Annotated in this window: 59 protein-coding genes, 1 pseudogene and 2 riboswitches (1 of these 62 only partly in view); of the genes and pseudogenes, 30 read left to right on the top strand and 30 right to left on the bottom strand. The window is 56.5% G+C overall.

What is annotated here, in order from left to right:
* The 4 genes from purB to GG681_RS16785 form a co-directional block, all read left to right on the top strand.
* Positions 1–62, top strand: partial view of an adenylosuccinate lyase gene (gene purB, locus GG681_RS16800; protein WP_153549197.1) — the 3' portion only. The gene continues 1,243 nt to the left of window position 1, outside the view; only the last 62 of its 1,305 coding nucleotides appear in the window; its start codon lies off the left edge, out of view; its stop codon occupies positions 60–62.
* 190 nt (positions 63–252) lie between these two features.
* The gene (locus tag GG681_RS16795; RefSeq protein ID WP_153549196.1) at positions 253–786 is read left to right on the top strand and encodes a tetratricopeptide repeat protein; all 534 of its coding nucleotides are present in this window, start codon (positions 253–255) and stop codon (positions 784–786) included.
* 79 nt (positions 787–865) lie between these two features.
* Positions 866–2,002, top strand: a complete 1,137-nt coding sequence (locus tag GG681_RS16790) for a flagellar motor switch protein FliG (RefSeq protein ID WP_235900048.1) — start codon at positions 866–868, stop codon at positions 2,000–2,002.
* Between the two features lie 115 nt (positions 2,003–2,117).
* Positions 2,118–3,014 carry a lysophospholipid acyltransferase family protein gene (locus tag GG681_RS16785; RefSeq protein ID WP_153549195.1) on the top strand — a complete coding sequence of 299 codons (897 nt, stop codon included), beginning with the start codon at positions 2,118–2,120 and terminating at the stop codon, positions 3,012–3,014.
* 14 nt (positions 3,015–3,028) lie between these two features.
* Here the strand turns inward: GG681_RS16785 and GG681_RS16780 are convergent, their stop codons facing one another.
* Positions 3,029–3,763, bottom strand: a complete 735-nt coding sequence (locus tag GG681_RS16780; RefSeq protein WP_153549194.1) for a DUF1223 domain-containing protein — start codon at positions 3,761–3,763, stop codon at positions 3,029–3,031.
* A gap of 378 nt (positions 3,764–4,141) precedes the next feature.
* Between GG681_RS16780 and GG681_RS16775 the strand changes: the two genes are divergently transcribed.
* Positions 4,142–4,426, top strand: a complete 285-nt coding sequence (locus GG681_RS16775; RefSeq protein ID WP_153549193.1) for a putative quinol monooxygenase — start codon at positions 4,142–4,144, stop codon at positions 4,424–4,426.
* Positions 4,427–4,446: 20 nt separating this feature from the next.
* Here GG681_RS16775 and GG681_RS16770 read toward each other — a convergent pair whose 3' ends face one another.
* The 10 genes from GG681_RS16770 to yajC form a co-directional block, all read right to left on the bottom strand.
* The gene (locus GG681_RS16770; RefSeq protein WP_153549192.1) at positions 4,447–4,983 is read right to left on the bottom strand and encodes a DsbE family thiol:disulfide interchange protein; all 537 of its coding nucleotides are present in this window, start codon (positions 4,981–4,983) and stop codon (positions 4,447–4,449) included.
* On the bottom strand, positions 4,976–5,131 hold the full coding sequence (ccmD, locus tag GG681_RS16765) for a heme exporter protein CcmD (RefSeq protein WP_153549191.1): 156 nt from the start codon (positions 5,129–5,131) through the stop codon (positions 4,976–4,978). Before ccmD ends, GG681_RS16770 begins: the two co-directional genes overlap by 8 nt.
* Positions 5,131–5,883, bottom strand: coding sequence for a heme ABC transporter permease CcmC (gene ccmC / locus GG681_RS16760; RefSeq protein ID WP_153549190.1), 753 nt, complete (start codon positions 5,881–5,883; stop codon positions 5,131–5,133). Before ccmC ends, ccmD begins: the two co-directional genes overlap by 1 nt.
* Positions 5,884–5,913: 30 nt before the next feature.
* Entirely contained in the window at positions 5,914–6,570 is a 657-nt protein-coding gene (gene ccmB / locus GG681_RS16755; protein ID WP_328593431.1) for a heme exporter protein CcmB, read from the bottom strand.
* Positions 6,567–7,181: a heme ABC exporter ATP-binding protein CcmA gene (gene ccmA, locus GG681_RS16750; RefSeq protein WP_153549189.1), complete on the bottom strand. Its 615-nt coding sequence runs from the start codon at positions 7,179–7,181 to the stop codon at positions 6,567–6,569. Before ccmA ends, ccmB begins: the two co-directional genes overlap by 4 nt.
* Positions 7,182–7,305: 124 nt before the next feature.
* The gene (locus tag GG681_RS16745; RefSeq protein WP_153549188.1) at positions 7,306–7,659 is read right to left on the bottom strand and encodes an Mth938-like domain-containing protein; all 354 of its coding nucleotides are present in this window, start codon (positions 7,657–7,659) and stop codon (positions 7,306–7,308) included.
* A gap of 23 nt (positions 7,660–7,682) precedes the next feature.
* Complete coding sequence (locus GG681_RS16740; RefSeq protein WP_235900046.1) at positions 7,683–8,384, bottom strand: sulfite exporter TauE/SafE family protein; 702 nt, start codon at positions 8,382–8,384, stop codon at positions 7,683–7,685.
* Positions 8,385–8,439: 55 nt separating this feature from the next.
* Positions 8,440–9,408 (bottom strand): protein translocase subunit SecF, encoded by a 969-nt coding sequence (gene secF, locus GG681_RS16735; RefSeq protein ID WP_153549187.1) that lies wholly within the window; start codon positions 9,406–9,408, stop codon positions 8,440–8,442.
* Between the two features lie 2 nt (positions 9,409–9,410).
* On the bottom strand, positions 9,411–11,072 hold the full coding sequence (gene secD, locus GG681_RS16730; RefSeq protein WP_153549186.1) for a protein translocase subunit SecD: 1,662 nt from the start codon (positions 11,070–11,072) through the stop codon (positions 9,411–9,413).
* Positions 11,073–11,108: 36 nt separating this feature from the next.
* The gene (gene yajC / locus GG681_RS16725; RefSeq protein ID WP_153549185.1) at positions 11,109–11,393 is read right to left on the bottom strand and encodes a preprotein translocase subunit YajC; all 285 of its coding nucleotides are present in this window, start codon (positions 11,391–11,393) and stop codon (positions 11,109–11,111) included.
* A 253-nt stretch (positions 11,394–11,646) separates the two neighbouring features.
* On the opposite strand from yajC, the gene serS reads away from it, so the two are divergent.
* The gene (serS, locus tag GG681_RS16720; protein WP_153549184.1) at positions 11,647–12,939 is read left to right on the top strand and encodes a serine--tRNA ligase; all 1,293 of its coding nucleotides are present in this window, start codon (positions 11,647–11,649) and stop codon (positions 12,937–12,939) included.
* A 44-nt stretch (positions 12,940–12,983) separates the two neighbouring features.
* On the opposite strand, the gene GG681_RS16715 is transcribed toward serS, so the two are convergent.
* From GG681_RS16715 to GG681_RS16695, 5 genes are all read right to left on the bottom strand, one after another.
* Complete coding sequence (locus GG681_RS16715) at positions 12,984–13,583, bottom strand: helix-hairpin-helix domain-containing protein (protein ID WP_153549183.1); 600 nt, start codon at positions 13,581–13,583, stop codon at positions 12,984–12,986.
* Positions 13,584–13,631: 48 nt separating this feature from the next.
* A complete protein-coding gene (locus tag GG681_RS16710; protein ID WP_153549182.1) occupies positions 13,632–14,603 on the bottom strand; it encodes a fatty acid desaturase in 972 nt (323 codons plus the stop codon).
* A gap of 186 nt (positions 14,604–14,789) precedes the next feature.
* On the bottom strand, positions 14,790–16,262 hold the full coding sequence (gene der, locus GG681_RS16705) for a ribosome biogenesis GTPase Der (protein ID WP_153549181.1): 1,473 nt from the start codon (positions 16,260–16,262) through the stop codon (positions 14,790–14,792).
* A gap of 49 nt (positions 16,263–16,311) precedes the next feature.
* Positions 16,312–17,634: a PQQ-like beta-propeller repeat protein gene (locus GG681_RS16700; RefSeq protein WP_153549180.1), complete on the bottom strand. Its 1,323-nt coding sequence runs from the start codon at positions 17,632–17,634 to the stop codon at positions 16,312–16,314.
* A gap of 57 nt (positions 17,635–17,691) precedes the next feature.
* On the bottom strand, positions 17,692–18,363 hold the full coding sequence (locus GG681_RS16695; RefSeq protein WP_153549179.1) for a hypothetical protein: 672 nt from the start codon (positions 18,361–18,363) through the stop codon (positions 17,692–17,694).
* Between the two features lie 311 nt (positions 18,364–18,674).
* On the opposite strand from GG681_RS16695, the gene GG681_RS16690 reads away from it, so the two are divergent.
* Both GG681_RS16690 and GG681_RS16685 read left to right on the top strand, forming a co-directional pair.
* The gene (locus GG681_RS16690; RefSeq protein WP_153549178.1) at positions 18,675–19,913 is read left to right on the top strand and encodes an efflux RND transporter periplasmic adaptor subunit; all 1,239 of its coding nucleotides are present in this window, start codon (positions 18,675–18,677) and stop codon (positions 19,911–19,913) included.
* A gap of 2 nt (positions 19,914–19,915) precedes the next feature.
* Entirely contained in the window at positions 19,916–23,656 is a 3,741-nt protein-coding gene (locus GG681_RS16685) for an efflux RND transporter permease subunit (RefSeq protein ID WP_153549177.1), read from the top strand.
* Between the two features lie 102 nt (positions 23,657–23,758).
* Here the strand turns inward: GG681_RS16685 and GG681_RS16680 are convergent, their stop codons facing one another.
* The 3 genes from GG681_RS16680 to GG681_RS16670 form a co-directional block, all read right to left on the bottom strand.
* Positions 23,759–24,316 (bottom strand): P-loop NTPase family protein, encoded by a 558-nt coding sequence (locus GG681_RS16680; protein ID WP_235900044.1) that lies wholly within the window; start codon positions 24,314–24,316, stop codon positions 23,759–23,761.
* Between the two features lie 204 nt (positions 24,317–24,520).
* Positions 24,521–26,326 carry a phosphomethylpyrimidine synthase ThiC gene (gene thiC / locus GG681_RS16675; protein ID WP_153549176.1) on the bottom strand — a complete coding sequence of 602 codons (1,806 nt, stop codon included), beginning with the start codon at positions 26,324–26,326 and terminating at the stop codon, positions 24,521–24,523.
* A 124-nt stretch (positions 26,327–26,450) separates the two neighbouring features.
* A riboswitch (TPP riboswitch) is annotated at positions 26,451–26,572 on the bottom strand.
* 203 nt (positions 26,573–26,775) lie between these two features.
* Entirely contained in the window at positions 26,776–28,464 is a 1,689-nt protein-coding gene (locus GG681_RS16670; protein WP_153549175.1) for a LysM peptidoglycan-binding domain-containing protein, read from the bottom strand.
* A 121-nt stretch (positions 28,465–28,585) separates the two neighbouring features.
* On the opposite strand from GG681_RS16670, the gene GG681_RS16665 reads away from it, so the two are divergent.
* Complete coding sequence (locus GG681_RS16665) at positions 28,586–29,128, top strand: LOG family protein (protein ID WP_153549174.1); 543 nt, start codon at positions 28,586–28,588, stop codon at positions 29,126–29,128.
* 78 nt (positions 29,129–29,206) lie between these two features.
* On the opposite strand, the gene GG681_RS16660 is transcribed toward GG681_RS16665, so the two are convergent.
* The 6 genes from GG681_RS16660 to GG681_RS16635 all read right to left on the bottom strand — a co-directional run bounded on the left by GG681_RS16660 (position 29,207) and on the right by GG681_RS16635 (position 35,938).
* The gene (locus GG681_RS16660) at positions 29,207–29,809 is read right to left on the bottom strand and encodes a superoxide dismutase (RefSeq protein ID WP_153549173.1); all 603 of its coding nucleotides are present in this window, start codon (positions 29,807–29,809) and stop codon (positions 29,207–29,209) included.
* A 299-nt stretch (positions 29,810–30,108) separates the two neighbouring features.
* Entirely contained in the window at positions 30,109–30,531 is a 423-nt protein-coding gene (locus tag GG681_RS16655; protein ID WP_194287218.1) for a hypothetical protein, read from the bottom strand.
* Between the two features lie 109 nt (positions 30,532–30,640).
* Positions 30,641–31,216 carry a sarcosine oxidase subunit gamma gene (locus tag GG681_RS16650; RefSeq protein ID WP_153549172.1) on the bottom strand — a complete coding sequence of 192 codons (576 nt, stop codon included), beginning with the start codon at positions 31,214–31,216 and terminating at the stop codon, positions 30,641–30,643.
* Positions 31,209–34,229, bottom strand: a complete 3,021-nt coding sequence (locus GG681_RS16645) for a sarcosine oxidase subunit alpha family protein (RefSeq protein ID WP_153549171.1) — start codon at positions 34,227–34,229, stop codon at positions 31,209–31,211. The genes GG681_RS16650 and GG681_RS16645 overlap by 8 nt, the downstream gene beginning before the upstream one ends.
* A gap of 70 nt (positions 34,230–34,299) precedes the next feature.
* A complete protein-coding gene (locus tag GG681_RS16640) occupies positions 34,300–34,653 on the bottom strand; it encodes a sarcosine oxidase subunit delta (RefSeq protein ID WP_153549170.1) in 354 nt (117 codons plus the stop codon).
* Positions 34,654–34,693: 40 nt separating this feature from the next.
* The gene (locus GG681_RS16635) at positions 34,694–35,938 is read right to left on the bottom strand and encodes a sarcosine oxidase subunit beta family protein (protein WP_153549169.1); all 1,245 of its coding nucleotides are present in this window, start codon (positions 35,936–35,938) and stop codon (positions 34,694–34,696) included.
* Positions 35,939–36,136: 198 nt separating this feature from the next.
* Here GG681_RS16635 and ccmI point away from each other — a divergent pair, with 198 nt between their 5' ends.
* From ccmI to GG681_RS16620, 3 genes are read left to right on the top strand one after another with little or no spacing between them, the layout of a single operon-like run.
* On the top strand, positions 36,137–37,369 hold the full coding sequence (gene ccmI / locus GG681_RS16630) for a c-type cytochrome biogenesis protein CcmI (RefSeq protein ID WP_153549168.1): 1,233 nt from the start codon (positions 36,137–36,139) through the stop codon (positions 37,367–37,369).
* The gene (gene ruvX / locus GG681_RS16625; protein WP_153549167.1) at positions 37,366–37,839 is read left to right on the top strand and encodes a Holliday junction resolvase RuvX; all 474 of its coding nucleotides are present in this window, start codon (positions 37,366–37,368) and stop codon (positions 37,837–37,839) included. The genes ccmI and ruvX overlap by 4 nt, the downstream gene beginning before the upstream one ends.
* Positions 37,840–37,847: 8 nt before the next feature.
* Positions 37,848–38,084, top strand: coding sequence for a DUF1289 domain-containing protein (locus tag GG681_RS16620; protein ID WP_153549166.1), 237 nt, complete (start codon positions 37,848–37,850; stop codon positions 38,082–38,084).
* 9 nt (positions 38,085–38,093) lie between these two features.
* Here the strand turns inward: GG681_RS16620 and GG681_RS16615 are convergent, their stop codons facing one another.
* Together GG681_RS16615 and dusA are read right to left on the bottom strand one after the other, a co-directional pair.
* Complete coding sequence (locus tag GG681_RS16615; RefSeq protein WP_153549165.1) at positions 38,094–38,918, bottom strand: sulfite exporter TauE/SafE family protein; 825 nt, start codon at positions 38,916–38,918, stop codon at positions 38,094–38,096.
* A 90-nt stretch (positions 38,919–39,008) separates the two neighbouring features.
* A complete protein-coding gene (gene dusA / locus GG681_RS16610) occupies positions 39,009–40,001 on the bottom strand; it encodes a tRNA dihydrouridine(20/20a) synthase DusA (RefSeq protein WP_153549164.1) in 993 nt (330 codons plus the stop codon).
* A 277-nt stretch (positions 40,002–40,278) separates the two neighbouring features.
* On the opposite strand from dusA, the gene GG681_RS16605 reads away from it, so the two are divergent.
* The 3 genes and pseudogenes from GG681_RS16605 to GG681_RS18105 all read left to right on the top strand — a co-directional run.
* The gene (locus GG681_RS16605) at positions 40,279–40,629 is read left to right on the top strand and encodes a hypothetical protein (protein WP_153549163.1); all 351 of its coding nucleotides are present in this window, start codon (positions 40,279–40,281) and stop codon (positions 40,627–40,629) included.
* Positions 40,630–40,649: 20 nt separating this feature from the next.
* Complete coding sequence (locus GG681_RS16600; RefSeq protein WP_328593429.1) at positions 40,650–41,495, top strand: tyrosine-type recombinase/integrase; 846 nt, start codon at positions 40,650–40,652, stop codon at positions 41,493–41,495.
* 154 nt (positions 41,496–41,649) lie between these two features.
* Positions 41,650–41,826: pseudogene (locus GG681_RS18105) on the top strand (pyocin activator PrtN family protein); the annotation flags it as partial.
* Here the strand turns inward: GG681_RS18105 and GG681_RS18100 are convergent.
* Positions 41,817–42,026 (bottom strand): AAA family ATPase, encoded by a 210-nt coding sequence (locus GG681_RS18100; RefSeq protein ID WP_194287217.1) that lies wholly within the window; start codon positions 42,024–42,026, stop codon positions 41,817–41,819. The pseudogene GG681_RS18105 and the gene GG681_RS18100 overlap by 10 nt on opposite strands.
* A gap of 133 nt (positions 42,027–42,159) precedes the next feature.
* Complete coding sequence (locus tag GG681_RS16590) at positions 42,160–42,588, bottom strand: Lrp/AsnC family transcriptional regulator (RefSeq protein ID WP_194287216.1); 429 nt, start codon at positions 42,586–42,588, stop codon at positions 42,160–42,162.
* Between the two features lie 104 nt (positions 42,589–42,692).
* On the opposite strand from GG681_RS16590, the gene GG681_RS16585 reads away from it, so the two are divergent.
* Positions 42,693–43,049 (top strand): hotdog family protein, encoded by a 357-nt coding sequence (locus GG681_RS16585; protein ID WP_153549161.1) that lies wholly within the window; start codon positions 42,693–42,695, stop codon positions 43,047–43,049.
* A gap of 44 nt (positions 43,050–43,093) precedes the next feature.
* Here GG681_RS16585 and GG681_RS16580 read toward each other — a convergent pair whose 3' ends face one another.
* Positions 43,094–44,014, bottom strand: a complete 921-nt coding sequence (locus tag GG681_RS16580) for a LysR family transcriptional regulator (protein WP_153549160.1) — start codon at positions 44,012–44,014, stop codon at positions 43,094–43,096.
* Between the two features lie 85 nt (positions 44,015–44,099).
* Here GG681_RS16580 and GG681_RS16575 point away from each other — a divergent pair, with 85 nt between their 5' ends.
* The 14 genes from GG681_RS16575 to GG681_RS16510 form a co-directional block, all read left to right on the top strand.
* Positions 44,100–45,287: a CaiB/BaiF CoA transferase family protein gene (locus GG681_RS16575; protein ID WP_153549159.1), complete on the top strand. Its 1,188-nt coding sequence runs from the start codon at positions 44,100–44,102 to the stop codon at positions 45,285–45,287.
* Positions 45,277–46,413 (top strand): acyl-CoA dehydrogenase family protein, encoded by a 1,137-nt coding sequence (locus GG681_RS16570; RefSeq protein ID WP_153549158.1) that lies wholly within the window; start codon positions 45,277–45,279, stop codon positions 46,411–46,413. The genes GG681_RS16575 and GG681_RS16570 overlap by 11 nt, the downstream gene beginning before the upstream one ends.
* 864 nt (positions 46,414–47,277) lie before the next feature.
* A riboswitch (TPP riboswitch) is annotated at positions 47,278–47,379 on the top strand.
* An 87-nt stretch (positions 47,380–47,466) separates the two neighbouring features.
* The gene (gene thiD, locus GG681_RS16565) at positions 47,467–48,294 is read left to right on the top strand and encodes a bifunctional hydroxymethylpyrimidine kinase/phosphomethylpyrimidine kinase (RefSeq protein ID WP_153549157.1); all 828 of its coding nucleotides are present in this window, start codon (positions 47,467–47,469) and stop codon (positions 48,292–48,294) included.
* A complete protein-coding gene (locus GG681_RS16560; RefSeq protein WP_328593428.1) occupies positions 48,291–49,277 on the top strand; it encodes an FAD-dependent oxidoreductase in 987 nt (328 codons plus the stop codon). Before thiD ends, GG681_RS16560 begins: the two co-directional genes overlap by 4 nt.
* Complete coding sequence (thiS, locus tag GG681_RS16555) at positions 49,255–49,452, top strand: sulfur carrier protein ThiS (RefSeq protein WP_153549155.1); 198 nt, start codon at positions 49,255–49,257, stop codon at positions 49,450–49,452. The genes GG681_RS16560 and thiS overlap by 23 nt, the downstream gene beginning before the upstream one ends.
* 28 nt (positions 49,453–49,480) lie before the next feature.
* Positions 49,481–50,251 (top strand): thiazole synthase, encoded by a 771-nt coding sequence (locus tag GG681_RS16550; RefSeq protein WP_153549154.1) that lies wholly within the window; start codon positions 49,481–49,483, stop codon positions 50,249–50,251.
* Positions 50,251–50,847: a thiamine phosphate synthase gene (locus tag GG681_RS16545; RefSeq protein ID WP_153549153.1), complete on the top strand. Its 597-nt coding sequence runs from the start codon at positions 50,251–50,253 to the stop codon at positions 50,845–50,847. The genes GG681_RS16550 and GG681_RS16545 overlap by 1 nt, the downstream gene beginning before the upstream one ends.
* Complete coding sequence (locus GG681_RS16540) at positions 50,844–51,830, top strand: HesA/MoeB/ThiF family protein (protein WP_153549152.1); 987 nt, start codon at positions 50,844–50,846, stop codon at positions 51,828–51,830. Before GG681_RS16545 ends, GG681_RS16540 begins: the two co-directional genes overlap by 4 nt.
* 2 nt (positions 51,831–51,832) lie before the next feature.
* On the top strand, positions 51,833–52,768 hold the full coding sequence (locus GG681_RS16535) for an ABC transporter substrate-binding protein (protein ID WP_153549151.1): 936 nt from the start codon (positions 51,833–51,835) through the stop codon (positions 52,766–52,768).
* Between the two features lie 2 nt (positions 52,769–52,770).
* Positions 52,771–53,445 carry a thiaminase II gene (gene tenA, locus GG681_RS16530; RefSeq protein WP_153549150.1) on the top strand — a complete coding sequence of 225 codons (675 nt, stop codon included), beginning with the start codon at positions 52,771–52,773 and terminating at the stop codon, positions 53,443–53,445.
* Positions 53,442–54,188 carry an ABC transporter ATP-binding protein gene (locus GG681_RS16525; protein ID WP_153549149.1) on the top strand — a complete coding sequence of 249 codons (747 nt, stop codon included), beginning with the start codon at positions 53,442–53,444 and terminating at the stop codon, positions 54,186–54,188. The genes tenA and GG681_RS16525 overlap by 4 nt, the downstream gene beginning before the upstream one ends.
* Entirely contained in the window at positions 54,167–54,826 is a 660-nt protein-coding gene (locus GG681_RS16520) for a TenA family protein (protein ID WP_153549148.1), read from the top strand. Before GG681_RS16525 ends, GG681_RS16520 begins: the two co-directional genes overlap by 22 nt.
* Positions 54,826–55,563, top strand: a complete 738-nt coding sequence (locus GG681_RS16515) for an ABC transporter permease (protein WP_153549147.1) — start codon at positions 54,826–54,828, stop codon at positions 55,561–55,563. The genes GG681_RS16520 and GG681_RS16515 overlap by 1 nt, the downstream gene beginning before the upstream one ends.
* A 175-nt stretch (positions 55,564–55,738) precedes the next feature.
* On the top strand, positions 55,739–55,914 hold a 176-nt coding region (locus tag GG681_RS16510), incomplete at its 3' end, for an acetyl-coenzyme A synthetase N-terminal domain-containing protein (protein ID WP_153549146.1).

The following is a 55,914-nucleotide window of genomic DNA, read 5'->3' as shown; positions in this document are numbered from 1 at the left end:
TCGACATGGAATATCACACCAAACACGTAGACACGATTTTCAAACGTGTCTTTGGTGACTGATCCCACGCCATGTAAACAAACGAAGCCCCGTTCATCCGGACGGGGCTTTTTTATTGCGCCCCTGTGCCACGCGCGCGCCCTGCATATTCTCCGCAAGATCACATATGCGCGAGTGCAGGGAATAATTGCCAAGATTGTTTCGTATCATATTTAATGTGCACCAACGGCAGCCCTGCCAAGGAGATTTAATATGCGCCCTCTTTTTGTTCTAGCAATGATGATTATTCCAGGTCTTGCCTTTGCGGCTGGCGGCGATGATTTCAACCCACCCAAACCCACCGACACGGTGAAAAAATGTTGGGGCAAGCGGGTTTATGACCCTGAGACCAAACGCTGCGTAAAACCCAAACAATCTTCGCTGAATGACGATCAGCTGTTTGATGACGCCCGCGCGCTGGCCTATGCCGGGCGCAATGCGGATGCACAGGCTGTGCTGTCGGCCATGCAAGATCAAAACGAAGGCCGGGTGTTGACCTATTGGGGTTTCACCCACCGCAAGCTTGGCAATGATGCGATTGCTCATGCGTATTATGAAAAAGCGCTAAAGCTTGATCCCAATAACCTTTTGGCCCGCTCCTACTATGGTCAGGCTCTGATAAAACAGGGGCGTCTGGGCGAAGCTTTTGCAGAATGGAAAGAAATTCGCGCCCGCGGTGGGGCGGAAACCTGGGCGGAAACTTCGTTGCGGCAGGCACTTGAGACAGGGCAGAGCTTTACCTATTGAAGCTAAGGCTTTTTTTACTGATCGTGGTCTATCTTGAGCCTGCAACCGAAGAAGAATCTTTTTGGTTTGAGGCTCAAGAATGGAACAAGACACAGCATTGGCGCTTCCTGCGATTGGGATGGGGGATGATTTTGGTGATTTCCCCGCCCTCGCCCCGGCAGCCGACCCTGCACCACTGGCATTTGATGCCCCCGCTGCCAGCCAAAGTATCGAGCTGAGCGGCAAGGCAAAAGCTGCCATCGTCGTGCGGTTATTGCTCAATGAGGGGGCTGACATCCCCATTGAAGACCTGCCGGAGGGCCTGCAGGCGGAACTAACCCAACAGATGGGGCGCATGCGCCTTGTGGATCGCGATACCTTAAACGCGGTTGCAGGTGAATTTGCCGATATGCTGGACAATGTGGGGCTTTCGTTCCCCAATGGTCTGGCTGGCGCGCTCAGCGCGATGGAGGGCAAAATCAGCCGTCACACCTACAGCCGCCTGCGCAAAGAGGCAGGGGTGCGCCAGTTTGGCAACCCGTGGGAGCGTTTGAAAACCCTGCCCGCCGAAGACCTCGCCGAGCTTGCACAGGCCGAAAGTATCGAAGTGGCCGCGGTCATGCTGTCAATGCTCGACACTGGCAAGGCGGCTGAAATGCTCGCCTGCCTGCCTGGCCCGCTTGCACGGCGGATCACCTATGCGGTGCGCCAGACCGGCGAAGTCACCCCGGAAACGGTTGATCGCATTGGTCTTGCGCTGGCTGCGCAGGTGGATGCCCGTCCGGAGCTTGCGTTTGATGAAACACCTGGGCAACGCGTGGGCGCGATCCTGACCCAGTCTCCTGCCGCCAAACGCGATGAGGTGATGGATGCGCTGGATGAGGAAGATCAAGAATTTGCAACTGATGTACGCAAATCGCTCTATACTTTTGCTCTGATCGGCGAACGCCTGAGCCCAACCGATATTCCCAAGATTACCCGTGTGGTACCGCAACAAGACTTGGTCACCGCGATTGCCTTTGCCAGCGCGGAAGAAGACGTCGCTTCAAGCGACTTTATGCTGTCCAATATGTCGTCGCGTATGGCCGCAAATATCCGGGAAGAAGTGGCCGAAAAAGGCAAAGTACGCCGCAAAGTTGGCGAGGCCTCGATGGCAAACATCGTCAACGCTCTGCGTGATATGGTGGTCAACGGCGAGATTGAGCTGAAGTCAAACGACGAAGAAGACGAAGACTAAGCCCAAACAGGTCGACCCGTATGTCCCCTTTTGATACGGGTTGCTTGTACCTGCGGCGGCTGGGATATAGAGTGCTGTTCCGAGCAGCCCCCAGCCCCGCAGGCCCCAAACACCTATGCCACGCCCTATTTCTGATCTGAGCTTCCGCGAAAAAGCCAGCTACTTCGTGAGCAATCTAATATTGCGCGGCGTAATTCGCGTGATGGGAATGCTGCCCTATAAGATGCGGTTGCGTATGATGGGTGGTCTGTTGCGCCGGATCGCACCTGTGGTTGGCATTGAACGGCGCATTCGCCAAAATCTCAACTATGTGATGCCCGATCTGCCCGCCGCAGAGGTAAAAAAAATCTGCGCCGATGTGGCCGACAATGCGGGCCGCACCATTGCCGAACTTTACGCCGGTGCCCCATTTCGCAAGTTGGCGGAGCAGTCGCGGATTTCCGGGCCCGGCCTTGACGCGCTGCGTCAAGCCAAGGCAGAAAACCGCCCGGTCATATTGGTCACCGCGCATTTTGCAAACTATGATGCCGCGCGCGCCAAACTGATCAGCCTTGGGTTTAAGATGGGTTCGCTGTACCGGCGGATGGCCAACCCATATTTCAACGAGCACTACGTTGCCGCCATCAAAACAACTGGCACACCGATGTTTGAACAAGGCAAACGCGGCATGGTGGAAATGGTGCGCTATCTTAAACAGGGTGGCACCTTGGCCGTTGTTGCTGACTTGCACGCCTATGGTGGCAGCCAGATTGACTTTTTTGGCAAGCCCGCAAAAACGTCATTGGTGGTTGCTGAACTTGCATTGAAATACAATGCGGTGATGATCCCGGTTTATGCCGTGCGCCAGGACAATGGGTTTGAATTTGAGGTCATCATGAAAGCGCCGCTGGAACATAGCGACGCGCTCACCATGACCACAGAAGTTACCCAAGATCTGGAAGACATGGTGCGCCAACACATGGGCCAATGGTTCTGGATCCATCGCCGCTGGAAACCCTTTATCAAGGGCTGAAACGATCAAGGGATTTAGTCGAGCTTTAACGCGCCCAAAATGCGGCCATAGCTGCCTTGCTGTACAAGAAACGCGGTTTTACCCTCGGACTGGCGCGGCACTGCGACCTTGAATTCACCAGTTCCGTCCCAGGTGCCAATGACCGATAGCTCTTCTACCACATTGGCGTAATCGATTGTATGGCCGCGCAATTCACCACGGGTGATGTTGACGGTCTGCATCGGTTCATAGGTCACCATATGCACCAGAATTGGCACCGCCTGTTCCACGTCCTGCACTGCTGTTACTGTCAGCCTGACCTCAGCTTCGCTTGTCTCTGCCTGAAGCTGAACGGGTGGCGGGGTCTTGCGATACTCAGACACAACATCCATTACGGCTGCTGCATTGGCGCCCACCACATCCTCATAGCCCATAATCACCATCTGCGGCGTATAGATCATGCGGCGAGATCCAACATGGGCATAGCCCTTTTGGCGTCGGGTAAAGGCAGGCGAGGCAAATTCATCCTTCCAGCCGATGTAGTCCCAATAATCCACGTGCAGCGCCAGGGCGAGAATGTCTTCTTTCTGCGCGAGCCGTGTCAGCAGCTCATCAGCGGGCGGACAAGAGGAGCAACCTTGCGAGGTAAACAGCTCAACCACCACCGGTACATTCTGTGCCGCCGTTTGAGTGTTTTCATGCTGTGTTTGGGCGCTCAAAGGCGCGGCCGCAAGCCCAACAAGACACGCGACAACAGATAGAATTCGCATTAACAGTTACCCCAAGAGTTCATAGTCCACCTCTATCGCCCGCACCTTAGACAAACCAATCAATCATTCTTGAATGTATCTCTGGTCACGCTCACATTGCTGTGTCAGCGCTATCATAATTTAATCTCTCTACAGCAGCATGTAACCCCACTTTGCGTGAGATCCCTTTGACTAGATTAAATTTTTCAAAGATTACGAGACCACACGCATTGAACGGTTAAAATCTCTGACTGGAAATTCAATTGATTATCTCATTGAAATACATGAGGTCTAATAACAAAAAGGTGAAGCGATACCCGCAAAATCGACAAAATTCTCCTTCCAATCGAATATTTAGAATATAAAATTTTCAGAAAGTTACCAATAAAGCGAAGACTAATGAACGAAGCAATTGTTGTCACCCTTACCCCAGAGCAAGATCATTTCGACGATCTTTTACTAATGCTGGGGACCCTCATACCTGGCACGCGCAGCTTTGATGGTTGCGAAATGGCGCAGGTTTTTCACTGCAAAGATAAAAATGAGGTTGTGTTGCTTCAGGTCTGGCAAAGCAGCGCAGCGCATGATGCCTATCTCGACTGGCGGGCAACAAACGGGCATTTTGATCAGGTCGCGGATCTGCTGGCAAAAGAGCAGATCCACAAGTCTTATCATCTTCTCTAGTGCTCAACGGCGCGGCACAATCAGCTGCTGTGCCCTGTTTCAAGCATCGGTTTGAGCGTCTCTTCGATGACGCGTTGCGTCAAAGGCCCCGCAATACGACCGAGAATTTTCCCATCGCCATCGATGACAAAGGTCTCTGGCAGGCCGTAAACGCCCCAGTCAATCGACTGACGTTTCCTGGGATCATACAGCAAGCCGCTGTAGGGGTTTCCCAGCTCAAGAATAAATCCACGCGCTTCTTTGGGACCATAATCCTGATTGATGCCATAGATCGGATAGTCCTTGGCAAGCTCCATCAGGTTTGGATGCTCAGCGCGGCACGGCGCACACCAACTGGCCCAGAAGTTCACCAGTTTGATGTCCCCTTTGGTGAGATCCTCGCTTTTGAATTCCGGATAGTCCAACAAAGGCGCAGATTGCACCTCAGGCGCTGCGCGCCCAACCAAAACCGATGGCAGGCTTTCTGGATCATCGCGGTTCAGGCCAATGGCGGCGAGCCCACCAAAGGCTGCAAACACCAGCAAAGGCACCGCCATCAATGGAGAGATTTTAGCCATTCTTCTGCCTCCGCGCTTCCAGTTCTCCCAATTCAAGCCGCACTTTGCGACCACGGCGAACAGACATCCATACAAGCGCAATCAGCAGCAGCAACGACACGCCATAAGACGACAGCACCGTGGTGGTGTATTTGCCAAGCTCAACCATTAGCGCGCCTCCATACGTTCGCGGGCAAGCAGCGCCTGAATACGGCGGCTGCGGATTTCGGTGCCGGTGCGATACAGCACAAGCGCGAGAAACAATAAGGCAAAGCCGCCCATGCTGACAAACAGCGGCAGAGCAAAGACATTGCTGACACGTTCTTCGCTGTCTCCGGCAACGGCCCCTGCCCGCATAACCGACGCGCCCTGATGCAGCCCCTGGTTCCAAAACAGCACCGCATAGCGGCTGAGCACGGCAAACACGGATCCCACCAGACACAGGATTGCGGTCAGATCAGCAGCGGTATCAGGATCCTCGATCGCTTCCCACAGGGCAATATAGCCAAGGTAGAACAGAAACAGCACCAAAAATGACGTGAGGCGCGGATCCCATTCCCACCAGGTGCCCCACATAGGCTGGCCCCAGATGGCCCCGGTGATTAATGCAATCACCGTCATCACAATGCCCACGGGAGCTGCGGCCTTGGCGGCGAGCGCGCTTACGTGGTGGCGGCGGATCACCCAGATGAGCGAGGCCACCAGCATCATGAACCACGCGTTAATCGCCATCAGTGCTGCGGGCACATGGATAAAGATGATCTTTACCGTTGCGCCCTGACGGTAGTCTTCAGGCGTAAAGAAAAAGCCCCAGACCAGCCCCGCCACGGTCAGCGCAGCCGCCGCCCCCCATATGAAAGGCATGACCTTTTCGGAGGTTTCCAGAAACTTCTTTGGATTTGCATATCGCCAGATCGACATCAGGCTCTCCGTCTTTCTTGGTCATGGACCTTATCGCAAGTTGATACGTAAAACCGCTGCACTGGCAAAGGGCAGAAGCGCAATCGACGCGGCGGAAATCCCCGCAAGCAGCAAGAGCGGCGTTTCAACCGAAAACCCATCGCTGCCCCGGCGCGCGGCTTCGGCGCCAAAGATAAGCGTTGGCATATAAAGCGGCAGCACCAGCAATGACATCAGCAGCCCACCTCGTTTTAGTCCAACAGTCAGCGCAGCGCCAAAGGTTCCAATCACCGACAGCGCAGGCGTGCCAAGCAGAAGCGACACAAACAGCCAAAGATAGCCCTGCGTAGGCAGATGCAACAACACACCAAGCACCGGCGCAATCAAAACCAGCGGCAGCCCGGTGGTGATCCAATGGGCCAGCGCTTTGACGGTGACAATCGCCTCCATCGGCAGTGGCGCGGTTGCCAAAAGATCGAGCGACCCATCCTCCCAATCCAGCGCCAGAATACGATCAAGCGACAGCAGACAGGCCAAAAGCGCCCCGATCCACAACACGCCAGGTGCAATCGTGGCAAGAAGCTCGCTTTCAGGGCCAACCGCAAAGGGCACAAGCACGGTGACAATCAGGAAAAACGCAAGCCCCAGCCCAAAGCCTCCACCCGCGCGCATCGCCAATTTCAGATCCCGCATCAGGAGTGAGATCACAGGAAGCCTCCATCAAAATCATCCAGTGCTTTGGGCGCGGCTTTAAACGGTGTCACATCCAGCACCTCTCCATCAAGTCCCAGATCGATATGGGTGGCAATCAAAGCGCTGCCGCCCTGTGCAAGATGCGCTCGCACCACATTGGCAAAAAGCTGCACATAATTGGTATCAAGACTGACAGTGGGTTCATCCATGATCCAGATCGGGCGATCAGTGACCAGCAGCCGCGCAAGACCGAGGCGACGTTTCTGCCCCGCCGAAAGCGCACCAGCGGATCGTTTGCGCAATCCCTCAAGTTCAAAGCTTTCAATCGCGGGCTCAATATCACGGCGATCAAACACGCTGGCCCAGAATTGCAGGTTCTCTTCGACGCTTAACGTGGGTTTCAACCCATCCGCATGGGCGGCATAGGCAATCTGATCCTCGGCCCCGTCAATTACACCTTTCAGCGGCGGTTGCAGACCAGCCAGCGTGCGCAGCAAAGTGGTTTTGCCGCAGCCGTTGGGACCACGCAGGATCACCGCGGTGCCCGGTTCAATGGTGAAACTCAGCCCCTCAAGAACCGGCACGCCCCCACGGGTCACGGATAGATCTTTTACCGATAAGGTCATGCTCTGCCTTTGTTTCTTTTCTTGCACAAAACAGACCTAGGCGCGCGTCACCTTGCGGCAGATCAAATCTTTTACGCAATTCACACCGGGGGTGGTTGGCGGAAAGTTTATGCAAGTTGCATCATCATACCGGCAAAGCGGCCATGGCAATACGGCGACCTTCGGACAAGAGCACATTATAGGTGCGGCAGGCGGCGGGTGATGTCATGGCCTCAACGCCGATGCCCGCATCTTCGAGCTGGGTGCGCAGATCCGCTGGAATATGGGCAACCTCAGCACCGGTTCCCACAAACAGCACGTCGATATGGTCTTTGAGCGCAAGCAAAGCCGCGGCATCCTCATAGCCGCCCCAGCTTTGGGTGCCCTGGCTTGAGGTAAGGACCGCGCCCATATGGGCTTTGCCGCCGATGCGAAAGAAGTCATCGCCATAGCCATCGATAGGCTCTGCGTCTGAATAGGTCACCTCGTTGAGCCGCATGAACGTTCCTTTCTCGCGCTGTATCAGTCAAACACTGGAAGGCTGGTTAGCACAGCCAAACCAATCACGGAATAGGCCGCCACACGGTAGATCCGTTCCAGATGTGGCGCAAAGGCGGTCTTGCCCAGAAATATCCCCGCCAGATAGGGCAGCGACAGAAAGGCCGCGAGCCAGAGCGTCTGCGCCGCAATAGGCCCGTCCAGCGCAAGATTGGCAAGGATCACCACATCCAGTGCGGCCAGAAACAAAATCGTGTTGGCGCGTACTTTTATAATGTCGCGCGCATTGGCGAGATAAAACACAATCACCACAGGCCCCGTCAGGCCGGTCATTCCACCAAAGATGCCCGAAGCACCGCCAATGGCCAGCCGTCCCCTCACCCCAAGCCGCCCATGATAGCGCCAGCCCGAAACCACAGCCACAAGCGTCACCGCAACAACAACGGCCACGATCCAACGTAAAATGAGCCCGTCTATTTGCCCCAGAAGATAAATACCAAATGGCGTTGTGATTGCCGCCGCCAGCGCAAGCAGACCCACTTCGCTGCGATCTGCCTGATGCCAGGCCTGTGGCACCAGAGAGATCATTGAGCCAATCCCGATAAGAGAGATCACCAGAATGATCTGTGCCAGTGGCAGAAACTGCGCCGCCACCGGAACAAAGATCAGCGCAGTGCCAAAACCAGTGAAGCCGCGGATCAAACCCGCGGCTCCAATAGTGGCCATAAGCCAATAAAACCCTGATGTCTGCACAACGTCGTAAAACGCCTGAGGCATGAAATCAGGCATCGATGTTGGCAAACTGGTTGCCGGTTGGGGTCGATGGTTTGTTCCAGTCACGCTTTACCCCAAGGTTCAGCAGGATGGTCGACGCCACAAAGATTGACGAATAGGTACCCACAATCACGCCCCAGATCATCGCAAAGACAAAGCCACGGATCACATCACCGCCCAGCACAAACAGCGAGATCAGCGCAATCAATGTGGTAACCGAGGTCATCACAGTCCGGCTCAGGGTCTCGTTGATCGAGAGGTTCAGCACCTCCGCCAGGTCTTTGCTTTTATAACGGCGCAGGTTTTCACGCACACGGTCAAACACAACCACTGTATCGTTGAGCGAATAGCCCACGATGGTCAGAAGTGCAGCGATAATCGCAAGGTCGAACTTAACCTGAAGCGCTGAGAATACACCAATCGTGAGCACCACGTCATGCACCAATGCGGCAACCGCACCAAGGGCAAACTGCCATTCAAATCGCAGCCAGATGTAGACAAGCACCGCAGCAATCGCCAGCGCAACCGCCAGGACAGCGGTCCAGATCAGCTCACCGGAAACCTTTGGGCCAACACTTTCGACCGAGACAAATTTAATGTCCGGTGCAACAGTGCCAAGCGCCGCCCGCAGTGTTTCGATCTGCTCACCGCTGATGGCTTCGCCACCTTCTTGGGATTGGATGCGGATCATCGCCACATGCTGATCTTCGGCAAAGGATGGATCAAACACCTCGGTGATGGAGACATCCCCCAGACCAAGCGGCGCAATCGCATCACGATAGGATTTCACATCAACAGCGGTGGATGCTTCGGTACGCACGGTTGTGCCGCCACGAAAGTCGATACCAAAGTTCAGCCCCTGAAGGCCAAAGGACACAAGGCCCAGCACAATCATCAGCGCGGACACGCCAAGCCAGAGCTTCCAGCGTTTGAAGAAATCAAAAGAGGTTTCTTTTGGGACAAGTCTAAGCCGCATGATTACACCTCAATTGTTCTAGGACGACGGCGTTCGAACCAGATCACCACCAACAGGCGGGTGACGAAGATCGCGGTGAACACCGATGTGAGAATGCCAAGCCCCAAGGTGATGGCAAAGCCACGCACCGGACCCGATCCCATAACAAACAGGATCACGGCGGTGATAAAGGTGGTCACATTGGCATCCACAATCGCGGAGAGCGCCTTGGAATAGCCGGTATCAATCGAGCGCGCCGGGCCGTGGCCCGCTTTTAGCTCTTCGCGGATCCGTTCAAAGATCAGCACGTTTGCATCAACCGCCATACCCACGGTCAAAACAATACCCGCAATACCCGGCAGTGTCAGCGTGCCACCAATCAGGCTCAGCGCGCCAAAGATCAGGCCCACATTGATGAGCAGTGCGATATTGGCAAAAATACCAAACAGACCATAGCTCAGCGCCATAAAGACCAGCACCGCAACAAAGGCCACAACGGTTGCAACCTTACCCGCGTCGATGCTGTCCTGACCAAGCTCTGGGCCAATTGTGCGTTCTTCGAGGAACACCAGTTCAGCGGGCAATGCGCCTGCGCGCAGCAGAACCGCCAGATTGGTGCTTTCTTCAATGGTGAAATTGCCAGTGATAATGCCAGAGCCACCGGGAATGTGGGATTGAATGACCGGGGCCGAAACCACCTCATCATCCAGAACGATTGCAAAGGGCGTGCCGATGTTTTCGGCGGTGTAGTCGCCAAATTTACGCGCACCCGCCGGGTTAAAGCGGAAGTTCACCGCGGGACGGCCGTTTTGATCAAACGCGGGCTGCGCATCGACCAGCTCTTCACCGGTGACAACCGGTGCGGTTTCCACTGTATAGTAGATCCCTTCTTCATCCAGTGATGGGATCACTTTGTTGCCAACACCGGGTGCGGAATTTGCATCAGAGCTTTGGCCCACAACCGGGTTAAAGGTTAGTTGCGCAGTCGTGCCAATAATAATTTTCAGCTCAGACGCAGAGCCAATACCCGGCACCTGGATCAGGATCCGATCCGCACCCTGGCGCTGGATAGTGGGCTCACGGGTGCCAACCGCGTCAATACGACGACGCACGATTTCCAACGCCTGACGCACGGTGCGATCATCGCTTGCGGCTTTTTCCGCCTCAGACAGAGTAATGGTGATGATGTCACCGCTACCTGAAATTTCAATGTCGTTGGCACCAGCACCTGTCAGGCTGACCACGGGGGTTGCAAGCGCACGCAGGCTTTGCAGCGCTACGGCCATGCCTTCGGGCTTGGAGAGTTTGACGCGGATTTCATCGTCTGGCCCCGGCTGACGGCGGAAAGTGCCCACCTCAGCACGTTGATCACGCAGCACGGTGCGCACTTCAGGCCAAAGCGCGGTCATGCGCGCTTCATAAACGTCTTCCACCTTCACTTCAGCGAGCAGATGTGCCCCGCCGCGCAGGTCAAGACCCAGATTTACCAGTCCAGACGGCAGCAAGGCGGGCCATTGGCCCGCCTGCTCTAGCCGTTCTGGTGTTTCACCAGCAGCGGTAATCGCCGCTTGCGCATCATTGGCCTGCTCAACTCGCGTGTAAAACGCGTTTGGCAGTGCCAGCAAAAGGCCAACCGCACATGTCAGTGCGATCAGGACCCTTTTCCAAAGATCGATTTGCAGCATTACCCTGCCTTTATCGTGTTAGTGAACGGGCGCCGATCAGGCTGCAGGTTCGGTTTTGTTCAGAACCTGGGCGATGGTGGATTTCACCACGCGCACTTTGACGCCCTCGGCGATTTCAACTTCCAGCTCGCCGTCTTCTTTGACCTTGGAGACTTTGGCAATCACACCGCCTTGGGTGACAACCTGATCACCACGACGCAGGTTTTCGACCATCTGCTGATGCTCTTTCATTTTTTTCTGCTGCGGACGGATCAGCAAGAAATACATAATGAGAAAGATCAGTACGAGTGGAGCGAACTGTGCGAACGCTGAACTGTCCATGGGGTTTTCCTTCTGTAGAGGTGCCGTTTTCGCACCATTAAGTCGCGGGGAACCTATGCGCTGAAAGATGGCTTTGCAAGGCGCATCACAGCTAAGAATTTCCGTTAACGCTTCGATTTCCACCTGCTTTCTGCCCGGCTCTGCTTTGGCGCAATTGCAGCAGCTTGTGCGAATGCGCGCGCGGGCTCTTTTCCTTTGGCCAGAGCTGCGGCATAGGTTGTGTCATCGATTCAAAAAGTCAGGAGCAAGACCCATGCACGACATTCGCGCAATCCGCGAAAATCCAACCGCCTTTGACGCCGCTTTGGCGCGGCGTGGGGATGCGTCGATTTCTTCTGAGATCCTGGCTTTGGATGGGGAACGCCGCGCCAAAATCCAGGCCGCCGAAGAAGCCCAGGCTGAACAAAACAAAGCCGCCAAAGCCATTGGTGCCGCTAAGGCCAAAGGCGACGAAGCAGAGTTTCAGCGCCTGCGCGAGGCCGTCTCGGAGAAAAAAGCCGAAGTTGCCGCGATGCAAAATGAGGCAAAAGAGCTGGATGCCAAGCTCACCGATATGCTGGCACGCATTCCAAACGCGCCTGCAGATGATGTGCCCAATGGTGCGGATGAAGACGACAATGTTGAGGTGAACCGCTGGGGCACCCCGGCCGAGTTTTCTTTTGCAGCCAAAGAACATTTTGAAATCGCAGGCGTTGCAGCGGCGATGGATTTTGAAACGGCTGCCAAAATTTCAGGCGCACGCTTTGTGCTGCTGAAAGGTTCGGTTGCACGGATTCACCGCGCATTGGCGCAATTCATGATCGACACCCATGTGGATGAAAACGAGCTCACCGAGATGAACTCGCCGGTGCTGGTGCGTGATGAGGCCATGTATGGCACCGACAAGCTGCCGAAATTTGGCGAAGACAGCTATCAGACCACCAATGGCTGGTGGCTAGTGCCCACATCCGAGGTGCCGCTGACCTATTCGGTTGCCGATGAGATGCTCGAAGAAAGCACCCTGCCCCTGCGTTATACCGCGCATACGCTGTGTTTCCGCTCGGAAGCGGGCAGCGCCGGTCGTGATACCTCGGGCATGCTGCGTCAGCACCAGTTTGAAAAGGTTGAGATGGTTTCGATCGTCCACCCGGACACCTCTGATGATGAGCAAAAGCGGATGCTGCGTTGCGCCGAGGGGCTGCTCGAGAAACTGGGCGTCCCCTATCGTACCGTGGTTCTGTGCACCGGTGACATGGGCTTTGGCGCGCGCCGCACCTTTGACATCGAAGCCTGGCTGCCGGGCCAAAACACCTATCGCGAGATTTCGTCGGTCTCCACCACCGGTGATTTCCAGGCCCGCCGTATGAACGCGCGTTTCAAACCTGCAGAAGGTGGCAAGCCAGAGTTTGTACATACGCTCAACGGGTCTGGCCTTGCGGTTGGGCGCTGTCTGATTGCAGTTCTGGAGAACGGCCAGCAAGAAGACGGATCGGTCAAACTTCCAGAGGTGCTCGCCCCCTATCTTGGCGGCAAGCTGACCCTGACCGCCGAGGGCACGCTGGTCTGATCATCAGCAGTTACGCGATCAAACCGGTGCCTTCGGGTGCCGGTTTATTTTTTGCTTTTCTTGCTGGATTTCTTATTCAGCTTGGCGGCTTTTTTATCAGCGCCCTTGCCCGATTTTGCCGCAAGGATCGCTTTGGCCTTTGCCTTTTCTTTGGCAATTGCCTTTTGGGCCTCAGGCTTTTTCTTTTTGGCTTTTTTCTTGGCCTTTTCCTTGGCCAATGCAAATTCCGCGACCAGTGCCATGGCTTTTTTCTGAGCTTTGCGCGCTTTGGCTTCTGCGCGCTCAGCCTTTTCTTCTGCAGCTTTACGCGCCGCTTCGGCAACAGCAAGTGCCTTGCTCAGTGAATTGTTGGTCTGCGCTGTTGTCTTACGCGCAGCGGGTTTACGGGGTGCAACCTTGGCGGCTGGTTTTGCGCTCGCTGGTTTTGCGGGCGTTTTGACAGCCACCTGTGTGGCAACACCGTTTTTCACCACAACCTGAGCGGCGGCGCGTAATTTCGGAGCACGGCGTGCACCAATGCCCGCGACTGTGGCCAATTGCGCTTCGGTCATTGCAGCAATTTGTTCTGCAGAGGTAATTTTTTGCACCTCAAGCGATCTTGCCAAAGCTGGACCCACGCCTGCAATTTTCAACACCGGTGTCATACCCCTGCTCCTTCTGCTTGTATTCCATCAATTGACACTATGACGTCATTATATCACCGATCTTTGTCGTTTTGGAAAGGGGATCAGGCGTTTTTTCTCTTCGTCCCAGAGTTTCAGCCGCAATGCACGCAGCGCTTCACCCGGTTTGATCCGCCGCGGCGCCAGCTCTTTTGGCAGGCTGTAGTGGCATTGCCGCAACCGATAAGAAGGGATCCGCGCATTAAAATGGTGAATGTCATGCAGGGTGATATTGGCAACCGCACAGTCAAACGCCCAGCCAAAATCGAGGCAAGACGATCCCGAAAGCGCCGCATCCACCGGATTGAGATCAGGACGACGGTCCCAATAGGTGTCTTCAAAATTATGCTGCAGATAGACAAGAAACACACCTAACATCCCGCCAAGAAAAGAAAATCCAAGCCAGACATATAGGCCCGTTGTCCCCGCGACACGGTACAGAAAGTAGAGCAGCACCACGATGGCAAGGTTGTGTGCAACCACCCCAACGGGATCAAAAACCGCGGCGTTCTTGGGCCAGCGATAACGAATGAAATAGGTAAACACCGCCCCAACCGGCACAAGGATCAGCGGATTGCGATAGAGCCGATAAAGCACGCGCTGCCAGCGCCCTGCGGCACGCCATTCCTTCAGCGTCATCGTGTGGATTTCGCCGGTTTCGCGATGTTCTAAATTGCCGACATTGGCGTGATGCAGATTGTGATTTTGCCGCATCACTTCAAACGGGGCAAAAGTAAACGGCGACAAGACATGCCCGGCCAGGATGTTTTGCCTGCGCGTTTCAAACAGCGAAAAATGGCCCGTGTCATGTTGCAGCACATAAAGCCGAACCGCCGCCACAGAAAACACCGTTCCAGCTGGCAGTAAGATGTACCACTGTGAAGACCAGAAAATCGCTGCGTAAAGCGCTGCGAAATACACCGCAAACGTGCCGAAATAACTGGCCGCTGCCAGCCGGTTGTCTTTTGCGCAATATTTCCGTGTATGTGCGCGCAAATCCATTTGCCACCCACTGTTTCAAAGGCCCGGAATTTCAGCCTTTATCCCTCTCCTGTCTCTATTGTTGATCACGCAGCACCCTGCTGACAAGATTTTAATCTTGTGCTCAAAACATTGAAAACCCAGCAGATCGCACTAAAAGGGGCGCCCCCGCAGGAACGCCCCTAAATTATTGCAGTACTCTACCCCTTAGCGATCACGCCGCCCTTCGAGGTGTTTACGCAGCTTGGACGGTGGTGCTTTTTTGCGGTTCTTATACGGGTTTTTATCGCCCTGTCCGCGCAGGGTCAGCCGGATCGGCGTGCCTGGCATATCAAAATCCTGGCGCAAACCATTGACAAGGTAGCGTGAATAGGCTGCAGGCACCTTATCGGGGTGCGAACACATCACCACAAAGCCCGGCGGACGGGTTTTCACCTGGGTCATATAGCGCATTTTGATCCGCTTGCCCTGCGGCGCGGGCGGCGGGTGCTGCTCCAGCATACCAGTCAGCCAGCGGTTCAACGCGGCTGTGGCAATGCGGCGGTTCCAGACCTGATAGGCGCGAATAATCGCATCGTTCAAGCGATCCAACCCACGCCCGGTTTTAGCAGATACCGTAATCAGCGGCGCGCCCCGCAACTGCGGCAACAGGCGGGCAAAGCTTTCTTTCAGCTCTTTGAGCTTTTCTTGACGGTTGTCTTCCACGTCCCATTTATTGACGGCAACCACAACCGCGCGACCTTCACGTTCGGCCAGATCGGCAATGCGCAGATCCTGCTGTTCAAACGGAATAGCGGCATCCAGCAGCACCACCACAACTTCGGCAAATTTCACCGCGCGCAGGCCATCAGAGACCGAAAGCTTTTCAAGCTTTTCCTGCACTTTGGCTTTTTTGCGCATACCGGCAGTGTCAAAGATGCGCATCGGCACTTCATTCCACTCGGTACGTAGCGAAATCGCATCGCGGGTGATGCCTGCCTCGGGCCCGGTGAGCAAACGGTCTTCGCCCAAGATCTTGTTGATCAGGGTAGATTTACCCGCATTGGGTCGACCGATGACCGCCACCTGCAAAGGTTTATCCGCGGTGGGCATGGGCACTTCATACTCGCCCTCTTCATCCCAGTCGTCATCTTCATAGATGTCGACATCAACCACGGGCGACGTGTCCTCGGCTTCGGCTTCAAATTTCTCGGCCAGTGGCATCAGCACCGAATAAAGATCCGGCATGCCTTCGCCATGTTCGCCAGACAGGCGCAGCGGCTCACCCAGGCCAAGACCATACGCTTCAAGCACACCACCTTCGGCTGCGTTGCCTTCGGCCTTATTGGCAGCAAGAATCACATGCGCGGATTTGCGGCGCAAAATCTCGGCAAACATTTCGTCGGTTGGGGTAATCCCGGTGCGCGCATCCACCATAAACAGGCAGATATCCGCCATATCCACCGCACGTTCCGTCAGACGGCGCATCCGCCCTTCGAGACTGTTGTCGGTGGCATCTTCGAGACCCGCGGTATCAATCACCGTAAAACGCAGATCGCCAAGCCTGGCCTCACCTTCGCGCAAGTCACGCGTCACCCCGGGCTGGTCATCAACCAGCGCCAGTTTTTTCCCAACCAAACGGTTGAACAGGGTTGATTTGCCCACATTGGGACGGCCCACAATGGCCAAGGTAAAGGACATGTCTCACACTTTCAGCGAATTGAGATGCGCCCCATAGCGCATCTTTGCGTCAACGGAAAGCGAGTAGTTCGCCTTTTGTCGACACGACGTAGAGCGTTTTGCCTGCAACAACCGGCGGAGTGGTGGCACCACCGGGCACTTCAACGCTGCGGTTAAGGATGCCATCGGTGGGATCAAAGAAGCGCAAAAGCCCATCGTTAGATGCAACGATGATCTGGCCACCTGCCAGAATCGGGCCGTAATGCGCAACGATCTCGGAACGTTTACGTGGCTTGTCTTTGACAAACCCCGGCAGCGGTTGCGACCAGATCACCTCACCCGTGTCAGCATCAAGACGCAGCAGGCGGTTGGTGTCACTGACCTGGAACAGGCTGTCCCCAGCGGGCCAAACCGGACCCAGCGCGCCTTCACGTGCGGTCCAGAGGCGCAGACCACTGTCTGCTTCAAAGGCAGCGGTACGACCACCGTGGTTGCCCACATAGATGCGCTGCCCCACCACAACCGGCGCGCCGGTTACGTCATTGATGGTTGAAACCGTGCGGCCTGTGCGCTCACCGGCGATGGACGCGTTCCAACGGCGAAAGCCGCCTTTGCGGAACGTCGCGGCAAGGTCACCAGAACCAAATGCAAAGACCGCAAGATCTTTGGTAAGCGCAGGCGCAGGTGCACCCAGAACGTTTGCGGCACTTGGGGTCGCTTCAATCTGCCAGGCGATGCGGCCGTCTTTGGTTTTCACAGCCCAGCCGGTGTCATCACCTGCCACAACATATACAAGACCATCGCGCACCAAAGGCTGGCCCGAACCCGGCGCATCCAGCTCCTGACGCCAGATCAGATCCCCTGAGGCTGCATCCAGCGCTGTCAGCACGCCAAAGCCAGAGGAGATATAAACCGCGCCCTTATGGTAGGCGATGCCGCCACCGGTGGCCTGGCCTTCGGAATCGGTGGCTGGGATAATATCGCTCTGCCACAGAATACTGCCATCTGGAGAAACCGCAGACACCTGCCCGGCACTGTCGAGCGTATAGATACGCCCTGCCCCAACCGCAGGCTGCGCGGTGATGCGCTGTCGGCGTTCATCACCCGAGCCGATGTTGGTCGACCAGATCAGATTGGGTGCGACTGACAAGGCTGCGTTTGCAACCCGATAGGCCGCGGTGCCATGGGGCTGCGCCCAGTCTTTGTTGACGGTTTGTTTTGCCAGCGAAATCGCGCGGGATTGGTTTTCGACCTTACCAGCCAATTCAGGACGGATTGGTTCACGAACCCCCTGCAGCACCGGTTCTTTTTCGGTACAGGCAACAACCGCAAGGGCAAGAGCGGAGGTGCACAAAATCCGGCTCATACGGAAAACAGAAACGGCTTTTGTCATTCTTTGCCCTTTGCACTCAAACTTCAGCGATGTTGTGTCATGAAAACGCGGCTGTAATCAACCGCCATGCGCAGGTTGCGGTGCAACCTCGCCGCCAAGCGCCACAATCAATTGGTTGGCGCGATCGCGCATCTCATGGCGGCTGGTTGCATCTGCAACCAGAGCCTGCAGACGTGCAATCGCGGCAGATGTATCACCAGCTTCAATATCCAGAAGCGCAAGTTGCTCTTGTGCCAGATGGCGCAGCGGCGCGTTCGGTGCGGCCAGCGCGTCAAACTGCAGGCGGCGCTCTTCAATACCAAGGCTCTCGCTCTGCAAGATCAGGGATTTGAAACTTGCAATGTGGCGGTAGATTTCCGGCAGATCGCCATTGGAACCAATGGATTGCAACAGCACAACCGCTTCATCCGTGTTGCCTGCATCCACCAAGGCACCCGCGCGCGCCATATCCAGCACCATCTGACGATCGAGCGTCTCGGTCTCAACCGCGGCGAGCGCTGCAGCGCGGGCATCCGCGTTTTCGGCATCAACCGCTGCGATCATGGAATCCCCCAGCGCCTGCGATGCGGTTTCCACCTTGGAACGGTTGATCTCGCGCAGCGCGGTGCCGCCAACAATGGCAACAACCACAACCGCACCAATCCAGCCATAACGGCGCAGCATCAGAAACAGGCGGTCGCGGCGCACCTCTTCGGTGACTTCGTCGATGAAACTATCGGTATCGCTCATGCGGCGCTCCCTGGTCGTCACCCGGCGAGGCCGGAGATTGTATTGGCTTTTGCTCCTCTTACCCTGATGCGTCACTCCTGCCAAGTGGTGCTGTCATCGTGATCGCTACGACAAAACAGCCCAAAGATGTGGTTACGGTTCAAATAAAATATATCAATTGGCTTCAAATGTGATCTGAACCACTTAGTTTAGATGCAACAGTACTTATACAGTCTGTGGCGATTCCACTTTGAGACATGGGAACATGTGTTCGAATTTGGAGGTGCCGCACCACTTGTGCCGTCAGTAACTATTTTCAGGGCCCGACCAAAATGCGTATCATACCTATCCTGACAGCCGGAGCTGTAAGCGTTTTTCTTTACGCGCTTGTGATTGAGAGAGAGGCTCTTTTGGCCTTTGCCAGCGGCACGGACACTGGGGACGCCGGGACAGCCACAAAGACGTCTGAAGCTGCGCCCGAGGCCGCAGATAAAGACGAAGATCGCGTACGCGTCGTTGCGTTGCGTAGCACCGCACGCAATATCAACAGCGCGGTTGTTTTGCGGGGACGCACTGCTGCAAAGCGTCAGGTTGAGGTACGCGCAGAAACCACGGCGCGTGTGATTTCCGCACCGTTGCGCAAGGGCAAACATGTCCACGAAGGGGAAGCGCTGTGCAAACTGGATACGGGCACTCGCCCGGCTGAATTGTCAGAAGCCAAGGCGCGGCTTATCGAAGCAAAAGCCCGCCACCCCGAAGCCGAGGCCCGCTTGCAAGAGGCCCATGCACTTTTGCGTGAAGCTCAAATCAATCTGACTGCGGCGGAAAAACTGTCCAAAGATGGCTACGCCTCTGAAACACGTCTGGCCGCCGCTGAGGCTGCTGAACGCACCGCGCTTGCATCCATTGCCAGCGCAGAATCGGGCCTCTCCGCCACAGCCGCAGGGATCGAAGCCGCCGCCGCCGGTGTGAGCGCAGCCGAAAAAGAGCTGGAGCACGTGACCATTCTTGCGCCTTTTGATGGGCTGTTGGAAAGCGACAGTGCTGAACTGGGCAGCTTGCTACAGCCCGGCAGTCTTTGCGCCACAGTCATCCAGCTTGATGAAATCAAACTGGTTGGTTTTGTGCCAGAGGCCGAAGTTGACCGCGTAACCACCGGCGCCATTGCCAGAGCCAAGCTGGCCTCTGGCGCCGAGGTCGAGGGGCGGGTGACATTTGTCAGCCGCTCCGCCGACTCGGAAACCCGCACCTTTGAGGTGGAAATCACTGTCCCCAACGCAGATCTGAGCATTCGGGATGGGCAAACCGCAGACATTTCCATCGAGGCCCCCGGCACCAAGGCACATCTGCTGCCGCAATCATCGCTGACGCTCAACAATATCGGACAGTTGGGTGTGCGCCTTGTGGGGCAAGATGAACGTGTTGATTTCATGCCCGTTACCCTGATCGGCGACACCACAGAAGGTGTCTGGCTCTCAGGGCTTCCCGAAACAGTGAGCGTTATCATTGTGGGACAAGAGTTCGTGACCAAAGGGGTCGCGGTCCACACCACCTTTAAAGAGGCTTTCTGAACATGACGGGGATCGTACGCTGGGCAGCTGACCGCGCCCGAATGGTCATTGCCTTTATTATCATTTCGCTGCTGGTTGGTGGCTTTGCTTATTCGGCCCTCCCCAAAGAGGGTGAGCCGGACATTGAAATTCCCGCTGTATTCATTTCGGTGGAATTTCCCGGCATTTCTGCCGAAGACGCAGAAACGCTGCTGGTCAAGGTCATGGAGACCGAGCTAGCCGATCTGGACGGGCTCGACGAAATGGAGGCGACCGCGGCCGAAGGCTATGCCGGTGTTGGGCTTTTGTTCGAATTTGGTTGGGACAAAAGCGCCACTTTGGCCGATATCCGCGATGCGATGGACACCGCAGAAGCAGAGTTTCCGGAAGGTGCGGAAAAATATCACCTGACGGAAATCAACTTCTCTGAGTTTCCCATTGTTATTGTGAACCTTTCAGGCGCGGTGCCCGAACGCACCATGACCCGTCTGGCCAATAACCTGCAAGACGATCTCGAAGCACTGGATGCGGTGCTGGAAGCAGGGATTGCAGGCAAGCGCGACGAGATGGTTGAGGTGTTGATCGACCCGCTGCGTCTTGAGGCCTATAATGTCACCGCACTTGAACTTATCGAGGTGGTTCAAAACAACAACCAGCTGATTGCAGCCGGTGAAGTGGACAGTGCTCAGGGCGCGTTTGCGGTCAAGATCCCCTCCACCTTTGAGAATGTGCAAGACATCTATGAGCTGCCGATCAAAACCAATGGCGACCGGGTCATCACATTGGGTGAGCTGGCAGAGATCAACTTTACCTTTGAAGACCGCACTGGCACCGCCCGTTTTGATGGTGAAAAAACCGTGGCTCTGCAGGTGGTCAAACGCAAAGGCTACAACCTGATCGACACCGTCAACGAGGTCAAAGCAGCCGTGGCCAAAGCGCAGGCCAAATGGCCCGAAGAGCTTCAGGCGGCGGTGAAAGTGGGTACCTCAAACGACCAAAGCAACAAAGTCAGCGCCATGGTCAGCCAACTGGAAGGCTCGGTTCTGACCGCGATTGCGCTGGTGATGATTGTGGTATTGTCGGCGCTTGGCAGCCGCGCAGCTTTGCTGGTGGGCTTTGCCATTCCAACATCTTTCCTGCTGTGTTTTGCCTTCCTGGCGATGATGGGGATTTCGATTTCAAACATCGTCATGTTTGGTCTGATCCTGGCAGTGGGCATGTTGGTGGATGGCGCCATTGTTGTGGTGGAATACGCGGACAAACGCATCAAAGAGGGCGTTGGCCCGATGCACGCCTATGTAGAGGCCGCGCAGCGCATGTTCTGGCCAATCGTGTCGTCAACGGCAACCACGCTTTGTGCATTCCTACCAATGCTGTTCTGGCCCGGTGTGCCCGGTGAATTCATGGGCATGCTGCCGGTGACATTGATCTTTGTTCTGTCCGCGTCGCTTGTGGTGGCGTTGATCTATCTGCCTGTTATGGGCGGCGTTTCGGGCCGGATGAGCCGCAGCTTTGGTATTATGGCGGATGCATTGCGCACGCGCCTGCCGTGGGTTGTGCGGGCCGCGTTGGTGGTGCTGACGCTTCTCGGAATGTTTACCGGTGCGATGCAGATGCTGAACCCGACCTATATCATGCCCGAAGGAGCCAGCACCGCAGCGGCACTGATCGCGGGTGGATTGCTGTTTATGCTGTCGGCTTTTGGCGCATCAGTTGCGCTGTCTTCTGTGGAACGCCAATCAGCCGAGGAAAACCCACAAGCCGGGTTCAAGCTCAACCTGTTTGGCCATTTTATCAAACTGATCGCGGGCAATCCGGTCATGCCTGTGGTGACACTTCTTGTGGTTGGCCTTGGTATTTCCACCGTGTTTGGCTTGTTTCAGGAAAACAACCACGGCGTTGATTTCTTTGTGAAAACCGAACCAGAACAGGCAACTGGTTATGTTCTGGGACGCGGCAACCTGTCCTTGGCCGAAAAAGACGAAATGGTGAAAATCACCGAAGAAATCATTGCGTCCCATCCGGCAGTGATCAACGTGTTCTCCTTCGCGGGCCAAGGCGGGCTGAACACCGACAGCTCTGGTGCATCTACCCCTCCCGATACGGTGGGTCAGGTACAATTCGAAATCATCCCGTGGGATGAGCGCCCCAAGCAGAAGGAAAAAATCCTGTGGGGCCTGTTCAACCGCGAAGTCACAGCCACCGAGTTTGATGGCGACTATGTGATGGCAGAGCTCAATCGTATGGTGGCTGATATCGCTGGCTTTGATGTGGAACTGCGCCCATTGGTCGACGGTCCGGCGGCTGGCAAACCTGTACATCTGCGCATCAAAGGGGATGATTGGGGGCCTTTGCGCGAAGCAGCTATGCTCGCACGGGCCAAGTTTGAAGAGACCCCTGCCCTTATCCAAATTGAAGACAGCCTGCCGCTGCCCGGCATCGACTGGGTGATCGACGTGGATGTGGCCATGGCTGGCCGTTATGGTGCCGATGTGGCCACTGTGGGGGCGATGGTGCAGCTTGTCACCCGCGGCATCCTGCTGGGGGAAATGCGTGTGGATGGTGCCGATGATGAGATCGAAATCCGCACCCGACTGCCGGAACAGGATCGGGTTCTGTCGACGCTTGATTCCTTAAAAGTGCCAACCGCCAATGGACCGGTGCCGCTGTCAAACTTCATCACCCGACGCCCGGTGCCAAAGCTTGCGCAGATCGACCGGATCGACCAGCAACGCTTTTATGACGTTAAGGCCGATTTCAAACCGGGGCTGAGCAAGGTGGTAACAGGCCTTGATGACGATGAGGTCGAGCTGGCCCTGATCGAAGTGGTCGCTGACGAAAGCTTGCCAGCGCAACACAGCACCAACAATGGCGAACGCTTTAACCTGTTCACCCTGAGCGGGGCCGCAGACGTGTCCGAGGTGATTGACGCGCTTGATGGTGACGGTCGCATGGTGCCAATCAACGCCAATGAACGTATCGTTGAGCTGACCAAATGGCTGGAAACCAACCCGTTTGATGCATCGCTCAGCTGGGAATGGACTGGCGATCAGGAAGAGCAGGCAGAATCCGGCGCGTTCCTGTCCAAAGCCTTTGCGGGTGCCCTGGCTTTGATGTTTGTAATCCTGCTGGCCCAGTTCAACAGTTTCTACAACTCTATCCTCGTATTGCTGGCTGTGGTTCTGTCGACCACCGGGGTGCTGATTGGTATGATGGTGATGGCACAGCCTTTCTCCATCATTATGACCGGCACCGGTATTGTGGCGCTGGCAGGGATTGTGGTGAACAACAATATCGTTCTGATCGACACCTATCAGGAATACTGTCAGAGCATGCCGCGCATTGAAGCGATCATCCGCACCGCTCAGGCGCGGATCCGTCCGGTGCTACTGACCACAATCACCACAATGGCGGGCCTTGCGCCGATGATGTTTGGGGTGAGCCTCGATTTCATCAACGGCGGCTACACCATCGACAGCCCAACCGCGCTGTGGTGGAAACAGCTGGCAACTGCGGTGGTCTTTGGCCTGGGCATTGCCACCTTCCTGACGCTTCTTGTCACCCCGTCGCTGCTGGCAATCCGGGTCTGGGTCACCACCTATGCGGCGGTTCTGGCGCGGGTGATTGGCAACCTGAGTGGCGGCAGCAAAGATGTTGCCGCACAGGATCGCAAACTAGAGCGCGACGCCGACCAAATCACCGACACGGAGATTTTCTGGGAAGGAAGCCCCAAAGGCAAACGCGCCCTAAAGGCCGCTGAATAAAAGACAAAACCCCGCCACACTGGCGGGGTTTTCTTTGCAAGCTTTAGAAGAACACACTTGCGCTACGGTGCCTGCCCCCAAACCCAGTTAGTTTCGAGCCGCTCAAAAAGAGCTTTCCCATTGGTCAAGAAACAGGTCGCGTTCATGATCGGTTCGACATCGCCACTTCTGCACGCTGTCGGATTGCTCGAAAAAAACTGAGATCGCGCTGCGAAAACTTGCGCCCTTTCTCAGGCTTCGAAAAGCAAACCTATATTGTTGTATCGGCCAATCAACGTTGCCACCTGGAAGCTCTGGTCTTGTTTGGCTTAGGTGTTTCCAGGGTCTCTGCGCCAATCGCCAGGCCCTTACATACTCGGGCGGATCGAGCCATATAAGCGCATCATATTTCCCCGCCACCTGAGGTATAAGACTTGGGCCTCCCTCAAGGATCCAAGTCGGCTGCGTGATCGCAGACGCAAGAGCGGCTTCGATTTGAGCGCTCTTTTTTTGCTCCCACCGCGTTTTTAGTTTCAGGGCATCGTAAGAAATAACCGGAACATCGGGCCGAACAGATGCGAGCTTCGCTGCAAAGTGGCTCTTCCCGGCTCCATTTGCACCGGTGACAACGATCCGCTTCATGTCATTCCCTATACTCGAACCATCACGTTTCTCACGCATTGGCAGCGATATCCCACCAGACTACATGGCGACAGTCGCGCTGCCTCTGTGATCTGTGGTTCCAGCGTTCACTACCTGAGATTTGCGCAAGTTGCGTGATGTGCCCAGAGGTCGGTCCTGTTTTATCGGAGCGGTTTTCCTGTTTCACCCTCGAGCAAAGACAGCATGAAAAAATGGGCGGCACTGCCGCCCATCCAGGATCATTTATGCTTTGGTGTCATCCTTTTTGGCAGGCACATAAAGCTCCCCGCCAATGCGGAACTTGGCGGCCATGGCCTCCATCCCCTCTTTTTGTGCTTCGGCCCGAATGTCGTGGCTGATGCGCATGGAGCAGAATTTTGGCCCGCACATGGAACAGAAATGCGCAACCTTATGCGCTTCTTTTGGCAGGGTCTGATCGTGGAATTCACGTGCGGTGTCAGGATCCAGCGACAGGTTAAACTGGTCCTCCCAGCGGAATTCAAACCGCGCCCGCGACAGTGCATCATCACGGCGCTGCGCCCCGGGCAGACCTTTGGCAAGATCCGCAGCATGGGCCGCGATCTTATAGGTGATCACCCCGGTTTTGACGTCATCGCGATCCGGCAGGCCCAGATGTTCCTTTGGCGTCACGTAACACAGCATGGCGCAACCAAACCAGCCGATCATCGCCGCACCAATACCGGATGTGATATGGTCATAACCCGGCGCAATATCCGTGGTAAGCGGGCCAAGCGTGTAAAACGGGGCCTCATGACAGCATTCCAGCTGCTTATCCATGTTTTCCTTGATCTTATGCATGGCCACATGGCCCGGACCTTCGATCATCACCTGGCAGTCTTTGGCCCAGGCGATCTTGGTCAGCTCACCCAGGGTTTCAAGCTCGGCAAACTGTGCCTCATCATTGGCATCGGCAATCGAGCCCGGACGCAGGCCATCGCCCAGCGAGAACGCCACATCATAGCGGCGGCAGATGTCACAGATCTCGTCGAAATGCTCATAGAGGAAGCTTTCGCGGTGATGGTGCAGGCACCATTGCGCAATGATCGAGCCGCCGCGCGACACGATACCGGTGACACGTTCAATCGTCATCGGCACCATATGCAGACGCACGCCCGCGTGGATGGTGAAATAATCCACCCCCTGCTCTGCCTGTTCAATCAGCGTATCCCGGAACACTTCCCAGGTCAGGTCTTCGGCAATTCCGTTCACCTTTTCCAGCGCCTGATAGAGCGGCACAGTACCAATTGGCACCGGAGAGTTGCGCACGATCCACTCGCGTGTGTTGTGAATGTTGCGCCCCGTCGAGAGATCCATCACCGTATCCGCGCCCCAGCGGATCGACCACACCAGTTTGTCGACTTCTTCTTCCATCGATGATGTGACCGCCGAGGTTCCCATATTGGCGTTGATCTTCACGAGGAAATTGCGCCCAATAATCATCGGCTCGGATTCAGGGTGGTTGATATTGGCCGGAATAATCGCGCGACCCGCTGCAATTTCAGACCGCACAAATTCCGGTGTCACGTAATCAGGGATGTTTGCCCCCCAATCGTGGCCATCGCGGTGACAGGGTGACAGCTCGCGCATTTGGTTTTCGCGGATTGCCACATACTCCATCTCAGGGGTCACAATGCCTGCACGCGCATAGGCCAACTGGGTCGGCGCTGCATCATCCTTGCCGCGCAACGGATTGATCACATTGGGAAATTCCGCGACCAAGCGCTCACCTTCGGCAAAGCCGTTGTCTTCGGGTTTGACATCACGGCCCTGATATTCTTCGACATCGCCGCGCGCACGGATCCATTCGGCGCGCATAGGTTTCAGCCCCTCGCGAATATCGGTCAAAACATCGGGATCTGTGTAGGGGCCCGAGCTGTCATAAACCGGCAGCGGCGGCTCTCCCGAGGTGGGATGCACCGAGATTTCGCGCATCGGCACGCGGATATCCGGGTGAATTTCGCCCGGCACATAGATTTTGCGCGATGCGGGTAAGGCACCTGTTGTGATCTTTGGATTGGGGACGTTCATTTGGTGCTCCTATAGCAATCACCGCATTGCGGCGTGATAAGGACACCAGTGGATTCGGGTGGGAAACATGCACATGGACAGGCCCGATGTGACACATAAAGACATGCTGCCAGCACACAGCTGGTGGCGATCCCTTTTAGCTTCCTACGCCAGTATCAACTGGGTCAGGTTCAAAGGGTCGCGTCACCTGTGCTACGCACATTTCTGCCTCTCAGTCCCTTGGGCGGGACTCCCCTGCGTGCGGATTGGGTAGCAACATGTAAAAGCTGCGGTCAACAGTGATTTTATAGATTTTTGTTTGTCGCATGGGGTGAAGACACAGCTCAAATCGAAAAAATTCATTTATTAACAAGTGATTAAGGAGATATGTAAAAGTATCAAAAAACCAGCATCACAACATCAAAGCGCCTCCCAGATCGGAAGGCGCTTTTATCAGACTGAAGTTGATTTTATTCTGGTATTGTAAAGACTTGCCCTGGGTAGATAAGGTCAGGATTGCGAATGGCTGTGCGATTGGCTTCAAACACACGCACGAATAGAAACCCTGTTCCATAGCGCTGTTGTGAGATCGCCCAAAGCGTATCGCCCTCTTGTACCGTCACAACCCGCACGCTGGGGCGGCTTGGGTCCACATCATCGGTGGACAGTGCAAGCTGTTCTGGTTCAGCTCGGGAAAATGGCGTTTCAAGTCGGCTGATGACTTTCCCCTCCAGCGGATCAAGCTCATCCAGACGCAGGGTGTAGACGCCCGGCTTCAACCCTTCCAGCTCCCCTTGCCAACTGCCCGACGGCGCGGCCGTAATGTCTGCCCAGGGCGTATTATCAACGTAGACCCGTACCAGGCTGTCGGGCTGCGCCCGCCCGGCCAGCACCACTTCACCCGCCGCGCTGTAGCTGATGGTATCCAAAGCAATCTTGTTCAAAGGCGCAGGTTGGCCTGCCCCGGCCGGTTGCACCAGCTCAATCCCGTCAGGCCCCGCCTTCAGCACTGCCACTGCTGCAGGTTTGGGCGGATCCGCTGTTTCAACCTCTGGCGCGGGATCTGCCTCCGCTGCTGTGCGCGGCGTATCAGCCTGCCCTTCCAGCGCAATGGCCGGGGCCTGCGCAGGAACCGTTTCTGATGAGCGTACCACCGCGATATTGGCGGCAGCATGTTTTGGAGTGTCAGACGCGACCTGACCAAGGGTCTGTGTGAGGTTGAGGTCAGCCTCAACTGGCGCGGCCTGCTCGGCCGCATTCTGCTGCTGTGCCAGCGCGATATTTTCATCAACCAAATCATCAGCCTGAGACTGCGCCAATGCAGCTTCGGCCGCGTCAGTTGCCGTGGCCTCTGCAGTGCGTTCAGCCACTTCAGCGGTATCTGCTTCAATCGTGTCACGCTGTGTTTCAACAGCGGGCGTCTCCGCGATTTGCACTTCAGTTGTATCAACCAGTTCGGTGGCCGGTGCAGGCGCACTTACTGGCGCACTCGCTGGTGCAGACTCTGGCTCACTGTCTGGCGTGGCTGCGGCGACCTGTTGTTGCGCTGCGGGTTCATCTGCCGCAACTGGCGCTGTTTCAGCGGCATCCCCTTCTGGCGCGCTTGCGACCTCTTCAACTGGGGTATCCGCCGTAGCATTCGCAACCGGTGTCGCCGGAGCCAGGATAAAGCTCACATCCGACACTGCCCGCGCGTCCCCTTTTGCAAGTTCAAACGTTAGCACACGTGGTGTTTCGCTTGGGCTGATGATTGGAAAAGCCACGAACTCACCACTGTCGCCAACGGTGTGCTCCTGTATGAGTTCACCGTCCAACAGGATCAAAACCTGTGCACCGGGCTCAGCGCTGCCTGCAATCAGCCCTGCCCCTTCCGGATCAAATCGGATCACATCAATCTCTGGCGCGGCGAGGCTTGCGCTTTCACCGGCCTCAATCTGATCGGTAGGTTGGTCTTTTTCAGATACCGCCGCCTCTGGTGTGTCAGCTAACGGCGCAGGTGCTGGCACCTCGGCGCTTTGTTCAACGCTGGCAGGTGCCGCCTCTTGCGGATCGAAGACCCCAAACTGATTGAGCACAACGCCACCAATAATCACAACAACCGTTGCAACCCCGCCAATGGTGAGCGCCCCCACGCCCCCTGAACCAGATGTTCCTGACATGGTATTCCTTCCTTAAAACGGGAGGTTCCCCCGCTTGTAGTTGAGCCGCAGACCGTGACCCGCTATCAGGGAACCTGCGACATCGTATTTCCATTGAAACACAACAGCAAAGTTCCGCCGAATGATCATTAATTCTGTATGTGTGTATTGCGGCTCCCGTTTTGGGGCAAGCAAAAGCTACGAATCATCTGCTGTCTCTCTTGGTCAGGGGCTCGCCAAACGCGGGCTGCGCTTGGTCTATGGGGCTGGCGATGTGGGGCTGATGGGCACCGTTGCCCGCGCCTGTATGGAGGCTGGCGGCGAGGTGTTTGGCGTTATCCCAGAACATCTGGTGAAACGCGAAGTCGGCAAATCTGACCTGACCACCTATGTGGTCACCGAAACCATGCATGAGCGCAAAAAGGTCATGCTTTATAACGCTGATGCGGTGGTTGTGCTGCCCGGTGGCATGGGATCACTGGATGAGCTGTTTGAAGCAATCACCTGGCGCCAGCTGGGATTGCATCAAAAACCGATCCTGATCCTCAATATTGATGGCTATTGGGATCCGCTGAAAGTGCTGATTGACCACATGATCAAGGAAGAGTTCGCAGGCGAAGACGTACATGCCGCGCTTACTTGGGTTGAGAGCGTGGATGCGGCGCTTGCAGTATTGTCTAATTGAAGCCAGACACTGCCAATACAAAAAGCCCCACTCAGACGAGCGGGGCTTTTACAATCAGCGTGTTACAAACCGCAGGGCTTAGCCCAGACGGGATGCCACGTTTTCCCAGTTTACCAGGTTGTCCAGGAAGTTGGTCAGGTAAACAGGACGCTTGTTGCGGAAGTCGATGTAGTAGGAGTGCTCCCATACGTCGCAACCCAGCAGTGCGGTTTGACCAAAGCACAGCGGGTTCACGCCGTTTTCGGTTTTGGTCACTTTCAGGCCGCCGTCGGTGTCTTTGACGAGCCATGCCCAGCCAGAGCCGAACTGACCAGCGCCTGCTGCTGCGAACTGGGATTTGAACTCATCAACGGAGCCAAAGGATTCAACCAGTGCTTTTTCCAGCTCACCCGGCATTGCGGTGTCGTTCGGGCCCATCATTTCCCAGAACTGGTTGTGGTTCCACAGCTGGGAGATGTTGTTGAAGATGCCGTTTTGCGCAACTGCGTTTTTGTCGTAGGTGCCAACGATGATCTCTTCCAGGGTCTTGCCGTCCCATTCGGTGCCAGCGATCAGCTTGTTGCCATTGTCCACATAGGCTTTGTGGTGCAGATCGTGGTGGTATTCCAGCGTCTCAGCCGACATGCCTTTGGCCGCAAGTGCGTCATGTGCATAGGGAAGATCGGGAAGTTCAAAAGCCATATTAGCCCCCTGATTCAAAGATGAATTATAACCGTCCCTTTCATGTCTCTTGGGGGGTATGAAGGTCAAGCCCCAAGCAGATCTGGAACAGCAAGTCTCGCACTTTTATAGTTACGATTGACACCCTTCGCACGAAGAAGCACCGCGTTTGTTAAATCTGCGCCGTCGGGGTCTGAAAATCACACGACCCCGAACAGCACCGCCAGTCCTCTCTAACAGCAATCGCCATCTTGGTAGCGGGCTGCGTTGCGAGGCATTCAGCGTGAAACGCGGCCGTAGCCGCGCTTTTGCGGTGATGATCAAGGCTGCAGCTTGCAGCGCCCGGTGCCTCTGTCGGTGTTATCTGCGCCAACAATGAGCAGGTTCAAATGCGCTTTGCCTTTTGCTTTGCGGTGTACAAGCGAGAATTTCATATCGCGCTGACCACCGCCCGAGAATTTCATGTCGTCGACAGTCCAGCGCACCCGCAACAGATCGCTGGTGTTTTTCACAAAGCTCGCCTTTTTGGGAGCCTGCTGCACGTAGGCAAGGATCGGGTCCGAGACCAGCGCTTCTGACGCGCTTTTCACGTCAACAACAACAATTTTGGGAATTGTATTGTTACGACCAGCATCAGCAAACTCACAGGCATATACTTCGGCCTGTGCCGTGGATGCGGAAAACGCAGCAACCGCGAACGCGGCGGAAAATAGAAATTGAATGGACTTTCGATTGAATCTCACGTCTTTACTTCCCTTATGGTTGCAAAGCGTAGCTAAATGCGAAAACGGCCCCGAACAAGGGGCCGCTTCACAGTTTTTCAACAAAATGTGTAGTTTACGCACAGAGGTTTCACTCTGTTGCGTATACTCCAACTGAAGAGTCCGGATCAGCCGCGACTTTCAGCAGGTTGAACATATAGTCCCCAACCGAACGGAAGCAGACAATGTGAAAGCTCTCACTTTGATCCAGCCAAAATGCGCCAGCCGCCTGTGCAAGCCGCGTGCGGCGGAAATCCCCCGGCAGAAACTTTGCTGGAGACAGATCGATCGGCGCAAGTTTCGCCAGCACCTCACGTGCAGCTGCACCAGTCACCGTGAAGTAGGCCCGCGCATCAGACACGTTGACGACCAAGGCATGTTCGCCTTTGAGTTCGCCATTCAGCGCTTCAACTTTCGCTTCGACGCCTTCATAGCCGGTCACAACAAGCAGCTCATCCGGGGCCATCCAGGTCACGGTGGTGTCGCCTTCGGTTGTGGCCTTCAGCACCTCTGGCACCGCGCAGCCGGTCACGGTTTTCACCGCTTCGGCCAGCTTTGCTGATGTGATGTCACCGCGCAGGGTGATCATCCCCTTCAAGCCCGCATCTTTCACTTCGGCCAGACCAGAGTAAGAGGCCCCATTCAATACGCTAACTGCATTAGACATTCTGCTTCTCCCCGTCTTTGTCATAGACAACCGGATCAACAATTCGAGCTTTGTAGACCTTGCCATCGGTGCCTGGGAACGAAATCACCTCTCCCATCCGTTGCGGGCCATGTTTCACCAACCCCATGGCAATGCCACGGTCGAGGTTGGATGAATAGTAGGTGGAGGTGACGCGACCAATGGTGTTTTTCTGACCATTGCCATTCACGCCATCGCCCAACGCATAAGCCCCATCCGGCAGAACCGATCCATCCACGGTTTCAAGCCCAACCAGCTGCCAGCGTTCCGGATCCGCCATGTGAGAGCGCGAATGCGCCCGCTTGCCCAAATAGTCTTCTTTTTTCTTGGAGAGCGCCCAATGAAGACCCAGATCCTGCGGGATCACGGTACCATCGGTTTCGTCGCCAATCATGATGAAGCCTTTTTCAGCACGCAGGATATGCAGACATTCGGTGCCATAAGGCATCACGCCGAATTCCTTACCCGCATCCATCAGCGCATCCCAGAAGGCCTGACCTTCAGAAGCCGCAACCGCGATTTCATAGGACAGTTCGCCTGAGAAGGAGATGCGATAGGCACGTGCTTTGAAGCCGCCGATTTCCCCATCACGCCATTCCATGAACGGCAGCGCCTCTTTGGAAACATCCATGCCACCAAGCTTTTCCAGAACCTTGCGGGCATTGGGTCCAACCACCGCAACCTGGGCATACTGCTCGGTTACATTGGCCACAAAGACCTTCATGTCCCACCATTCGGTCTGCAGCCACTCTTCCATATGGCCGTGGATGCGCTCGGCACCGCCGGTGGTGGTGTGGCAAAGCCAGGTGTCCTCATCGATACGGGCGACAACGCCGTCATCAATCAGGAAGCCATTTTCCGAACACATCAAACCATAGCGGCATTTGCCGATTTTCAGGTTCGACATCATGTTGGTGTACATCATGTCGAGGAACTTGCCCGCATCGGGGCCGCGCACAACCAGCTTACCAAGGGTTGATGCATCAAGCAGGCCGAGGTTTTCGCGGGTGTTTCTTACCTCACGGTTCACTGCATCATGCTTGCTCTCGCCCGGACGCATAAAGGTGAACGGACGCCGCCAGTGGCCCACAGGTTCCCAATCAGCACCGTTTTTATCGTGCCAATCATGCATGGGGGTTTTGCGCAGTGGCTGGAACACCTCACCGCGTGCTTCACCACCAATCGCACCCATGGAAATGGGATGATACGGCGGACGGAACGTGGTGGTGCCAACCTGCGGGATTTCCGAGCCGAGACTATCAGCAAGGATCGCCAGACCGTTGATGTTGCTGAGCTTACCCTGATCGGTTGCCATACCAAGTGTGGTGTAACGCTTGGTGTGTTCAACACTTTCAAAGCCTTCACGCGCAGCCAGCTGAACATCCGAGACTTTGACATCGTTTTGATAGTCAAGCCAGGTCTTCATCCGGTGTTTGATGTCAGCGTTTTCAGGCATCAGCCAAACCGGTTCCATCGCGGTTTCAACCTGCGTATCCGCCTCAGGCGCAACGGCGTTTTGCGCCGGATAACCCGCAGCTTCAGCCGCACCCGCGCCTGCGTTGGCCGCATCTGTCAGCACCGCCTGCAGCCCCATTGGACCAGAAGCAGCACCCGCAGAAGCCACAAAGGCGTTGCCATCATGCGAGGTCGGCGCGCGGCTTGGATCAGGGCGGAAATGAGCCTGCTCGTTATCCCAGTTCAGCTTACCGCCACAATGGGACCACAGGTGCACCACCGGAGACCAGCCGCCGGACATTGCCACAGCGTCCACATCCAGCTCTTCAATCGACTGACCGTCGCCGTTTTGCAGACAGATCGCAACGCGGGTGACGCGTTTTCCATCTGTTACCTTGGCAATGGCGCGGCCATCTTCGACACGGATGCCAGCATCCCGAGCAGCCTGCGCCAGTGCACCGCCACCCAGACGACGGGCATCCACCACACAGGCAACTTCAACACCCGCCTTATGCAGGGTCAAAGCCGTGCGATAGGCATCATCATTGTTGGTGGCAATCACCACACGTTTGCCAGGTGTCACGCCCCAGTTGACCAGATAGTCACGCATGGCCGAAGCCAGCATAACCCCCGGAACATCATTGCCCGCAAAAGACAGCGGACGTTCGATCGCACCGGTTGCGGTGATGATCTGCTTGGTGCGGATACGCCACAGACGATGACGCGGGCCATCAAGGCTCGGGTCATGATCAGTCAGGCGTTCATAGCCCAAAAGATAGCCGTGATCATAAACGCCAGAGCCCATCATGCGGTTGCGCAGGGTGACGTTTTCCATCTCCCCCAGCTCCGCCAGGGTCTTTTCGATCCAGGCGTCAGTGTCCAGACCATCGATGGTGCCGCCATCAACAGGCGCGCGCCCACCCCAATGGGCGTTTTGTTCAATCAGCAGAACCTTGGCACCAGACTGGGCCGCGGTTTTTGCCGCCTGAAGGCCAGCCACACCGCCACCAACAACCACGACATCTGCAAAGAAGTAGAAGTGTTCATAGGTGTCTGCATCCACCAGCTCGCGATCTGGCGCTTTGCCAAGACCGGCAGACTGACGAATAAACGGCTCGTAGACGTGCTTCCAGAACGGTTTGGGGTGGATGAACATCTTGTAATAAAACCCGGCGGTCAGAACCCGCGACAGGAATTTATTGTTCAAGATGCCCAGATCGGTTTCCAGGCTGGGCCAGTGGTTTTGCGACTGGGACGCCAGACCTTCAAACAGCTCGGTTGTGGTGGCGCGCTGGTTCGGCTCAAAGCGATTGCCGGACCCAAGCCCGACCAGCGCGTTTGGCTCTTCGGCGCCTGAGGCAACCAGGCCACGGGGCCGGTGGTACTTAAAGGACCGCCCCACCAGCATCTGGTCATTGGCCAGAAGGGCTGAGGCAAGCGTATCACCCGGATGACCCAGCATACTGCGGCCATTGAAGGTGAAGACAATCTGTTTGCTGCGATCGATCAGACGACCGTATTTTGCTAGGCGCATGCTCATGTCATTGAACCTCTCAAAAGCGGAGAGCGTGGAATGCCTCCGGCGGGAGTATTTTGAAAAAGGTGAAGCATCAGGACGCGGCTTCAACGCTGTCATTTGCAAATTCGCGCCAGCTCCAGCCGGGGCGTTTTGCAGAGATCTTGTCCAAGATGTGTTGCGGCGGTTTCACCGTTTGTGCGCTGTAGGTTCCAAACACCTCAAGCGTGACGGTGCAGCGTGCGGCATGGAACCATTTGCCAGTGCCATAGATATGGCGCCAGCGTTCAAAATGCACACCTTTGGGGTTTTCGCGAGTGAAAAGATAGTCGTGGAACTCTTCGTCAGAAGAGCCCGGACCATAACGTTTCAGATGCGCTTCGCCACCGGCCTGCAGTTCGGTTTCGTCGATCATGACACCGGTATAAGGACATTCAAGGATCAGCATTGGCTCTGCTCCGTGTAGACGTGGAATGCGAAGGTTTTCATCAGTGCGCCACCCCGGCGGCCACACTTTCGTCGATGAATTTGCCTTCCTTGAAACGGTTCATGTTGAACTCTTCGGAGAGGTTGGAATGCCCGGTTGCCATCAGCTCAGCCATGGCCCAGCCAGATCCCGGAATGGCCTTAAAGCCCCCGGTGCCCCAACCGCAGTTCACAAAGCAGTTCTTAACCGGTGTCGAAGAGATGATCGGTGAGCGATCACCGGTAACATCAACAATACCGCCCCATTGGCGCAGCATCTTCAGGCGCGACACCATCGGGAAGGTCTCAATAAGGGCGCGTACGGTTTCCTCGATATGGTGGAACGAGCCGCGCTGGGTGTAGTTGTTAAACCCGTCGGTGCCACCACCAATGACCATTTCGCCCTTGTCGGATTGCGACATATAGCCGTGGACCGTGTTGGCCATGACCACCACATCCATACAGGGTTTGATCGGTTCAGAAACCAGCGCCTGTAGCGCCACGCTTTCTACTGGCAGGCGGAAGCCAGCCATCTGAGAAAGATCCGAGCAGTTACCGGCCACAACCATGCCAAGCTTGTCACAGTTGATCGCGCCTTTATTGGTATCAACCCCAACAACACGGCCACCTTCGGTGCGTACACCGGTGACTTCGCATTTTTGGATGATATCCATGCCCATTGCAGAACAAGCACGTGCATAGCCCCAGGCGACCGCATCGTGACGGGCAGACCCGCCGCGCGCCTGCCAAAGACCACCCAGAACCGGATAGCGTGGTCCTTCCAGGTTGATGATCGGCACGAGTTCTTTGACCCGTTCAGGGCTGATCCACTCGGTTGTGACCCCTTGCAGCGCATTTGCGTGTGCCGTGCGCTTATAACCGCGCACTTCGTGCTCGGTCTGCGCCAGCATGATCACACCACGCGGCGAGAACATAACGTTGTAGTTCAGATCCTGGCTCATATCCTCATAGAGCGAGCGCGCTTTCTCGTAGATAGCGGCAGAGGGATCTTGCAGGTAATTCGAGCGAATGATAGTTGTGTTTCGCCCGGTATTGCCACCACCCAGCCAGCCTTTTTCCAAGACAGCCACGTTGGTGATACCGAAATTTTTACCCAGATAGTAGGCTGTGGCGAGACCATGCCCACCAGCACCGATGATAATCACGTCATAGTGACGTTTTGGCTCAGGCGAGTTCCAAGCGCGCTCCCATCCGGAGTGATAGCGCAAGGCCTCCCGTACCACCGCAAAGGCAGAATAGCGTTTCATTAGCGAATCCAATGGCTCAAGACTGTTTTATGTATGCAATTTGCGCGCAAATAAGCCGCGTTCTTAATCGTCATATTGATGTAACTTTGCGACATTCGGTGATTATGCGCAAATTTAACAGGACAGCGCGCCGCAGGTAACAGGGGTTTTGTCGCGGCACAGCTCCCTATAATAGGGGGGAGAAATATCGGAGTGCCCATGTTCTTTTGGATCGTAACCGGGGCGATTACGCTCGCCGCCAGCTCATTGCTCGCTATGGTCATCCTGCGTGGCCGCAGTGCAGGAGAACCTGCCGCTGCCTATGATCTGCGCCTCTATAGACAGCAGCTTAAGGACGTGGATCGCGATCTCGCTCGAGGGGTCATTCAAGAGAATGACGCCGCGCGCATTCGCACCGAAGTCTCACGCCGCATCCTTGCGGCGGATGCCGCGCTCAAGAAACATCAGTCCGGTGACGCGCAGCCAAAGACACTTTCTTTAGCTGTCGGCGGTGGTGCGGCCCTCGCAATGCTTGTGGGTGCATTTGCGCTTTATTGGACCCTTGGTGCGCCGGGCTATGATGATCAGGGACTGCATATGCGGCTTGCACGGTCAGTAGAGGCCGCGCGCAATCGCCCGAGCCAGGCGCTCATGGAACAGGACACCCGCCCATTTGAGCGCCCCAACAGTTCAGAAGACTATAAAAACCTGATCGCAGAGCTCAGAGCAGCGGTGGCGCAACGTCCGGATGACGCACGCGGACAAGCGCTTTTGGCGCATCACGAAGCCGAACTGGGCAATTTCAGCGAAGCACATCAAGCCAAAGCCAACTATATCCGCCTCAAATCTGGCGCGGTGCGCGCGGCAGATTACGCAGAACTCGCCGAACTGATGGTGCTGGCAGCTGGTGGTCTGGTCTCCCCCGAAGCAGAAGACGCGTTGAAGCAGGCACTGGAGCGTGATCCCAACAATGGCACCGCGCGCTATTTCTGGGGTCTGATGATGGCGCAGCTGGGGCGGCCGGATGTGACATTTGGCGTCTGGCGCGAAACCTTGATTGCAGGCCCTGCAGGCGCGCCCTGGGTCGAAAGCATCCGCGCCCAGATCGAAGATATCGCCTATCTTGCGGGGCAGCAGATTGATCCTGACCTTCTGGCACCACCCAGCCAAACTGGCCCAACCGCGCAGCAGCTGCGCGATGGGCAAAGCTTGCCCGCGGACGAGCAGCAGGAGATGATCCGTGGCATGATTGAAGGTTTGGCCGAACGGCTTTCGACCGAAGGTGGCAGTGCCGCAGATTGGGCGCGTTTGATCACCTCATTGACGGTTTTGGGGGATGTGGAGCGCGCACAATCCATCTATGATGAGGCGCAAAAGCGGTTTGCAGGGGCGCCGGAACAGGCCGCCCTAATCGAAGCCGCTGCACGTCAAGCAGGACTTTCACCCGAATGATTTACGATGAGTTTTCCGAGTTTTACGCAGCCTTGCCCCCAATGAGCGCGCTCGTGGGCCTTGATCTGGGTGAAAAGACAATTGGCGTTGCAGTGTCAGATCGAATTGGCACGGTGGCGACACCGCTGGAAACCATCCGGCGCAAGAAATTCGGCATCGATAGCGCGCGCCTGCTTGAGATCATTAAAGAGCGTGATCTAGGCGGCATCTTACTTGGTCTGCCGCGCAATATGGACGGCACCGAGGGGCCGCGTTGCCAATCAACACGTGCCTTTGCCCGCAATCTTGCCCGCATCACCGAGCTGCCGATTGGTTTTTGGGATGAACGTCTGTCTACCGTCGCCGCGGAAAAAGCACTGCTGGAAGCAGACACCAGCCGCCGTCGGCGCGCAGAAGTGATCGATCACGTGGCCGCATCGTATATCTTGCAGGGCGCGCTCGATCGTATGCGTCATCTGAGCAGCCAGTAGGTGCCAAAATGAACGACGCGATCTGGAAACGCGATGAGATCCAATCTCCCTGCGTAAAACTTTGTGCGATCCATCCCGACACCGGACTGTGCACCGGCTGCGCCCGAAGCCTAGATGAAATCACCAGCTGGTCAAAAATGTCGGATACAGAGCGCAATCACATCATTGCGGCGCTCCCCACCCGCGAAGCCGCGCCGCAAAAACGACGTGGTGGACGGGCTGCACGGGTGCAACGCGCCCTTTAAGCCTCGCCTTTAATAGCCCAACGCCTTGCGCAGCATGTTCAGCGCAACCAAAAACAGAAAACCGGCAAAGACACGTTTTAGTGGCTTTGGATCCAGCGCATGCGCCAGCTTTACCCCAAGCGGTGCGGTCAGCGTGGTCATTGAAATGATCACAAGAAACGCCGCGATATTCACCGCCCCGAGCGTAAAGGGCGGACGATTTTCCGGCGCAATTTCCACAAACAGGAACCCAATCGCAGACGGCAGCGCAATGATCAGGCCGAACCCCGCCGCCGTCGCCACAGCGCGGTGAATAGCGACGCCATGCAGGCTCATCAGTGGCACGCCAAAACTGCCGCCACCAATCCCCATCAGAACCGAAAGAAACCCGATCATCGGCGAAATGGCGGCCCGCACACCACCCTTTGGCATGGTTTCTCCCAGCCGCCAGTCATTGCGGCCAAAGGCCATATACAGGCCAATCAAAAGCCCCAACACACCAAACAGAAGCTGCAGCGTGGTTGACCGAAGCGCCGAGGCCACCAGCACACCAATGATAGCACCAATAATGATACCTGGCCCCCAGCCACGCAGGATAGACCATTCCACCGCGCCTTTTTTGTTGTGGCTCATGACCGACCGGTAGGAGGTTACGATAATGGTCGACAGCGAGGTCGCGAGGCAGATCTGCATCAGCTGATCACTGCCATAACCAAGGGCTTGGAACGCATAGAAAAAACCTGGCACCAGAACGATTCCGCCGCCAACGCCAAGCAGCCCGGCCAAAACACCCGCAACGGCACCAAGTGCCATCAATACCACCAGCATCTGGAGTAAAATTTCGGTTTCTGGCATCTGCATTCCCCTCAAATCTGCGGCACCCGCACGCATAAGTCACATCGGGCCTAAGTAACATTTGAAGGGAATGCAATTGGCGCTGTTGGGTTATGCCGCGCGCTCTGTCACCTGTTGCAGCGCTGCCAGAACCAATTCGGGCCCTGTCCCATCTTTATGCGCCCCTTCCGAAAGGGTGCGCCGCCATTGCCGCGCACCGGGACGCCCCGCAAAAGCACCAAGCATATGACGGGTGATTTGATGCAATCGCGCGCCTTGCGCCATCTCAGCCTCAATGAAAGGAAGCATCGCCATCACGGCCTCTTCCATACTCAGGCCGCTTTCAACGCCAAAGACAGCGTGATCGGCCCCCATCAGCACATCTGCGGGCTGATGATAGGCTGCGCGCCCAACCATCACCCCATCTAACCCAGCATCAAGCAGGTCCTTGGTCATCGCCAGATCCGCAACCCCGCCATTGATTGAGACATGCAGATCGGGAAATTCCCGTTTCATCGCATGAACAAGGTCATAATCCAGCGGTGGGATATCGCGGTTTTCCTTGGGGCTCAGCCCCTGCAGCCAGGCTTTGCGCGCATGGATCGTCACCCGATTGCACCCTGCTGCCTGAATTTTTTCCAAAAACCGAGGCAAAATTTCCTGCGGTTCCTGATCATCCACTCCGATACGGCATTTGACTGTCACATCTACAGACACTTTGGCCCGCATCGCAGCAACACATTCCGCCACCAGATCCGGCGATTGCATCAAAATCGCACCAAAGGCCCCAGATTGCACCCGATCACTTGGGCAGCCGCAATTGAGATTGATCTCATCATAGCCGACATCCGCCCCCAATACCGCCGCTTCGGCAAGTTCTGCAGGGTCTGAGCCACCAAGTTGCAGCGCAACCGGATGTTCGGAGACGTCATAGTCCAGCAAATGCAACGCACCGCCACGCACCAATGCCGGAGCCGTCACCATTTCAGTATAGAGCAAGGCTTCGCGGCTCAGCAGCCGGTGAAAATAGCGGCAAAACCGGTCTGTCCAATCCATCATGGGTGCCACGCTTAAACGCGCCGCTTTTTGTGCGTTATTTTTCAAAGCGTTAACTCCATTCAATTCCAAGCCTCGCGTAGCACGATTTCCCCTGATTTCACAGTTTTTCCGGGGATTTTCGGAGGTTCTCGATTCGAGCGTGCTACGGTGTAGCACATCCGAAGCCTACAAACAGTGGCCCAAATACAGCTGGTTCCTGACCCGGGCACCGCCGGTTCCATCTTCCGTGCTTCTCTCGGAATTTGGCTATCAAACCCCGGAATCTTTTTTCGTGCGGACGAACCGAATTCCCTATCATCGAAATCAAGATGGGACGAATTCCATGATCACTATCAACAATAGCACAACGAATGTGCTCGCAGCGATTACTGCCCAGAACCTCTTCCATCGCTCCCCTTCTCAAGCAACCGCCGTGGCTGCTGCCGGGGTTCGAGAAAGCACTATGCCGGTCTCGTCGGCAGAGCAGAAAGAAAAGAGACCTCGCAAGGAGATCCCAGAGAGAAAATTCGAGGAACCGAACATCACCCGGTTTGAAGGAAAGAATGGAAAGTTCTCCTACCGGGTACAATTCCGAAAGCGTGTGGATGGCAAACAGCACAGTCTCACGAAAACCTTCAAGCACCTGCCAAACGCAAAAAATGACGAAACAACCAACTCCGCGACATCGAGCTAGACGGGTTTCCAATTCAAATCGTGACGGAAACTACAATCTCAGATGTCATCGACGATCGTTTGAAGCGTGGGAAAACCCTTGGCCGATCTGCCCTTCAAGTGCTGACGTTCATCAAGGCCGACGAGTTCGGGAAGACCAAGGTATCAACTCTGACCCAGCAACAGCTATACGACTATGCAGATCTATTGTCGGCTGGTGAAAGAATACCGCAGACTGTCGCGGGATACATGACTCACCTGGCGAGGACACTCTCCTGGGCCAAGGACCGAGGTGCCTTGCTTCCGATCGAAGTAGTCAGTCTGGCCATGCGAACTTTTTGGGAGGATGAGTTTCTGGCTCGATCCGAAGAGCGAGATCGCCGACCAGAACTCTATGAGCTAAACAAAATCCTGACTGCTGTCTCGAAAAATCCTCGGCAGAAGATCCCCGCCGACATCCTGGCGGTCTTTGCAATCTATTCGGCGCGTCGTCTGAGCGAAATCTGCAGACTGAGGTGGGATGATCTGCGCGTGAACAGTGGCACGATCCTCGTGCGCGATATGAAACATCCCAGGCAAAAAAAGGGAAACAACGTTTGGTGCACTCTTCCGAGCGAAGCATTGGAGATTATCCTGGCAATGCCCAAGACGTCTGAGTTCATCTTCCCTTACAATCCGCGCTCGGTTGGGACGGCATACCGCCGCCACCGTGACAAGGTCGGAGTCGTCGATCTGCGCTTCCATGACTTTCGGCACGAAGCCATCAGTCGGCTTTTCGAGATGGGAAAGTCTGCTTCATTCGTCAGAAAAATCTCAGGTCACAAGAATGGTGGATACCTTTACCTCTTCGAACACGTCGAAGAAGAAGGCGACAAATTCGCCAACTGAGACTGGCATCAACTAATCCTGGAGAAATGCAAGTCACTTCACTGATAACCCCAATGGCCGGATTCCATGCATCGGCCATCAAACTCCTATCAAACCAGTTTTCCGCCTTTTGAAGCAGAAACGCATTTCCTCTCCACAAGCAAAGGAGACCAAGATGAAAACCATCGACATGCTGCTCGCCCATTTTGGCGGAAATCCGATTATCCCGCTGGAACACGTAGCGCAGTACTTGAACTACCGGCCAGATACGCTGAAGCAAAAAATCGACGTCGGCGACATCCGCTTGCCATACATCGGAGTTGAGAACAACAGCCAGAAGGCTCAAAAATTCATACAGCTCTCCATAGCCACCCCATCTTTCCAGGAGACTTTGCACGCTGGTCGTTCGTCAGGTTCTTCAATGACCCGAGAAATCGTTGTCTTCCCGGCGCCGTTTGAACCAAATATGAAATTTACGTCCTTGAGGTCCGAAAGTTCAGCTCCGTCACTGTCATAGGATCCTTCATTGGCCAGAAAAATGTTTTCGATCATGAAACAATACTTTCGAAGACATTCCCTCCTGAAGGATCTTCAAAGAAGCGAGGATATTCAACCACTGATTGTCGATAAAACGCCAACCACACCTATGCCCCCTGAACAGCTGCCATCAATTCGGAGAAATCGGTCACCGCATCGTACTTGACCGGTCTTTCATTCGCCTCCGCTGGATCTCGGAGAAGAATTTGCGCACACATTTGATCTTTTCCTTTTCCAGCTCCCTGAATTTCAGAGAGGGCTGAGACCCTTTTGTTTCGGCAACAAACCGGCTGATCTCTTCGCGCGAGGAGAACCGCTCTACAACCAACCGGAGCAGGTGAGAGGTGTTCTTGGTCAGCACTTCCACCACCGCGTCAAAGCGACCGCTGATCATCCAACCTGCGCGCACTTCGGGAATTTTCAGGATCTCTCTGAGAATGCGGTCCAGGTCGGTTTTTTTATGTTCCGACATCTGGATGAACAAGAGCGCCGTCAGGGACAGGCCCAGCCGCTCCAGTCTAATGTCGGTATTGAGCGTCACCAGCAAGTCGGCGCGGCTAACCCGAGAGGCCGCCATCGGCTTTACGCAGGAATTTGACCCGCAACCGATGCATGTTAACGAATATGCCGCGCAGGGCGGTTTTTTGGCAGTTAGTGGCCAGTGGCTGGCATGCCCTCGCATTGACCATGCGTCTTGCGGTCGAGACCCGCCCCCTCGGCGATGCCCCGCTGATTGGTACCGAGCTTGGCCAGATCCGGTTCACCCAACCAATCCTGCCGGAAACCGACCAGTGCGTGCGCATCACCTTTGAAGCCCTCGAAGAGGGGCATGGGCAGCGCAGCTACAATATGCTCAAGGTCGAAACACTCGACGCGGTGCCTGGTGACACCCTGATCCGTCAGCGATGGCGGATGCTGCGCACCTGCCAGAAGAGCGGAAATGATGGACGTGCTGTGCAGGGCATAATGGTCTGCAATTACAGGCTGCGTTGCGGCATTCTGGATGTTGGTCCAACGGCGAGTTTGGGCCGGTCGTGACATGCTGGAGCCAGAACAAAAGACGCAATTCATGATGCCGTGGATTAGCTCCGGGGGTCCCCTGGCGCTAAGAGCGGCGGGCTGAAAAAGGCTTCGGCAAAGGCGGTAAAAGCCTGGGTGATTGGCCGCTTGAGCGCCGCGCCGCGATGGGCAAGAGCGATCTGATGCTGCGGCGGGCGCCCGGCGAGAGGTACCCGGATCACCGGACTGCCATCATAGCACGGGCGGTCTGGCAGGTCGGTCGCCAGCAGGCCAACACCAAACCCGTTGGCCACCATTGTTCGCAGCATTTCGATCGAACCGGTTTCGTGAGCCACCCGCACCGGAACACTTGCATTCTGCAACAGAGTCAGGAAATAGCCGCGGCTACGGGGCAAGTTCATCAGGATGAGCGGCTCCCGCGCCAGGTCTTCGGCGCGAACGCTGGGCTGCTGAGCCAGCCTGTGCCCCTGAGGCAGCAGGGCGTAGGGCTTCGCCGTCATCAAAGGCGTGATGACAAAGTCCGACGGAATGCCAAAATCGTACAGAAGCGCCATGTCAATCCGACCTTCGCTGAGCCAGTCGAACAGCGCTTGCAGGTCGCCTTCAAGGATGCGGACTTCGGCGTTGGGGCTGGTATCAAGAAAGCCGCGCACCAACTGCGGCGCATAGCGCGGGCCGAGGGTTGAAAACACCCCCAGGGTCAGGAACTCCGGCGTGCCCTCACCGCCGCTCAGCACCCAGCGCGCTTGTTTCTCCAGTTCGCGCAGCTGGGCGACCTTGTGCTGCCCGAATGGGGTCAGCTCCATCCCGCGCCCGGGGATGCGGATAAATAGCTTTTGCCCGAACACTTCCTCACAGCGAGCAATGGCCAGCGAAACCGAAGGCTGAGAAGTGTTAAGCGCGCGGCTCGCCGCGGCGGTGCTGCCGGTGTCCGCAACCGCCAGCAGGATTTCGACCTGGCGGAAGTTCAATGGTATATTCATTTGGGTATACCCTCCATACTTATCCCGAATTTCTAGATATATCCGATCTGAGGCTATCCTTCAGCAAGCAATTGATGGTGGGTACATGTTCGAAGACGATAAAACGGCAGGCCGCAGGCCGCTAGAGCGGGTACGGGTTTTGGACTTTTCCCGGGTTCTGGCCGGGCCCTACTGCACGGCACTGATGGCCGATCTGGGGGCGGAGGTGATCAAGGTGGAGCCACCCGCAGGCGATGACTACCGCCACATCGGCCCGTTCAGGGACGGCGAAAGCCTGCTGTTCCAATCGGTAAACCGCGGCAAGAAATCCATCGTTCTGGATCTGAAAACCGAGGACGGCATGGCGGCCGCACGGGCGCTGGCCGCGGAGTGCGACGTGCTGGTCGAAAACTTCCGCCCCGGCGTGATGGAGCGGTTCGGGCTGGGTGCGGACAAACTGTGCGCTGCCTGTCCCCGGCTGGTCTATGTTTCTGTGTCCGGGTTCGGCCAGACGGGCCCGAATCGGATGCTGCCGGCCTATGACATCATCATCCAGGCGATGAGCGGGCTGATGGATATGACCGGCGCCGAAGACGGCGCGCCGATGATGGCCGGAGATGCCTTTGCCGACGTCGCAGGCGGCATGTTCGCGGCCTTCGGAGCGATGGTGGCGCTGTTCGACCGGGAACGCAGCGGCAGGGGGCGGCATGTTGATCTAGCGCTTTATGACTCGCTGATATCGATGATGCCGGTAGCGGCCTGCCGGGCACTGATTGCGGGCGAGACGCCAAAGCGGACAGGCAGCAAACACGCGCTGTCGGCCCCCTTTGGCACCTATCCGGCCAGGGATGGTAGTTTCACCGTCGCGGTGCTGAACGACCGGCTGTTTGCGCGCTTCGCAGCAGCCATCGGCGCGCCGGAGCTGGCGGACGATCCGCGTTTTGCCAGCGATGCCTTGCGGCGGCAGAACGAACCTGCGCTGGCGCAGCATATCGAAAGCTGGGCCGCGGACCGCAACGCACAGGACGCAGTGGCGATTCTATCCGGGGCAAGCATTCCGGCCGCGGCGCTGTGTTCGGTGCGCGAGGCCTGGAGCTCACCGCAAGCGCAGGCGCGCGGGCTGGCTTCGGCGGTAGAGCACCCTGCCCTTGGCACGCTCACGGTGCCGGAGCAGCCGGTGCATTTCAGCGGTGCGCTACGGGGCCGACGCCAGTCAGCGCCCGCCCTGGGCGCCCACACTCAGGACATTCTACAACAACTACGGCAAAACAGGGAGAGCCCCAATGAACGTTGATCTGAACAGCGAAGAACAGGCCGTCATCGGCCAGATCGAACGGTTTTCCAGCGAGGTTCTGATGCCTGCCGCCGGCGCAATCGATGCAAAGTCCCAATTTGCAACCCTGCACCTTCCGGCTCTGGCGGAGATGGGCATCATGGGGATGAACCTGCCCGAAGCCCATGGCGGCATCGGCCTGTCCGGGCCTGCGCTCTATTGCGCGGTGGAAGCTGTCGCCGGGGCCTGCGGCTCTACCGCCTCGATGCTGACGGCGCATTTCCTGGCCACGGATTCGCTGCTTCTGGGTGCGGATGAGGCGCTGAAACAGCGCATTCTGCCCGCCGCGGCGGCGGGCCAGGCGCTGGGGGCCTTCGCCTTGACAGAGCCGATGGCTGGCTCCAACCCTGCGGACATGCGCAGCACCGCCACTTGGGACGGCGAAGGCTACCGGCTGAAGGGCTCCAAATGCTTCATCTCCAACGCGGGCGAGGCCGATTTCATCGTGGTCTATGCCAAGACTGACAATACAGTCGGCGCCCGCGGGGTCAGCGCCTTTGTGGTGGAACCGGGCAAGACTGATGGTGTCGAAATCGGCAAGCACGAGGAAACCATGGGCCTGCGCGGCGGCCATGTGTTCCCGATCTCGTTTGACTGTCACGTGCCCGCTGAAAACCGGCTGGGCGACGAAGGCACCGGGTTCCGCACCGCGATGAAGGTGCTGGACAACGGCCGTATCGAAGTGGCCGCGCAGGCCACCGGCATTGCGCGCGCCGCGCTGGATGCGGCTGTGTCCTATGCCAAGGAACGCGAGGTTGACGGACGGCCGATCAGCAGCTTCCAAGGGCTGCAGTGGATGCTGGCCGACAGTGCCACCGAACTGGCCGCGGCGCGGGCCCTGGGCCTGCAAGCCGCCCGCAAGCGCGGCACCGGCGAGCGGTATTCCTCAGACTCGGCCTTTGCCAAGCTATACGCCAGCGAGGCGGCCTGGCGCATCGCAGACCGGGCGCTGCAGATCCACGGTGGGTACGGCTACACCCGCGATTTTCCGCTGGAACGCTACCTGCGCGACTTGCGGATTTTCAGGATTTACGAAGGATCCTCGGAGATCCAGCGAACCATCATTGCTCGGGATATGCTGAGTTAGCTTTTGGGGAGCCTCATGTCTGTGCGTGCCTCTTTTGAAAGTTGCTTCGGCACAGTGAAACGAAAGAGGCATTTTGAAGCCCTGCTGTGCCGACCGCGCCGAGGATTCTGTTTGCGCAATTGCAGCGAATGTCTTCTTCAACGGACAGCAGTGCAGCATTTCGGATAGATGGCAGAGATCCGGCTAGGGCCGGAATTCCCTTGGCCTACTCCCTTGCCATTTCAGTTCATGGTAAGGAACGATCGTGATGAGCTTACAAGGACTATGGAAGATCCCAGCCCTGCTCGTGAACTCCAAATGCGATTCAAAAGATATCGAACGCGCCCGCGGCCTCGCGGTTTTCTCCGGGATTTCATCATGAACCCGAAGAAAACCCGAGGCCGCAATGAGCCGAAAGTAACCGGCCTTCGGACAGTCAACCAGAAGGTTGCACAAAAGTACTCTTTTCTCTGAGTTCACGACAAAGGGGAAGCCAGGCATTCTCCCGCACATTCGCTTGTCGAAGAACCAAGAATGCGGCATCATCAAACTTGTGAAGCACGGCTTCACCAACAGGTAGGGACGATTGCTACATATGTGCTACGCGCCGAAACCAACTCCCTAAAACACCTATAAAACAATAACCTATCGCCAATCGTACAAATCCATCATGGGTGCCACAGAAAGGCGTGCTGCATGTTGTGCTGTCATTGGATTGCTCCGCTGCGGCAGGACCGGGTTTGATTCGAGTGGCGCGGGTGTATCATATTCCGCGCGGTTTCACGGGCATGGGCTCTTGTCTGCGCATCCTTGTGACAAGGCGAAATAGGCTTTTTATCGCATTTCAGCTCTTGCCAAACTCAGAGCTTCTCTCATAGGGTCGCAGCACTTCCGTTGGGGTGCCTTTTTTGAAGGCTGAGAGAGTAAAATCAACCCATCGAACCTGATCCGGGCAGTGCCGGCGTAGGAAACGGAGACCGCGTGATATGTTGCCAAGTCGCATGTTCAGCGGTGCGGGCGATCTGTCCATTTTCGTCTCCTCAGTGTCGGCGCCCACATGAGAGAGACATAGGCATGACCACCGGCATCCCCCAAAGCCATCCTCAGGCGGTTGCGGCCCTGACCATTGCAGGTTCTGACAGTGGCGGTGGCGCAGGTATTCAGGCGGATCTCAAAACATTTTCCGCGCTTGGCGTGTATGGATGTAGTGCCATCACCGCCATCACCGCACAAAACACCCAAGGGGTGACGCGAGTTGAAACGCTTGCGCCCGGCATGGTTGCCGCACAGATTGACGCCGTGCTCAGCGATATTGCGATCGGTGCAATCAAAATTGGCATGCTTGCAAATGCCGAATTGATCGAAGAGGTCGCAGACGCGTTAAAAGCCTATGACGGGCTCGTGGTGCTAGATCCGGTCATGGTAGCCAAATCCGGCGATGCATTGCTGGCCGAAGACGCGATTGGCGCATTAAAAACACAGCTGCTGCCGCGCGCGGATGTGCTGACCCCCAACCTTCCCGAGGCGGCATGCCTGCTTGAGACCGAAGAGGCCGGTGATGAACAAGTCGCCCTGATGCAGGGGCGTGCGCTGTGTGACCTTGGGGCGAAAGCCGTGCTGATGAAGGGCGGTCACGCCGCCGGGGCAACCTGTCTTGATCGACTGATTACCGCAAACAGCGTAGAAGATTTTCGCGCCCCTCGCATGAATACGCATAACACTCATGGTACCGGCTGCACCCTGTCCTCCGCTTTGGCGGCAGAGCTTGCAAAGGGCGCAACGCTGTCAGACGCGATGAAACATGCGCATGGCTGGTTGCATGAAGCCATCGTAGCGGCTGACAAGATCAACATCGGACACGGACATGGGCCTGTGCATCACTTTCATGAGGTCTGGTCGTGACTGCACCGATTACAATATTTGGCGGCGGTATCGTTGGCCTGTGCGTCGCAACTGAGCTGACGGCGCGTGGTGTGCCGGTTCAAATCTGTGAAAAAGGCGACGCGCCAGGCCCGCAGGCCTGTTCGTGGTGGGCTGCAGGGATGCTTGCGCCGTTTTGCGAAGGCGAAAGCGCCGAAGAGCCGGTTGTGCGTCTGGGTCAAGAAGCCGCCGATTGGTGGGAACGTCAGGGTGTGCGCGTCATTCGCAATGGATCATTGGTGGTCACGCTAGGCCGCGACCGGCGCGAGCTGGCGCGTTTTTCCCGCCGCACCAAAGGGCACACACATCTGAACGCCACAGACATCGGCACCATTGAGCCTGACCTCGCAGGCCGGTTTTCTGAGGCGTTGATGTTTGAAAGCGAAGCCCATATCACCCCGCGTTCTGCGCTTGCAGAACTATGGGATGGGCTGGTTGCGCGCGACGTCACCTTCACAAAGGACGAACCAACCAGCGGCCGCATCATTGATTGCCGGGGGCTCGCAGCGCAGGACACGTTAACAGACCTGCGCGGCGTCAAAGGCGAAATGGTGATTTTGCGCAGCAACGAAGTAAAACTGCACCGCCCTGTGCGCCTGCTGCATCCGCGTTTCCCGCTTTATGTGGTGCCGCGCGGTGATGGGGTGTTTATGCTGGGTGCGACCCAGATCGAAAGTGGCGAGCGTACCCGCCCCACTGTGCGCTCCACGCTTGAGCTGCTAACCGCGGCTTTTGCGCTGCACCCGGCCTTTGGCGAAGCAGAGATCTTGGAAATTGGCGTTGATGCCCGCCCCGCTTTTGCTGACAACCAGCCGCGCATTCGACGCCGCGGGCAACGGATCTATGTCAATGGCATGTTCCGCCACGGATATCTTCTGGCCCCAGCCATGGCGCGCCAGGTTGCAGAACTGATCTGCGATGACATTAAACCGGAGATGATGGATGAAGATCACGGTGAATGGTGAGGCCCAGACCCTGGCCGCAACCCTGCTGAGTGACGCACTGATTGAACTTGGCTATGGCGACGCCAAAGTTGCAACAGCCGTGAACGAAGAATTTGTACCGGCCACATTGCGCGCCAGTTCCGCGCTGCGCGACGGTGACCGGATCGAAATCGTAGCCCCACGCCAAGGTGGCTGAACACCAAGCGGCTGAGAAAGACAGACATATGGCCATTTTTTATGGAACCGAAGTGCAATCGCGCCTGATGCTCGGGACGGCACAATACCCCTCGCCTGCCATTCTGGCGGATGCGTTTAAACGTTCAGGCGCGGGCATTGCCACCGTTTCGGTGCGTCGTGAGGCCGGTGATGACAGGGCCGGAAACGCCTTTTGGGATCTGATCAAGGATCTGGGCGTTGCGGTGCTGCCCAACACCGCAGGCTGCCACTCGGTACGCGAAGCCGTCACCACCGCTCATATGGCGCGTGAGCTGTTTGACACCGATTGGATCAAGCTCGAAGTCATCGGCCATATGGACACGCTTCAACCAGATCCATTTGCACTGGTAGAAGCTGCAAAAATCCTTTCAGAAGATGGGTTTAAAGTCTTTCCTTACACCACGGAAGATTTGATCCTTGGGGAAAGGCTTTTGCACGCAGGCTGCGAAGTTTTGATGCCCTGGGGGGCGCCAATCGGCTCTGGCCTTGGGCTTTCAAATATCTACGGGCTGCGCACAATTCGCGCACAATTCCCAGACGTGCCGATGGTGGTTGATGCGGGCCTTGGCCTGCCCAGCCAGGCCGCCGCCGCGATGGAGCTTGGCTTTGATGCGGTACTGCTGAACACGGCCGTTGCCAAGGCGGGTGATCCCGCACAGATGGCGGTTGGATTTGCGCAGGCAGTAGAGGCCGGTCGCATGGCCTATGAGGCCGACCCGATGGAGCCACGCGATATGGCCGCCCCTTCTACCCCCGTTATTGGAAAGGCGTTCCTGTGATGAACCTGCCGCGTTTTTATCCGATCTTTGATCATGTCAACTGGGTTGAACGGCTGGTTCCGCTTGGGGTCAAGCTGGTGCAGCTGCGCATCAAAAACCAGCCTGAGGCGGAACTGCGGGCACAGATCAAAGCTGCGCAGGCCATCTGCCGTGAGCACGACTGCCTTATGGTGGTTAACGACTATTGGCAGCTTGCAATTGAACTGGACTGCGACTGGCTGCACCTGGGGCAAGAAGACCTGAGTACCGCAGATATGGCAGCCATTCGTGCATCTGGTCTGAAACTGGGCCTGTCAACGCATGACATCCCCGAGCTGCAGCGTGCGATGCTGTGTCAGCCAGACTATGTTGCGCTGGGACCGATCTATCCAACCATCCTGAAAAAGATGAAGTGGCACCAACAAGGTGTTGAAAAACTTACGGATTGGAAAGAGCGCATCGGTGACATGCCCCTAATTGCGATTGGCGGCATGAACGTTGAACGCGCCCCCGGTGCCTATGCGGCCGGTGCGGATGTTGTAGCTGCGGTAACCGATATTACGCTCAACCAAGATCCCGAAGGGCGCGTGCGCGAATGGTTGGAACTCTGCAAATGAGCCGATACGCGCGCCAGATTGCTGTACCCGAATTTGGCCCTGAAGGTCAGGCCAAGCTTGCGCGTGCGCGTCTTCTGGTAATTGGTGCAGGTGGCCTTGCTGCACCGCTTTTGCCCTATCTTGCGGGTGCGGGTGTTGGCGAAATCCACATTATCGATCCCGACACGGTAGAGCTCTCTAATCTGCATCGCCAGACGCTGTTTCGTGAGAGCGACGTCGGCGCGCCAAAGGCAGAGGCCGCAGCAAAACATCTGCGCACCTTGAATGCAGACTGCACTATTGTGGCCCATGTCGGTGCCTTTGATCCCGCCTCTGCGGAAAACCTCTGCGAGGGTATGGATCTTGTGCTCGACTGCGCTGACAGTTTCGCCGCCAGCTATATCTCCTCTGACATGTGTCAAAAGATGCATCTGCCGCTCATCAGTGCGTCTGTGGTGGGGATGGATGGCTATGTCGGCGGCTTCTGTGCTGGTGCACCTTCGCTGCGCGCGCTGTTTCCTGACCTCCCCCGCGCAGCTGGAACCTGTGCAACCCTTGGCGTCTTGGGGCCTGTGGTGGGCGTGATTGCAACGCTTCAGGCGCAGATGGCAATTGCCATTCTTCAGGGGCAGGCACCCAGCCCTTTGGGCCAGCTTGTGACCTTTGATGCGCGGGATTTCCGTTTTGGTGGCTTTCGCTTTGATGGCGCGCCCGAACCTGAACATCGCCCTGCTTTTATCGACGCCTCACAGATCCGCACAAACGATCTGGTAATTGACCTGCGCACGCCCGACGAAGGCCCCCTGCCGCGTGAAGATGCGCTACGTCTCAGCGTCGATGATTTGAACCAAACCCAACCGCCAGCCCAACCCGGCCAGCGCATTTTGCTGTGCTGTCGCTCTGGCCTTCGCGCCTGGGCTGCGGCCGAGCTCCTTGCCCCGCATCACGCAGGGCCCATCGCCATGATTGCTTTGGGAGACCAAAGCCAGACTTCGGAGACTTAACGATGAAAAAGACACTTACCGCCGTATTGGCACTGACCGTTGCCAGCCCGGCTGTTGCCGCTGACAAGATGACGCTGCTGCTTGATTGGTTCCTTAACCCCGACCACGGCCCGATCATCATTGCGCAGGAAAACGGCTACTTCGCCGATCAAAACCTCGAAGTTGAGATCATCCCCCCGGCAGATCCGGCAGACCCACCAAAGCTTGCTGCTGCTGGCAAAGCGGATCTCGCGATTTCCTATCAACCACAATTGCACCTGCAGGTGGCCGAAGGTCTGCCGCTGAAACGTGTTGGCACGCTGGTTGCGACGCCATTGAACTGTCTTCTGGTGCTGGAAGACGGTCCAATCAAAGAGATCGCCGACCTTGAAGGCAAGAAAATCGGCTTCTCCGTTGCAGGCGTCGAAGAGGCACTGCTGGGCACCGTTCTTGGCACACATGGCGTGGACTATGAGAGCATTGAACTGGTGAATGTGAACTGGTCGCTGTCGCCATCGCTGATGTCTGGTCAGGTTGATGCCGTAATCGGCGCGTACCGCAACTTTGAACTGAACCAGATGGAAATCGAAGGGGTCGAAGGCCGCTGCTTCTACATCGAAGAAGAAGGCATCCCCTCTTACGACGAGCTGATCTACGTCGCCAATCCTGAGCTGATGGACGAAGACAAGCTGCGTCGTTTCATGGCCGCAACTGAAAAGGCGACGCAGTATATCGTCAACCACCCAGAGGAAAGCTGGGAAATCTTCTCTGCCACCTCGCCCGAGCTGCAAGACGAGCTGAATGCCAAAGCCTGGGTCGACACCCTGCCCCGTTTTGCCCTGCGCCCCGAAGCGCTGGACGAAGGCCGCTACACCCGGTTTGAAACCTTCCTGCACGAGGCTGGCCTGATCGAAGAGATCAAAGCGGTTGGTGATCTGGCTGTGGATCTGGGCGAATAAGCATGCCTGACTACGGATCCATTTTTGGCAAATGGCGCGCGGCGGCCGGGGAAACCTGGCCCGCCTACACCCGCCACGCATTTGTCGAGGGCATGCGCGACGGCAGCCTGCCGCGCGCCGCTTTCCTGCACTATCTGGTGCAGGATTATATCTTCCTGATCCATTTCTCACGTGCCTGGGCCCTGGCTGTAACCAAGGCAGATACGATCGATGAAATGCGCCTCTGCGCTGCGACGGTAAATGCGCTGATCGATGAAGAGATGAAACTCCACATCGGGATCTGTGCTGAGGCCGGGATTTCTGAGTCCGATCTGGCAAAGGCCGAAGAGCGCACGGAAAACCTTGCCTATACGCGCTATGTGCTGGATGCAGGTCACTCCGGTGATTTCCTGGATCTTCTGGCTGCGCTTGCACCTTGTGTGATGGGATATGGTGAAATTGGTGCCCGGCTAAAAGCCGAAGCAAGCGATACCCCCTATCAGGACTGGATCGACACCTATGCAGGTGAAGAGTATCAAAGCGTCTGTCACGCGGTTGGCGCACTGCTTGATGGTGCGGTCACACGTCGGCTGGGGGCAAACCCGGAAACCAGCCCACGTTGGTCGGCGCTTTCGGATCGTTTTACCGTGGCCACGCGGCTCGAAGTTGGCTTTTGGGACATGGGGCTGAAGCCTTGAACCCAGCGCCGGACCTGTATCTGCGCGGCAGCGCGTCTTTTGGTCAGGCCCGGCTGTTTGGCCCGGTGGACATTACCCTGCCCGCCGGGCGCTGGAGCTGTTTGCTTGGGCCTTCTGGCGTTGGCAAAAGCACCATTTTGAACCTGCTTGCAGGGATCGCCACTGACGTGCGCTTTGACGGCAGCTTTGGCGCATCTGACAATCACAGATTGGGCGGTCGCATCGCACTTATGGCGCAGGAAGATCTGCTGCTGCCCTGGCTTGATCTTGCCCATAATGTGACCATTGGGGCGCGCCTGCGGGGCGACAAAGCCGATCTCAAACGCGCCCAGGATCTGCTGCAAGAGGTGGGCCTAGGCGCACATCTGCATAAGCGTCCGTCTGAGCTTTCGGGAGGGCAGCGTCAGCGCGTTGCCCTGGCCCGCACATTGATGGAGGATCGCCCGGTGGTTTTGCTGGATGAGCCCTTCTCTGCCCTTGATGCCCGCACCCGGGCGGATATGCAGGATCTGGCAGCAACCATGCTGAAGGGGCGCACAGTTTTGCATGTGACCCATGATCCGGCAGAGGCCGCGCGACTGGGGCATCAGATCCTTGTGCTATCGCAGGCAGAACTCACGTCGATTGAGCCCCCTGCCTCCCCAACTCCACGACCTGTGGATGACAGCAAAGTGTTGTCGCTACAGGCCGATCTTTTGAATTTTCTGCGACAGGATCCATCATGCGCGCAACCGAACAGCTAAAAGAGCTGAACCTTGAAAACTGGACCGCAGCCACCGGGCACGCTTTCACCAACGCCCTTGGCGCAGGCACGCTCGACCTGGATAAAATGCGCGGCTATCTGCAACAGGACTACCTGTTTGTAGAAGAATTTGTGCGCCTGCTGGCGGCGGCGATTTCCAATGCGCCCACACTTGCAGACGCAGTGCCTGCGGCGCAGTTTCTGGCGGTGATCACCGGCCCGGAAAACACCTATTTCCAACGCAGCCTCAAAGCGTTGAATGTGCCTGAAGCATCCAATCACGCCCCAGAAACCACCGCCTTCTTGGATCTGATGCGCAGTGCGCGCCTATCGGGCAATTACGCAGAAATGCTTGCGGTTCTGGTAGTTGCAGAGTGGAGCTATCTCAGCTGGGCAAGCCCGATGGAAGACAACGCCAAGGATCTGCCATTCTGGTTTGGCGAATGGATCACGCTGCATGCGGGCGCGGGTTTTCAGGGTGTGGTGGACTATCTGCGCGCCCAACTCGATGCGGTGTGGCCCACGCTTTCAGACGCGGCACAAGACAAGGTGCGCCGCAATTTCTCCGATGCTGTCGAACTGGAGCGCGCGTTTTTTGATGCTGCCTGGGCAGGCTTTGCAGTAGAACAGCACATTTGATGACAAACAGCCTGCGCGTCTCCCTTTCCATTCTGTTGGGCCTTGCGCTCTGGCAAGCGGTGGTCAGCCTGTTTGGCTTGCCCAAATTCATTCTGCCCGCCCCGGCGCTGGTGGCTGAAACCCTCTGGAAAAGCCGCGCATTGCTGTTTGAACACGCGCTGATCACCATCATGGAAGTGATGATCGGCCTCATTTTGGGCGCACTGATTGGTGGGCTGACCGCGATCTGGCTTGCGAGCTCGCCAATCGCGCAGGCTTTGGTGCGCCCGCTTTTGGTGTTTTCGCAAACCATCCCGGTGTTTGCACTGGCACCGCTTTTGACACTCTGGCTTGGCTACGGGCTGCTCTCCAAAATCGCCATGGCGCTGCTGATTATCTTTTTCCCGGTGACATCCGCATTTTTTGACGCACTGATGCGCACACCGCAGGGCTGGCTTGGGCTTTCGCATGTGATGGGCGCGAACAAATGGCAGGTAATGCGCCAGATCCGTATTCCCGCCGCCCTGCCCGGCTTTGCATCCGGCCTGCGACTGGCTGCGGTTTACGCACCAATTGGTGCTATCATTGGTGAATGGGTTGGTGCCTCCAAGGGGCTTGGCTATCTGATGCTTCTGGCCAATGGGCGCGCAAAGATCGATCTGATGTTTGCCGCCCTTCTGGTGCTGGCACTGTTTACGATGGTGCTTCATGCCTGTGTCGATCGGCTTTGCACCCATATGGTGCGCCGCCATCAATAAGGCGCTTGGCGCGTTTGGTTATTTCCAGCTGCCTTTTACGACTTTAATTGTAGTTTCTTCCCACAGTTCCCGACATTATGTTGCCTAACAAACTCATACAGCACGGTGCACGCTCTGGGAAACCGGTGTTTCGCCCCATTTCTGTATAAGCCAAAGTCAGGGAGGACATTGAGTTATGACAATCGCCCCGGGAACCAAATTTGCCCCGTCTGAAAACACAATAAAAAACGCCCATGTGGACGGCGCTAAATACACCGCGCTTTATGAGGCTTCCGTTTCAGATCCCGAAGCGTTCTGGGGTGAGCAGGCGCAGCGGATTGATTGGATCAAACCGTTCACCCAGGTCAAAGA

Origin of the sequence: Tritonibacter aquimaris (assembly GCF_009617595.1) — a bacterium.
Classification (GTDB): Bacteria; Pseudomonadota; Alphaproteobacteria; order Rhodobacterales; family Rhodobacteraceae; genus Epibacterium; species Epibacterium aquimaris.
The sequence above is the reverse complement of the archived record's forward strand: the minus strand, read 5'-3'. Positions and strand labels throughout refer to the sequence as shown.

What these genes read in the sequence shown, in the direction of transcription:
- thiC (WP_153549176.1), bottom strand. Translation starts at nt 26,326, where the DNA reads ATGAACGTCCCCAATCCAAAGATCACAACAGGTGCCTTACCCGCATCG.
- GG681_RS16515 (WP_153549147.1), top strand. Translation starts at nt 54,826, where the DNA reads ATGACAAACAGCCTGCGCGTCTCCCTTTCCATTCTGTTGGGCCTTGCG.
- thiS (WP_153549155.1), top strand. Translation starts at nt 49,255, where the DNA reads ATGAAGATCACGGTGAATGGTGAGGCCCAGACCCTGGCCGCAACCCTG.
- GG681_RS16575 (WP_153549159.1), top strand. Translation starts at nt 44,100, where the DNA reads ATGTTCGAAGACGATAAAACGGCAGGCCGCAGGCCGCTAGAGCGGGTA.
- GG681_RS16715 (WP_153549183.1), bottom strand. Translation starts at nt 13,583, where the DNA reads ATGACACCGGTGTTGAAAATTGCAGGCGTGGGTCCAGCTTTGGCAAGA.
- GG681_RS16795 (WP_153549196.1), top strand. Translation starts at nt 253, where the DNA reads ATGCGCCCTCTTTTTGTTCTAGCAATGATGATTATTCCAGGTCTTGCC.
- ccmA (WP_153549189.1), bottom strand. Translation starts at nt 7,181, where the DNA reads ATGACCTTATCGGTAAAAGATCTATCCGTGACCCGTGGGGGCGTGCCG.
- tenA (WP_153549150.1), top strand. Translation starts at nt 52,771, where the DNA reads ATGCCTGACTACGGATCCATTTTTGGCAAATGGCGCGCGGCGGCCGGG.
- ruvX (WP_153549167.1), top strand. Translation starts at nt 37,366, where the DNA reads ATGATTTACGATGAGTTTTCCGAGTTTTACGCAGCCTTGCCCCCAATG.
- GG681_RS16570 (WP_153549158.1), top strand. Translation starts at nt 45,277, where the DNA reads ATGAACGTTGATCTGAACAGCGAAGAACAGGCCGTCATCGGCCAGATC.
- ccmI (WP_153549168.1), top strand. Translation starts at nt 36,137, where the DNA reads ATGTTCTTTTGGATCGTAACCGGGGCGATTACGCTCGCCGCCAGCTCA.
- der (WP_153549181.1), bottom strand. Translation starts at nt 16,262, where the DNA reads ATGTCCTTTACCTTGGCCATTGTGGGCCGTCCCAATGTGGGCAAATCA.
- GG681_RS16700 (WP_153549180.1), bottom strand. Translation starts at nt 17,634, where the DNA reads ATGACAAAAGCCGTTTCTGTTTTCCGTATGAGCCGGATTTTGTGCACC.
- GG681_RS16780 (WP_153549194.1), bottom strand. Translation starts at nt 3,763, where the DNA reads ATGCGAATTCTATCTGTTGTCGCGTGTCTTGTTGGGCTTGCGGCCGCG.
- GG681_RS16605 (WP_153549163.1), top strand. Translation starts at nt 40,279, where the DNA reads ATGATCACTATCAACAATAGCACAACGAATGTGCTCGCAGCGATTACT.
- GG681_RS16680 (WP_235900044.1), bottom strand. Translation starts at nt 24,316, where the DNA reads ATGCGTGAGAAACGTGATGGTTCGAGTATAGGGAATGACATGAAGCGG.
- GG681_RS16620 (WP_153549166.1), top strand. Translation starts at nt 37,848, where the DNA reads ATGAACGACGCGATCTGGAAACGCGATGAGATCCAATCTCCCTGCGTA.
- serS (WP_153549184.1), top strand. Translation starts at nt 11,647, where the DNA reads ATGCACGACATTCGCGCAATCCGCGAAAATCCAACCGCCTTTGACGCC.
- GG681_RS16785 (WP_153549195.1), top strand. Translation starts at nt 2,118, where the DNA reads ATGCCACGCCCTATTTCTGATCTGAGCTTCCGCGAAAAAGCCAGCTAC.
- GG681_RS16590 (WP_194287216.1), bottom strand. Translation starts at nt 42,588, where the DNA reads ATGGCGGCCTCTCGGGTTAGCCGCGCCGACTTGCTGGTGACGCTCAAT.
- ccmC (WP_153549190.1), bottom strand. Translation starts at nt 5,883, where the DNA reads ATGTCGATCTGGCGATATGCAAATCCAAAGAAGTTTCTGGAAACCTCC.
- GG681_RS16775 (WP_153549193.1), top strand. Translation starts at nt 4,142, where the DNA reads ATGAACGAAGCAATTGTTGTCACCCTTACCCCAGAGCAAGATCATTTC.
- GG681_RS16710 (WP_153549182.1), bottom strand. Translation starts at nt 14,603, where the DNA reads ATGGATTTGCGCGCACATACACGGAAATATTGCGCAAAAGACAACCGG.
- GG681_RS16790 (WP_235900048.1), top strand. Translation starts at nt 866, where the DNA reads ATGGAACAAGACACAGCATTGGCGCTTCCTGCGATTGGGATGGGGGAT.
- GG681_RS16615 (WP_153549165.1), bottom strand. Translation starts at nt 38,918, where the DNA reads ATGCCAGAAACCGAAATTTTACTCCAGATGCTGGTGGTATTGATGGCA.
- secD (WP_153549186.1), bottom strand. Translation starts at nt 11,072, where the DNA reads ATGCTGCAAATCGATCTTTGGAAAAGGGTCCTGATCGCACTGACATGT.
- GG681_RS16640 (WP_153549170.1), bottom strand. Translation starts at nt 34,653, where the DNA reads ATGCTGATCCTTGAATGTCCTTATACCGGTGTCATGATCGACGAAACC.
- GG681_RS16520 (WP_153549148.1), top strand. Translation starts at nt 54,167, where the DNA reads ATGCGCGCAACCGAACAGCTAAAAGAGCTGAACCTTGAAAACTGGACC.
- GG681_RS16690 (WP_153549178.1), top strand. Translation starts at nt 18,675, where the DNA reads ATGCGTATCATACCTATCCTGACAGCCGGAGCTGTAAGCGTTTTTCTT.
- GG681_RS16580 (WP_153549160.1), bottom strand. Translation starts at nt 44,014, where the DNA reads ATGAATATACCATTGAACTTCCGCCAGGTCGAAATCCTGCTGGCGGTT.
- thiD (WP_153549157.1), top strand. Translation starts at nt 47,467, where the DNA reads ATGACCACCGGCATCCCCCAAAGCCATCCTCAGGCGGTTGCGGCCCTG.
- GG681_RS16695 (WP_153549179.1), bottom strand. Translation starts at nt 18,363, where the DNA reads ATGAGCGATACCGATAGTTTCATCGACGAAGTCACCGAAGAGGTGCGC.
- ccmD (WP_153549191.1), bottom strand. Translation starts at nt 5,131, where the DNA reads ATGGTTGAGCTTGGCAAATACACCACCACGGTGCTGTCGTCTTATGGC.
- GG681_RS16740 (WP_235900046.1), bottom strand. Translation starts at nt 8,384, where the DNA reads ATGGCCACTATTGGAGCCGCGGGTTTGATCCGCGGCTTCACTGGTTTT.
- GG681_RS16660 (WP_153549173.1), bottom strand. Translation starts at nt 29,809, where the DNA reads ATGGCTTTTGAACTTCCCGATCTTCCCTATGCACATGACGCACTTGCG.
- GG681_RS16535 (WP_153549151.1), top strand. Translation starts at nt 51,833, where the DNA reads ATGAAAAAGACACTTACCGCCGTATTGGCACTGACCGTTGCCAGCCCG.
- GG681_RS16550 (WP_153549154.1), top strand. Translation starts at nt 49,481, where the DNA reads ATGGCCATTTTTTATGGAACCGAAGTGCAATCGCGCCTGATGCTCGGG.
- GG681_RS18100 (WP_194287217.1), bottom strand. Translation starts at nt 42,026, where the DNA reads ATGATCGAAAACATTTTTCTGGCCAATGAAGGATCCTATGACAGTGAC.
- GG681_RS16685 (WP_153549177.1), top strand. Translation starts at nt 19,916, where the DNA reads ATGACGGGGATCGTACGCTGGGCAGCTGACCGCGCCCGAATGGTCATT.
- secF (WP_153549187.1), bottom strand. Translation starts at nt 9,408, where the DNA reads ATGCGGCTTAGACTTGTCCCAAAAGAAACCTCTTTTGATTTCTTCAAA.
- GG681_RS16770 (WP_153549192.1), bottom strand. Translation starts at nt 4,983, where the DNA reads ATGGCTAAAATCTCTCCATTGATGGCGGTGCCTTTGCTGGTGTTTGCA.
- GG681_RS16545 (WP_153549153.1), top strand. Translation starts at nt 50,251, where the DNA reads ATGAACCTGCCGCGTTTTTATCCGATCTTTGATCATGTCAACTGGGTT.
- GG681_RS16540 (WP_153549152.1), top strand. Translation starts at nt 50,844, where the DNA reads ATGAGCCGATACGCGCGCCAGATTGCTGTACCCGAATTTGGCCCTGAA.
- GG681_RS16650 (WP_153549172.1), bottom strand. Translation starts at nt 31,216, where the DNA reads ATGTCTAATGCAGTTAGCGTATTGAATGGGGCCTCTTACTCTGGTCTG.
- GG681_RS16635 (WP_153549169.1), bottom strand. Translation starts at nt 35,938, where the DNA reads ATGAAACGCTATTCTGCCTTTGCGGTGGTACGGGAGGCCTTGCGCTAT.
- GG681_RS16745 (WP_153549188.1), bottom strand. Translation starts at nt 7,659, where the DNA reads ATGCGGCTCAACGAGGTGACCTATTCAGACGCAGAGCCTATCGATGGC.
- GG681_RS16645 (WP_153549171.1), bottom strand. Translation starts at nt 34,229, where the DNA reads ATGAGCATGCGCCTAGCAAAATACGGTCGTCTGATCGATCGCAGCAAA.
- GG681_RS16670 (WP_153549175.1), bottom strand. Translation starts at nt 28,464, where the DNA reads ATGTCAGGAACATCTGGTTCAGGGGGCGTGGGGGCGCTCACCATTGGC.
- GG681_RS16665 (WP_153549174.1), top strand. Translation starts at nt 28,586, where the DNA reads ATGATCATTAATTCTGTATGTGTGTATTGCGGCTCCCGTTTTGGGGCA.
- yajC (WP_153549185.1), bottom strand. Translation starts at nt 11,393, where the DNA reads ATGGACAGTTCAGCGTTCGCACAGTTCGCTCCACTCGTACTGATCTTT.